The organism is Micromonospora sp. NPDC050187 (genome assembly GCF_044459745.1).
GTDB lineage: Bacteria > Actinomycetota > Actinomycetes > Mycobacteriales > Micromonosporaceae > Micromonospora.
Map to the genome: position 1 here is coordinate 32,794 of NZ_JBITJH010000018.1, position 56,762 is coordinate 89,555.

54 protein-coding genes and 2 pseudogenes (1 of these 56 running past the window's edge) are annotated in these 56,762 nt (G+C 72.8%); 39 read left to right on the forward strand and 17 right to left on the reverse strand.

Features of this window, described 5'->3' with window-relative positions; translation table 11 throughout:
• Positions 1-106 precede the first annotated feature (106 nt).
• Positions 107-235: a hypothetical protein gene (locus ACIBJE_RS24165; RefSeq protein ID WP_396751929.1), complete on the reverse strand. Its 129-nt coding sequence runs from the start codon at positions 233-235 to the stop codon at positions 107-109.
• Positions 236-299: 64 nt separating this feature from the next.
• On the opposite strand from ACIBJE_RS24165, the gene ACIBJE_RS24170 reads away from it, so the two are divergent.
• Positions 300-566, forward strand: a complete 267-nt coding sequence (locus tag ACIBJE_RS24170; RefSeq protein ID WP_396751932.1) for a Scr1 family TA system antitoxin-like transcriptional regulator — start codon at positions 300-302, stop codon at positions 564-566.
• Positions 559-744, forward strand: a complete 186-nt coding sequence (locus ACIBJE_RS24175) for a DUF397 domain-containing protein (protein WP_396751934.1) — start codon at positions 559-561, stop codon at positions 742-744. Before ACIBJE_RS24170 ends, ACIBJE_RS24175 begins: the two co-directional genes overlap by 8 nt.
• Positions 745-902: 158 nt before the next feature.
• Here the strand turns inward: ACIBJE_RS24175 and ACIBJE_RS24180 are convergent, their stop codons facing one another.
• The gene (locus ACIBJE_RS24180) at positions 903-1,745 is read right to left on the reverse strand and encodes a DUF72 domain-containing protein (RefSeq protein ID WP_396752119.1); all 843 of its coding nucleotides are present in this window, start codon (positions 1,743-1,745) and stop codon (positions 903-905) included.
• Positions 1,746-2,229: 484 nt separating this feature from the next.
• Here ACIBJE_RS24180 and ACIBJE_RS24185 point away from each other — a divergent pair, with 484 nt between their 5' ends.
• From ACIBJE_RS24185 to ACIBJE_RS24230, 10 genes are all read left to right on the forward strand, one after another.
• Positions 2,230-3,432, forward strand: coding sequence for a dipeptidase (locus ACIBJE_RS24185; RefSeq protein ID WP_396751936.1), 1,203 nt, complete (start codon positions 2,230-2,232; stop codon positions 3,430-3,432).
• Positions 3,429-5,054: an ABC transporter substrate-binding protein gene (locus tag ACIBJE_RS24190; protein ID WP_396751938.1), complete on the forward strand. Its 1,626-nt coding sequence runs from the start codon at positions 3,429-3,431 to the stop codon at positions 5,052-5,054. Before ACIBJE_RS24185 ends, ACIBJE_RS24190 begins: the two co-directional genes overlap by 4 nt.
• A 30-nt stretch (positions 5,055-5,084) precedes the next feature.
• Positions 5,085-6,038: an ABC transporter permease gene (locus ACIBJE_RS24195; protein ID WP_396751940.1), complete on the forward strand. Its 954-nt coding sequence runs from the start codon at positions 5,085-5,087 to the stop codon at positions 6,036-6,038.
• Between the two features lie 97 nt (positions 6,039-6,135).
• Positions 6,136-7,017, forward strand: a complete 882-nt coding sequence (locus ACIBJE_RS24200; protein ID WP_396751942.1) for an ABC transporter permease — start codon at positions 6,136-6,138, stop codon at positions 7,015-7,017.
• A gap of 2 nt (positions 7,018-7,019) precedes the next feature.
• Positions 7,020-8,201: a M24 family metallopeptidase gene (locus ACIBJE_RS24205; RefSeq protein ID WP_396751944.1), complete on the forward strand. Its 1,182-nt coding sequence runs from the start codon at positions 7,020-7,022 to the stop codon at positions 8,199-8,201.
• Positions 8,198-9,034, forward strand: a complete 837-nt coding sequence (locus ACIBJE_RS24210) for an alpha/beta fold hydrolase (protein WP_285790291.1) — start codon at positions 8,198-8,200, stop codon at positions 9,032-9,034. Before ACIBJE_RS24205 ends, ACIBJE_RS24210 begins: the two co-directional genes overlap by 4 nt.
• Positions 9,031-10,014, forward strand: coding sequence for an ABC transporter ATP-binding protein (locus tag ACIBJE_RS24215; RefSeq protein WP_396751947.1), 984 nt, complete (start codon positions 9,031-9,033; stop codon positions 10,012-10,014). The genes ACIBJE_RS24210 and ACIBJE_RS24215 overlap by 4 nt, the downstream gene beginning before the upstream one ends.
• On the forward strand, positions 10,001-10,990 hold the full coding sequence (locus ACIBJE_RS24220) for an ABC transporter ATP-binding protein (RefSeq protein ID WP_396751950.1): 990 nt from the start codon (positions 10,001-10,003) through the stop codon (positions 10,988-10,990). The genes ACIBJE_RS24215 and ACIBJE_RS24220 overlap by 14 nt, the downstream gene beginning before the upstream one ends.
• Positions 10,991-11,023: 33 nt before the next feature.
• Complete coding sequence (locus ACIBJE_RS24225) at positions 11,024-12,226, forward strand: dipeptidase (protein WP_396751953.1); 1,203 nt, start codon at positions 11,024-11,026, stop codon at positions 12,224-12,226.
• 89 nt (positions 12,227-12,315) lie between these two features.
• Positions 12,316-13,062 carry a GntR family transcriptional regulator gene (locus ACIBJE_RS24230; protein ID WP_396751955.1) on the forward strand — a complete coding sequence of 249 codons (747 nt, stop codon included), beginning with the start codon at positions 12,316-12,318 and terminating at the stop codon, positions 13,060-13,062.
• A gap of 135 nt (positions 13,063-13,197) precedes the next feature.
• Here the strand turns inward: ACIBJE_RS24230 and ACIBJE_RS24235 are convergent, their stop codons facing one another.
• From ACIBJE_RS24235 to ACIBJE_RS24255, 5 genes and pseudogenes are all read right to left on the reverse strand, one after another.
• Positions 13,198-13,809, reverse strand: coding sequence for an NADAR family protein (locus ACIBJE_RS24235; protein ID WP_396751958.1), 612 nt, complete (start codon positions 13,807-13,809; stop codon positions 13,198-13,200).
• A 64-nt stretch (positions 13,810-13,873) separates the two neighbouring features.
• Positions 13,874-14,854 (reverse strand): dipeptide epimerase, encoded by a 981-nt coding sequence (locus tag ACIBJE_RS24240; RefSeq protein WP_396751960.1) that lies wholly within the window; start codon positions 14,852-14,854, stop codon positions 13,874-13,876.
• Between the two features lie 157 nt (positions 14,855-15,011).
• Positions 15,012-15,521 carry an NUDIX domain-containing protein gene (locus tag ACIBJE_RS24245; protein ID WP_396751962.1) on the reverse strand — a complete coding sequence of 170 codons (510 nt, stop codon included), beginning with the start codon at positions 15,519-15,521 and terminating at the stop codon, positions 15,012-15,014.
• A 153-nt stretch (positions 15,522-15,674) separates the two neighbouring features.
• Positions 15,675-16,181: pseudogene (locus tag ACIBJE_RS24250) on the reverse strand (hypothetical protein); the annotation flags it as partial.
• 160 nt (positions 16,182-16,341) lie between these two features.
• The gene (locus ACIBJE_RS24255; RefSeq protein ID WP_396751964.1) at positions 16,342-16,536 is read right to left on the reverse strand and encodes a hypothetical protein; all 195 of its coding nucleotides are present in this window, start codon (positions 16,534-16,536) and stop codon (positions 16,342-16,344) included.
• A gap of 248 nt (positions 16,537-16,784) precedes the next feature.
• Here ACIBJE_RS24255 and ACIBJE_RS24260 point away from each other — a divergent pair, with 248 nt between their 5' ends.
• Both ACIBJE_RS24260 and ACIBJE_RS24265 read left to right on the forward strand, forming a co-directional pair.
• Positions 16,785-17,450 (forward strand): GNAT family N-acetyltransferase, encoded by a 666-nt coding sequence (locus ACIBJE_RS24260; protein WP_396751966.1) that lies wholly within the window; start codon positions 16,785-16,787, stop codon positions 17,448-17,450.
• Positions 17,451-17,806: 356 nt separating this feature from the next.
• On the forward strand, positions 17,807-18,157 hold the full coding sequence (locus ACIBJE_RS24265; RefSeq protein WP_396751968.1) for an STAS domain-containing protein: 351 nt from the start codon (positions 17,807-17,809) through the stop codon (positions 18,155-18,157).
• A 108-nt stretch (positions 18,158-18,265) separates the two neighbouring features.
• On the opposite strand, the gene ACIBJE_RS24270 is transcribed toward ACIBJE_RS24265, so the two are convergent.
• A complete protein-coding gene (locus ACIBJE_RS24270; RefSeq protein ID WP_396751970.1) occupies positions 18,266-19,717 on the reverse strand; it encodes a glycoside hydrolase family 3 protein in 1,452 nt (483 codons plus the stop codon).
• Between the two features lie 158 nt (positions 19,718-19,875).
• Here ACIBJE_RS24270 and ACIBJE_RS24275 point away from each other — a divergent pair, with 158 nt between their 5' ends.
• The 5 genes from ACIBJE_RS24275 to ACIBJE_RS24295 all read left to right on the forward strand — a co-directional run bounded on the left by ACIBJE_RS24275 (position 19,876) and on the right by ACIBJE_RS24295 (position 23,669).
• Entirely contained in the window at positions 19,876-21,054 is a 1,179-nt protein-coding gene (locus tag ACIBJE_RS24275) for an ROK family protein (protein ID WP_396751972.1), read from the forward strand.
• 130 nt (positions 21,055-21,184) lie between these two features.
• Positions 21,185-22,027: an ABC transporter ATP-binding protein gene (locus tag ACIBJE_RS24280; RefSeq protein ID WP_396751975.1), complete on the forward strand. Its 843-nt coding sequence runs from the start codon at positions 21,185-21,187 to the stop codon at positions 22,025-22,027.
• A 17-nt stretch (positions 22,028-22,044) separates the two neighbouring features.
• Positions 22,045-22,938 (forward strand): ribokinase, encoded by an 894-nt coding sequence (locus tag ACIBJE_RS24285; RefSeq protein WP_396751977.1) that lies wholly within the window; start codon positions 22,045-22,047, stop codon positions 22,936-22,938.
• A 96-nt stretch (positions 22,939-23,034) separates the two neighbouring features.
• Entirely contained in the window at positions 23,035-23,220 is a 186-nt protein-coding gene (locus tag ACIBJE_RS24290; protein WP_396751979.1) for a hypothetical protein, read from the forward strand.
• Between the two features lie 71 nt (positions 23,221-23,291).
• Entirely contained in the window at positions 23,292-23,669 is a 378-nt protein-coding gene (locus ACIBJE_RS24295) for an iron chaperone (protein ID WP_396751981.1), read from the forward strand.
• Positions 23,670-23,929: 260 nt separating this feature from the next.
• Here ACIBJE_RS24295 and ACIBJE_RS24300 read toward each other — a convergent pair whose 3' ends face one another.
• From ACIBJE_RS24300 to ACIBJE_RS24310, 3 genes are all read right to left on the reverse strand, one after another.
• Positions 23,930-24,649 carry a hypothetical protein gene (locus ACIBJE_RS24300; protein WP_396751983.1) on the reverse strand — a complete coding sequence of 240 codons (720 nt, stop codon included), beginning with the start codon at positions 24,647-24,649 and terminating at the stop codon, positions 23,930-23,932.
• Between the two features lie 161 nt (positions 24,650-24,810).
• A complete protein-coding gene (locus ACIBJE_RS24305) occupies positions 24,811-25,290 on the reverse strand; it encodes a DUF6232 family protein (protein ID WP_396751985.1) in 480 nt (159 codons plus the stop codon).
• A 74-nt stretch (positions 25,291-25,364) separates the two neighbouring features.
• Positions 25,365-25,835 (reverse strand): DUF6232 family protein, encoded by a 471-nt coding sequence (locus ACIBJE_RS24310; protein WP_396751987.1) that lies wholly within the window; start codon positions 25,833-25,835, stop codon positions 25,365-25,367.
• A gap of 96 nt (positions 25,836-25,931) precedes the next feature.
• Here ACIBJE_RS24310 and ACIBJE_RS24315 point away from each other — a divergent pair, with 96 nt between their 5' ends.
• From ACIBJE_RS24315 to ACIBJE_RS24330, 4 genes are all read left to right on the forward strand, one after another.
• Positions 25,932-26,705, forward strand: a complete 774-nt coding sequence (locus ACIBJE_RS24315; protein WP_396751989.1) for an enoyl-CoA hydratase/isomerase family protein — start codon at positions 25,932-25,934, stop codon at positions 26,703-26,705.
• Between the two features lie 78 nt (positions 26,706-26,783).
• Positions 26,784-28,406 carry an acetolactate synthase gene (locus ACIBJE_RS24320; RefSeq protein WP_396751991.1) on the forward strand — a complete coding sequence of 541 codons (1,623 nt, stop codon included), beginning with the start codon at positions 26,784-26,786 and terminating at the stop codon, positions 28,404-28,406.
• Positions 28,407-28,528: 122 nt separating this feature from the next.
• Positions 28,529-29,503: an ATP-binding cassette domain-containing protein gene (locus tag ACIBJE_RS24325; RefSeq protein ID WP_396751993.1), complete on the forward strand. Its 975-nt coding sequence runs from the start codon at positions 28,529-28,531 to the stop codon at positions 29,501-29,503.
• The gene (locus tag ACIBJE_RS24330; protein WP_396751995.1) at positions 29,500-30,309 is read left to right on the forward strand and encodes an ABC transporter permease; all 810 of its coding nucleotides are present in this window, start codon (positions 29,500-29,502) and stop codon (positions 30,307-30,309) included. Before ACIBJE_RS24325 ends, ACIBJE_RS24330 begins: the two co-directional genes overlap by 4 nt.
• 139 nt (positions 30,310-30,448) lie before the next feature.
• Here the strand turns inward: ACIBJE_RS24330 and ACIBJE_RS24335 are convergent.
• From ACIBJE_RS24335 to ACIBJE_RS24345, 3 genes and pseudogenes are all read right to left on the reverse strand, one after another.
• A pseudogene (locus ACIBJE_RS24335) lies at positions 30,449-30,793 on the reverse strand (PLD nuclease N-terminal domain-containing protein); the annotation flags it as partial.
• Between the two features lie 28 nt (positions 30,794-30,821).
• Positions 30,822-31,121, reverse strand: coding sequence for a DUF202 domain-containing protein (locus ACIBJE_RS24340; protein WP_396751998.1), 300 nt, complete (start codon positions 31,119-31,121; stop codon positions 30,822-30,824).
• Positions 31,118-31,495, reverse strand: coding sequence for a YidH family protein (locus ACIBJE_RS24345; RefSeq protein WP_396752121.1), 378 nt, complete (start codon positions 31,493-31,495; stop codon positions 31,118-31,120). The genes ACIBJE_RS24340 and ACIBJE_RS24345 overlap by 4 nt, the downstream gene beginning before the upstream one ends.
• A gap of 55 nt (positions 31,496-31,550) precedes the next feature.
• Between ACIBJE_RS24345 and ACIBJE_RS24350 the strand changes: the two genes are divergently transcribed.
• The 9 genes from ACIBJE_RS24350 (at position 31,551) to ACIBJE_RS24390 (ending at position 40,701) form a co-directional block, all read left to right on the forward strand.
• On the forward strand, positions 31,551-32,348 hold the full coding sequence (locus ACIBJE_RS24350) for a GNAT family N-acetyltransferase (protein ID WP_396752000.1): 798 nt from the start codon (positions 31,551-31,553) through the stop codon (positions 32,346-32,348).
• Complete coding sequence (locus ACIBJE_RS24355; RefSeq protein ID WP_396752002.1) at positions 32,345-32,758, forward strand: hypothetical protein; 414 nt, start codon at positions 32,345-32,347, stop codon at positions 32,756-32,758. The genes ACIBJE_RS24350 and ACIBJE_RS24355 overlap by 4 nt, the downstream gene beginning before the upstream one ends.
• Positions 32,759-33,300: 542 nt before the next feature.
• Complete coding sequence (locus ACIBJE_RS24360; protein ID WP_396752004.1) at positions 33,301-34,080, forward strand: electron transfer flavoprotein subunit beta/FixA family protein; 780 nt, start codon at positions 33,301-33,303, stop codon at positions 34,078-34,080.
• An 11-nt stretch (positions 34,081-34,091) separates the two neighbouring features.
• On the forward strand, positions 34,092-35,051 hold the full coding sequence (locus ACIBJE_RS24365; RefSeq protein WP_396752006.1) for an electron transfer flavoprotein subunit alpha/FixB family protein: 960 nt from the start codon (positions 34,092-34,094) through the stop codon (positions 35,049-35,051).
• A gap of 328 nt (positions 35,052-35,379) precedes the next feature.
• Complete coding sequence (locus tag ACIBJE_RS24370; RefSeq protein ID WP_396752008.1) at positions 35,380-36,552, forward strand: cysteine desulfurase family protein; 1,173 nt, start codon at positions 35,380-35,382, stop codon at positions 36,550-36,552.
• A gap of 86 nt (positions 36,553-36,638) precedes the next feature.
• Entirely contained in the window at positions 36,639-37,712 is a 1,074-nt protein-coding gene (mnmA, locus tag ACIBJE_RS24375) for a tRNA 2-thiouridine(34) synthase MnmA (RefSeq protein ID WP_396752011.1), read from the forward strand.
• Between the two features lie 236 nt (positions 37,713-37,948).
• Positions 37,949-38,953, forward strand: coding sequence for a methionine synthase (locus tag ACIBJE_RS24380; protein WP_396752013.1), 1,005 nt, complete (start codon positions 37,949-37,951; stop codon positions 38,951-38,953).
• A 182-nt stretch (positions 38,954-39,135) separates the two neighbouring features.
• A complete protein-coding gene (locus tag ACIBJE_RS24385) occupies positions 39,136-39,501 on the forward strand; it encodes a VOC family protein (protein ID WP_396752015.1) in 366 nt (121 codons plus the stop codon).
• A gap of 198 nt (positions 39,502-39,699) precedes the next feature.
• On the forward strand, positions 39,700-40,701 hold the full coding sequence (locus ACIBJE_RS24390; RefSeq protein WP_396752017.1) for an ADP-ribosylglycohydrolase family protein: 1,002 nt from the start codon (positions 39,700-39,702) through the stop codon (positions 40,699-40,701).
• Positions 40,702-40,765: 64 nt separating this feature from the next.
• Here ACIBJE_RS24390 and ACIBJE_RS24395 read toward each other — a convergent pair whose 3' ends face one another.
• Entirely contained in the window at positions 40,766-41,254 is a 489-nt protein-coding gene (locus ACIBJE_RS24395; RefSeq protein ID WP_396752018.1) for a type II toxin-antitoxin system PemK/MazF family toxin, read from the reverse strand.
• A 136-nt stretch (positions 41,255-41,390) separates the two neighbouring features.
• Here ACIBJE_RS24395 and ligA point away from each other — a divergent pair, with 136 nt between their 5' ends.
• From ligA to ACIBJE_RS24425, 6 genes are all read left to right on the forward strand, one after another.
• Positions 41,391-43,526 carry an NAD-dependent DNA ligase LigA gene (gene ligA, locus ACIBJE_RS24400; protein ID WP_396752020.1) on the forward strand — a complete coding sequence of 712 codons (2,136 nt, stop codon included), beginning with the start codon at positions 41,391-41,393 and terminating at the stop codon, positions 43,524-43,526.
• A 182-nt stretch (positions 43,527-43,708) separates the two neighbouring features.
• A complete protein-coding gene (locus ACIBJE_RS24405; RefSeq protein ID WP_396752022.1) occupies positions 43,709-46,162 on the forward strand; it encodes a putative bifunctional diguanylate cyclase/phosphodiesterase in 2,454 nt (817 codons plus the stop codon).
• A 158-nt stretch (positions 46,163-46,320) separates the two neighbouring features.
• Positions 46,321-46,626, forward strand: a complete 306-nt coding sequence (gene gatC / locus ACIBJE_RS24410) for an Asp-tRNA(Asn)/Glu-tRNA(Gln) amidotransferase subunit GatC (RefSeq protein ID WP_088980289.1) — start codon at positions 46,321-46,323, stop codon at positions 46,624-46,626.
• 70 nt (positions 46,627-46,696) lie between these two features.
• Positions 46,697-48,172 carry an Asp-tRNA(Asn)/Glu-tRNA(Gln) amidotransferase subunit GatA gene (gatA, locus tag ACIBJE_RS24415; RefSeq protein ID WP_396752024.1) on the forward strand — a complete coding sequence of 492 codons (1,476 nt, stop codon included), beginning with the start codon at positions 46,697-46,699 and terminating at the stop codon, positions 48,170-48,172.
• Between the two features lie 14 nt (positions 48,173-48,186).
• A complete protein-coding gene (gene gatB / locus ACIBJE_RS24420; RefSeq protein WP_396752026.1) occupies positions 48,187-49,683 on the forward strand; it encodes an Asp-tRNA(Asn)/Glu-tRNA(Gln) amidotransferase subunit GatB in 1,497 nt (498 codons plus the stop codon).
• Positions 49,684-49,803: 120 nt separating this feature from the next.
• The gene (locus ACIBJE_RS24425; protein ID WP_396752028.1) at positions 49,804-52,179 is read left to right on the forward strand and encodes a transketolase-like TK C-terminal-containing protein; all 2,376 of its coding nucleotides are present in this window, start codon (positions 49,804-49,806) and stop codon (positions 52,177-52,179) included.
• 345 nt (positions 52,180-52,524) lie between these two features.
• Here ACIBJE_RS24425 and ACIBJE_RS24430 read toward each other — a convergent pair whose 3' ends face one another.
• Together ACIBJE_RS24430 and ACIBJE_RS24435 are read right to left on the reverse strand one after the other, a co-directional pair.
• A complete protein-coding gene (locus ACIBJE_RS24430; protein WP_396752030.1) occupies positions 52,525-54,057 on the reverse strand; it encodes a metallophosphoesterase in 1,533 nt (510 codons plus the stop codon).
• Positions 54,058-54,140: 83 nt separating this feature from the next.
• Entirely contained in the window at positions 54,141-55,313 is a 1,173-nt protein-coding gene (locus tag ACIBJE_RS24435) for a PQQ-dependent sugar dehydrogenase (protein ID WP_396752032.1), read from the reverse strand.
• A 125-nt stretch (positions 55,314-55,438) separates the two neighbouring features.
• On the opposite strand from ACIBJE_RS24435, the gene ACIBJE_RS24440 reads away from it, so the two are divergent.
• Positions 55,439-56,762, forward strand: the 5' portion of a protein-coding gene (locus ACIBJE_RS24440; protein WP_396752034.1) for a hypothetical protein. 329 nt of this gene lie beyond the right edge of the window; 1,324 of the gene's 1,653 nt are visible here — the first part of the coding sequence; it begins with the start codon at positions 55,439-55,441; its stop codon lies off the right edge, out of view.

The window sequence follows — 56,762 nt, forward strand, 5'->3', positions numbered from 1 at the left end:
CGTCCCGCCGTCCCGCCGTCCCGCCGTCCCGCCGTCCCGCCGTCCCGCCGTCCCGCCGTCCCGCCGTCCCGCCGTCCCGCCGTCCCGCCGTCCCGCCGTCCCGCCGTTACCCGGTCCCGCCGCGGTAGCGGTACCCGGTCGCCATGGAGATGCCGAACCCCGCGCCGAGCAGGGTCACGTCTCGGCCCCACGGAACCGAGACCAGCACCAGCAGCGCCTGGTAGAAGCAGGTCAACGCGCGGGTGCCGCGCCGTGTCCCCTTGGCTCGGCGTCACGAGCAGCTTCACCACCTGGTCAAGGTGAGCCAACTGTCGAACGGCACGATCCAGGTGCTCCGCTTCGAGGCCGGCGCGCATCTCGCGGACAGCAGCGGCTTTGCCCTGCTGACCTTCGAGCAGGACGATCCGCCGCTGGGTTACATCGAGACGTTGGCCGGTGAGCTGTTCCTTGAGTCGAGCCACGACCTGGCGCGGCTGTCGGCGGCGTACGACAATCTGAAGATGTTGGCCAGGTCGCCGGCCGAGTCGATCAAGTTCATCAGGGAGCTGAGCGAGCACGGTGCGTAACGTCTGGCGCACGTCGAGCCGGTCCGGCAGCAACGGCCAGTGCGTCGAGGTCCGCGACCGGGGCGTCGAGGTCGACGTACGCGACTCCAAGGCCCCCGCTGCCGGCACGCTGAGCTTCATCCCCGCCGCCTGGACCGCCTTCACCGCCACCCTCAAGGCCGGCGGTCTCCGTCCGTAGTTCTCCGTCGGCGAGTCGTCCTGGCGAAAGCGTTCGCGTCAGGTGGGGCAGCCTGACTGCGGTGACCACGGCCGGCTGGCCTGGCCGCCGCCGGGCAGGCCGGCGCGGACTTCGTCGCCCGGTGGAACCCGCGTACCGCAGCGCTCCCTACGCGGGGGTCAGAACAGGGTCAGCGGCTCGACCGGGCTCGGCTCGACCGGGATCGGCTCGGGCAGGGGTGCCAGGCCGGGTACGCGTGCGCGTACCTCGTCGTGGAAGCGGCGGGCGAGCACGGGCGCGTCGGCGTTGTCCGGGGTGTGGACGAACACGGTGGGGGAGCGGCCCTCCCGCAGCCACCCGACGACGATGTCGATCCAGTGCTGCCAACCCTCGACCGTCCGGGCGGTGTCGTCGCGGCCGAGGTACCGGACGACCGGCCGGTCGGTCAGGGCCCGTGTCCGCAGCGGCATACGCGGCTTCTTCGTCCAGGCGTCCCGTTCCGCGTCGCTGGTTGGCGGGCTCTGGAAGAACGCCGTGGTGTCGAAGGGGATCCACTCGGCGTCGGCGTCGGTGAGCACCTCTTCGAGGAGGCGTACCGCGCGGGGGTCGTCGAAGAATGCCGGGTGACGGACCTCGACGGCGTACCGGTGGGTGGTGGGGAGCCCGCGCAGGAAGCGGGCGAGGGTGGGCAGGTCGGCCGGGGTGAACGAGCCGGGCAACTGGATCCAGAGGGCGTGCGCCCGGGGGCCGAGCGGTTCGATCGCGTGCAGGAAGGCGCGCAGCGGCTCGTCGGCGTCGGTGAGGCGGTGGTCGTGCGTGACGGTCCGGGGCAGTTTCAGGACGAACCGGAAGTCGGGGCCGGTCTGGTCGGCCCAGGTGGCGACGGTCTCCCGGGCCGGGGTGGCGTAGAAGGTGGTGTTCCCCTCGACTGCGTCGCACCAGCCGGCGTAGTGCCGCAGCCGCTCACTGGTCGGGAGGGGGTGCGGCAGGATCCGCCCCTGCCACGCCTTGAGCGTCCACATCGCGCACCCCACGTGCAGCCGCATGCTCCCGGATTCCTTCCCGTCGACGTGTCCCGACACGGTATACGGACGAACCCGGCGCACGGCCGACCGTCGGCGTCGGCGGGTGCGCCGGACCCCGCTGATCAACTCGCTGTGCGGCAGGTCGGGGCATCCGGCCGGTCGGACACCCGACATGCCGCATCACGAGTTGATCAGCAGCGCGAGCGCCGGTCAGGCGGCGACGAGTCGGTCAATGGTCTGACCTCTTGCGGTGGGGGTCGTCCGTTCGGCTGGGGCGGGGTCGGGCGGACGGGGCTGGTCCGCCTCGCCCGCAGGTCGCGATTCGCCCATGCATCGTCCTGACCTGCGGGAATGTTGCCGTTTGAGGTAACGGTCAGGTCACGGACTATTCCCGAGGAGTTTTCGCTGGACTAGCGTCCGGGGAGGCATGAGGTCAGACCTCATTCCTCAGACCTCTACCCCGGACGAGGTGAGTTGACGAGTGCAGGAACCCGCCCCCCGCTACGCCGGATACCGGTCCTTCGACTACTTGACGCCGCACGTCGACTACAAGGTCTTCGCGCTCGCGCCGCAGGTGGGTCGGGTGCCGGAACACGACCTCGGCCTCAGTGACGACCAGCGCGCCCGGGTCGCCCGGCTGCTCCGTGAGCACATGGCCATCTCGCTGCACGAGCACCCGAAGATCCTGCCGGCCGACGTGTCGCAGTTGCGGGACTACAACCGCACCGGACGCAACTCGTTCGGCTTCGAGGGCCTGGCCCGCTCCGGCATGACCGCGGTCTTCGACAACTTCATGAACGGCACCGGCTGCGTGACCAGCGAGCACGCCTGGAAGTGGGACGACGTCATCTACGACATCGGCCTGCGCTTCGCCGACGTCGCCAAGCAGGACCACGTGGTGGTGGCGACCACGCTGGACCAGATCTTCGAGGCCAAGCGGAACGGCCAGATCGCCCTGGTGGCCGGTCTGGAAGCGGCCACGATGATCGAGAACGAGCTGGACCGGATCGACATCCTCTACGGCTTCGGCGTCCGCCAGATGGGCATCGCCTACAGCCAGGCGAACATGCTCGGCTCCGGCCTCTCCGAGACCCGCGACGGGGGGCTGACCCACTTCGGGCGGCGCGCGGTCGACCGGATGAACAAGCTCGGCATCGCCATCGACATCTCGCACTCCGGCGACCAGACCTCGCTGGACGTGGTCGAGGCCAGTCGGGTCCCGGTGTTCATCACCCACGCCGGTGCCCGCGCGGTCTGGAACACCCCCCGGATGAAGCCGGACGAGGTGATCCGGGCCTGCGCCGAGCGGGGTGGCGTGATCGGCATCGAGGCCGCTCCGCACACCACCCTCTCGGCGGACCACCCGCACCACTCGATCGAGTCGGTGATGGACCACTTCACGTACTGCGTGGAGCTGGTCGGCATCGACCACGTGGCGTTCGGCCCGGACACCAACTTCGGTGACCACGTCGGGCTGCACGACAGCTTCACCCAGCACCTGGCGATCGGGCAGGCCCACGGCGTCGTGGACCACCCCCGGGTCGAGTACGTGAGCGGCATGGAGAACCCAGCCGAGTGCTTCAGCAACATCGTCGGGTGGTTGGTTACGCACGGTTACTCCGACGACGAGATCGCCAAGGTCATCGGCGGCAACATCATCCGGGTTCTTCAGGAGGTTTGGTGAAAAAGACAGTCAAGGGTCGTTGGCGGCTCGCTGTCGCCCTCGGCGTGGCGGCCACGCTGGGTGTCTCCGGGTGCGGCCTGAACGAGGACAACTCCTCCTCCGGCAACTCGACGGATTCCTCGGTGCTGCGCATCGGCACCACCACGGACGTCAGCAACTTCAACCCGCTCCAGTCGCTGAGCAAGACCGACTCGTGGATCCTCAACGCGATGTACCCGCACCTGCTGCGGATCGACGAGAGCGCGAAGAAGGCCCCGGAGCTGGCGAAGGAGTACCGCTACGAGGACGACGGCAAGACCGCCGTCTTCGTCCTCCGGGACGACTTCAAGTGGACCGACGGCAAGCCGGTGGTCGCCGAGGACGTCAAGTTCAGCGCCGAGCAGATCATGAAGTACAAGCTCGGCAACGTGGCGGCGAAGCTGACCTGGGTCGAGTCGATCGAGGCGCCGGACGCGACCACGGTCAAGTTCCGGCTCTCCCAGCCGTACGCGCCGTTCGCCGAGGGCGTCGGCTTCTGGATGTCGATCGTGCCGAAGCACGTCTTCGAGTCCGCCGGTGACCTGTCCAAGTTCCCCAACGACTCGAACTGGGTCGGGGCCGGGCCGTTCGTGCTGGAGAGCATGACCAAGGGCCAGCGCTACGTGATGAAGCGCAACGAGAACTACCCGCTCGCCCCCGGTGGCAAGGCCGCCGTCAGCCAGGTCGAGTACCGGGTCTACCCGGACGTGAACACGATGATGCTGGCGCTGCGCAACGGCGACATCGACATGATGGGCACCCCGGTGCCGGTGTCGGCGGCGAAGACCTTCGAGGGCGACTCGAAGATCAAGTTGGAGAAGGTCGGCGCGCTCGGCTTCGCGCACCTGACCTACAACATGAAGAACAAGCAGCTGGCCGACCAGCAGGTCCGGCAGGCGCTGTCGATGTCCGTGGACACCAAGTCGATCATCTCGGCGGTGCTCCAGGGTGACGCCCAGCAGATGGCCGGCCCGATCTCGCCGATCTTCTCGGACTACGACAACACCGAGATCCAGCCGTACCCGTTCGACCCGGCGGGCGCGAAGGCCAAGCTGACCGCGGCCGGCTACAAGGACGGCAACGGCGACGGCTTCTTCGACGAGCTGAACTTCGGCGTGGCCTGCGACCAGTCGAACGCGAACATCACCCGGGTGGTGCAGCTCTTCCGGGAGAGCGCCGCCAAGGCCGGCATCAAGCTGGAGAACGAGTGCGTCGAGCGGAACACGTTCCTCTCCCGCACCAAGAACGGTGAGTACGACATCGACGCCTCGCAGTGGGGCGTGTTCGACAACCCGATGGACCAGCTGCGCAGCACCTACCTGTCCAGCAACCCGGGTGGCATCAACTACAACCTGCTCGAGTCGCCCGAGATGGACCGGCTGATCAACGACGCCGCCGGCACCACCGACCCCGAGGCGTTCAAGACCAAGATCAAGAACATCGACAAGGTCGTGCACGAGCAGGCGTACCTGACCCCGCTGTACGTGGAGAACTTCCAGTTCGCCTACAACGCCAGCAAGTTCACCGGCTTCGCCCCGTCGCCGTCGGACCTGCTCGGCATGGTCACCGCGTACTCGCTGGCCCAGGTCAAGCCGGCCAGCTAGCCCCAACCAGAGGGAGAGGAGGGGTCCCCCGTGGCGCGTTTCGTGCTCAGTCGGGCACTGAAGGCCGTCCTGACCGTGTGGATTGCGATCACTTCGACGTTCTTCCTGCTCCGGCTGCTGCCGGGGGACCCCACGACCCTGATGGTCGAGGGGGACATGACGCCGGAGATGCAGGCGGCGCTGCTCAAGACGTACGGCCTGGACCGTCCGCTGTGGGAGCAGTACGTGTCGTACCTGCGCGAGATGCTCCAGGGCAACCTGGGTATCTCGTTCCGGCAGATCCAGCCGGTCACCGACATCATCGTCGACCGGCTGCCGTGGACGCTGCTCCTCGCCGGCAGCGCGTTCGTCATCACCATCGCCGTCGGTATCCCGATCGGCGTCTGGGCCGCCGTGCACCGGGGCCGGTGGCTGGACCGTATGCTCCAGGCGCTCGGCATCGGCGGGCACGCGCTCTTCGTGCCCAGCGTCGCCATGCTGCTGCTGGTCTTCCTCGGCGCCCAGCTCGGCTGGTTCCCGATCGGCGGGGCGATCGACCCGGACACCCGGGGCACGGCGGCCTACCTGAGCCTGCTCCACCACCTGGTGCTGCCGGTGCTGTCGCTGGTGCTGGTGCAGCTCGGCCCGTACGCGCTGACCCTGCGCACCAACATGATCGAGGTGCTCGGCGAGGACTACATCCGGGCCGCCCAGGCCCGGGGCCTCTCCGCCACCCGGCGGGTCTGGAAGCACGGCCTGCGCAACGCGATCCTGCCGGCGCTGACCCTGATGGGCCTGCAACTGGGCACCCTGGTCGGCGGCGCGGTGCTCACCGAGACGGTGTTCGCCTACCCCGGCGTCGGCCGGCTCATCTACGAGGCGGTCGGGCAGCAGGACTACCCGGTGCTCCAGGGCGCGTTCATCATGCTCGCCGTCACCGTGGTCTTCGCCAACGCGCTGACCGACATGCTCTACGCCGTCCTCAACCCCCGGATTCGCCTGTGAAGCGCGAGGAGTGCAGCGGAGCGGAGCCCCGCAGTCGCGAACGGAAGACCGGCCCTGTGAACGGCCTTTCCACCCCCATTCCCGAAGGGAGGACGCCGTGAGCGCCCCCGTGCTGACCGAGCAGACGGTGCCGCCGGTCGCCCCGGCTCCCGTCAAGCGGTCCTGGCGCCGCTACCTGCGCCAGCCCTCGGCGGCGCTGTCCGTCCTGGTGCTGGTGGTCATGGTGGTGCTGGCGGTCTTCGCGCCACTGATCGCCGACGAGCCCGCCGGTGCCGGGTCGGACGTGCTGCAACCTCCGTCCGGGGCGCACTGGTTCGGCACCGACGACCTCGGACAGGACATCTTCGCGCAGGTCGTCTGGGGCACCCGGACCAGCCTGGTGATCGGTCTGGCCGCCTCGGTGATCGCGATCGTCCTGGGTACCGCGATCGGCCTGGCCTCGGCGTACTTCCGTCCGCTCGACGCGGTCGCCACGGTGATCACCGACGTGATGCTGGCGCTGCCCACCCTGCCGTTGATGATCATGCTGGCCGCGGTGGTCAACCCCAGCGTCTGGACGCTGACCCTGATCATCGGATTCTTCGCCTGGCCGGAGGTGGCCCGGCTGATCCGGTCGCAGGGCCTGGTGATCAGCGCGATGCCGTACATCGACGGGGCCCGGGTGCTCGGCGCCACCGGGTGGCGGATCGTCACCCGGGAGATCCTGCCCGCCGTCGTCTCGCTGGTGATCGTCAGCGTGCTGCTCACCGCCTCCCGCGCGGTGATCTCCGAGGCCGGCCTGAGCTTCCTCGGTCTCGGCGACCCGGACGCCTGGTCCTGGGGCCGCATCCTGCTCAACGCCCAGCGCAGCGGCGTCATCGCCATCGCCTGGTGGCAGACGCTCTTCCCGTCCCTGGCGATCCTGCTGCTGGTGCTCTCGGCGACGGTCGCCGGCATGCGGTTCAACGACACCCGTGACCCCCGCGGCAACGGAGGCTGACCATGCGACTGCCCGACAGCTTCTACACCAGCGTGCGCGCCCGGCTCACCGAGGCCCTCGGCGAGCGTGGCCTGGACGGCTTCCTGGCCACGTCCCCGGCGGACGTCGCCTTCCTCAGCGGTTTCTTCTACATCGCCACCGAGCGCCCGGTCTACCTGTGGATGCCCCGGGAGGGAGACCCGCTGCTGGTCATCCCGCGCCTCGACGAGGAGTACGCCGCCCAGCAGGGCGTGACCGTGGAGACAGTCAGCTACTTCGAGTACCCGGGCGTGGTGACCGCCGAGCAGACCCTCGCCACGGCGCTGTCCCGTACCGGCGGTCCGGCCCGCCGGATCGGGGTGGGCGCCGGGGTGTCGGTCGGAGCGTTCCGGGCCCTGTCCACGGCGATCACCGGAGCCACCCTGGAGACCACCGACGTGGTGGCCCGGCTGCGGCTGCGCAAGTTCCCCGAGGAGGTCCCGTTCCACGAGGCCGCCGCGCGGATCTGCGACGAGATGCTCGCCGCCGGCCGGGCGCTGATCGAGGAGGCGCTGGCCACCGGGGGACCGCTGCCCCGGGAGGACGAGATCGCCCGGCACGTGATCGGGTACGGCACCGACCGGATGTACGCCGACTACGACCTGGTCGTCTACACCACCAAGCTGGCCGGTGGGCTGGTCTACGCCGGCCCGAACTCGGCCCTGCCGCACGGCCTGCCGACCCGTCGGCGGATCCAGCCCGGGGACACGCTGATTCTCTCCCTCGGCGCGGCGGTGGCCAGCCGGTTCGTGGAGAGCGAACGCACCTTCGTCGTCGGTGAGCCCACCGCCGAGCAGGTGCGCTACTACGAGGCCGACCGCGAGGCGCAGGAGGTCGGCACCCAGGCGATGGTCGCCGGCCGGACCTGCGCCGAGGTCAACAAGATCTGCCTGGACGTGCTGCGCGGGCACGGGCTGGGGGACTTCATCCGGCACCGGCAGGGACACGGCATCGGCTTGCAGAACCACGAGGCGCCCTGGGTCGAGGACGGCGACGACACCGTGCTCGCCCCGGGGATGCTGCTCTCCAGCGAGCCCGGTGTCTACGTTCCCGGCCACGCCGGCTACCGCATCTCCGACACCGTCCTGGTCGAGGCGGACGGTCCGCGCCGGCTCACCGGCTACCCGCGCGACCTGGCATCGAACGTCATCGAGGGGGTCCGATGAAGATCAACGGAGCGGAACTGGTCGTCGAGGCGTTCGGCCCGACCGACGCGCCGGCGATGATCGTGCACCACGGCGCACCCGGCCTGGGCTCGCGCAACGAACCGAAGCGCTCGTTCGGGCCGTTCGCCGACCGGATGCGGGTCATCGTCTTCGACGCGCGGGGCTCCGGCGAGTCCAGCGACGACGAGCCGTTCACCCACGAGCAGTGGGTGGCCGACGTGGACGCCATCCGGGAGCACTTCGGCTACGAGAAGATCGTGATGGCCGGCGGCTCGTACGGCGGGTTCATCGCGATGGAGTACGCCATCGCCCACCCGGACCGGGTGTCCGCGATGATCCTGCGGGACACCGCCGCCGACACCGCCCACGACCACCTCGCCGTCGAGCGGGCCCGCAGCACCGACCGGTCGGTGATCCCGGAGTGGATCATCGAGCGGATCGGCACCGGCCGGTTCGAGAGCAACGAGCAGCTGCGCGAGTACTGGAAGGGCATCCTGCCGCTCTACGACCACCAGCACGACCCGGCCAAGGACGAGGCGAAGCTCGCCGCCACCCGGTTCCACTACCGGACGCACAACGCGGCCTTCGGGCAGAACATGCCCCGCTACGACCTGAAGCCGAAGCTGCCGTCGATCACCTGCCCGACCCTGGTCACCGTGGGCCGGCACGACTGGCGTACCCCGGTGGCGGCCTCGCAGGTCATCGCCGACCTGGTCCCGGACGCCCGACTGGTGGTCTTCGAGAAGTCCGGGCACTCGCCGCAGCTGGAGGAGCCGGAGCTGTTCCAGCAGGTGGTGCGCGACTTCCTCGCCGAGGCCGGAGTGTTGCGATGACCAGCCTGCTGGAGGTCGCCGGGCTGCGGGTCGAGTTCCCCGGCCCGAGCGGGCCGGTGCACGCGGTCAACGGGGTCTCCCTGGAGGTCGAGTCCGGACGGACCCTGGCCGTCCTCGGCGAGTCCGGCTCCGGCAAGAGCGTCACCGCGCAGGCGGTGATGGGCATCCTCGACACGCCGCCGGCCCGGGTCGAGGGCGCGGTGCGGCTGCGCGGTCGGGAGCTGCTCACCCTGCCGCGCAAGCAGCGCGACCGGGTCAGCGGCGAGGAGATCGGCATGGTCTTCCAGGACGCCATGGCCGCGCTCAACCCGGTCTTCACCGTCGGCGACCAGATCATGGAGGTGCTGCGGGTCCGCCGGGGCATGTCCAGGGCCGACGCCCGCCGTCGCGCCGTCGAACTGGTCGACCGGGTCCACATCCCGGCCGCGAAGGACCGGATCCGCGACTACCCGCACCAGTTCTCCGGCGGGATGCGGCAGCGCATCATGATCGCGCTGGCCATCTCCCTGGAACCGGACCTGCTGATCGCCGACGAGCCCACCACCGCCCTGGACGTCACCGTGCAGGCCCAGGTGATGGAGCTGCTCGCGGAGATCCAACGGGACAGCGGCATGGGCCTCCTGCTGATCACCCACGACCTCGGGGTGGTCGCCGAGGTCGCCGACGACGTGGCGGTGATGTACGCCGGCCGGATCGTCGAGCGGGGCAGCGTCGGGCAGATCTTCGCCGGCCCGGCGCACCCGTACACCGAGGGGCTGCTCGCCTCGATGCCCCGGGTGGACCGGCGCGACGAGGTGCTCTACGCCATCCCCGGCGCCCCGCCCAACCCGGCCCGGCTGCCCACCGGCTGCCCGTTCCACCTGCGCTGCCCCCGGGTCACCGACGAGTGCCGGGTGACCCTGCCGCCACTGGAGACGCTGCCCGCCGGTCGGGCCAGCGCCTGCCACCACCACGAGGAGGTGCTCGGTGCCACCCGTTGACGACGTGGTGCTGCGGGTCGAGAACCTGGTCAAGCACTTCCCGCTCAAGGGACGGGTCCCGTTCACCTCCGGCGGCGTGGTCCGCGCCGTCGACGGGGTCTCCTTCGACCTGCGTCGGGGCGAGACGCTCGGCGTGGTGGGCGAGTCCGGGTGCGGCAAGAGCACCCTGGCCCGGATGCTGGTCGGGCTGGAACAGCCCACCTCCGGCGCGGTCACCTTCGGCACCTCCGTGGTGCACAAGGTCCGGGGCCGGGACCTGCGTGCGCTGCGGCGGCGGATCCAGATCGTGCTCCAGGATCCGTACACCTCGCTGAACCCCCGCCGCACCATCCGGGAGATCCTGCTCCAGCCCTTCGAGATCCACCCGGACGTGCTGGACAAGCGGCTCCGGCTGGACCGGGTGAAGGAACTGCTCGACCTGGTCGGCCTCGACCCGCAGCTGCACCTGGACCGCTACCCGCACCAGTTCTCCGGCGGGCAGCGTCAGCGCATCGGCATCGCGCGGGCGCTCGCCCTGCAACCCGACGTGATCGTCTGCGACGAGCCGGTCTCCGCGCTGGACGTCTCGGTCCAGGCCCAGGTGGTCAACCTGCTCGAACGGCTCCAGGACGAACTGGGCGTGGCGTACGTCTTCATCGCCCACGACCTGTCCGTGGTCCGGCACATCTCCGACCGGGTGGCGGTGATGTACCTCGGCAAGCTGGTGGAGACCGGGCCGGAGCACAGCCTGTACGACACGCCCCGGCACCCGTACACCACCGCCCTGCTCTCGGCCGTGCCGGTGCCCGAGCCGGCCGCCCGGGGGCAACGCCAGCGGATCCTGCTGGCCGGTGACCCGCCCAGCCCGGTGAACCCGCCCTCGGGCTGCCGGTTCCGGACCCGCTGCTGGCAGGCGACCGAGACCTGTGCCACCACCGAACCGCCGCTGGCCGCCGGCGAACATCCGGTTGCCTGCCACTACCCGCTGGCCGCGTAGCGTCCGGCGACCGTTCCCCAAGGAGAAGGTGTCTTGCTGCAAGAACCCGCCCCCCGGTACCAGGGGCACAGGTCCTACTCGTACCTGGAGCCGCACACGGACTACCGGGTGTTCGACCTGGCGCAGGAGGTCGGCCGGGTGCCCGAGCACGACCTCGGCCTGACCGACGCCCAGCGTTCGCGCGTGACCCGGCTGCTCGCCGAGCACGTCGCGATCTCCCTGCACGAGCACCCGGTGGTCCTGCCCGAGGACGTCCGCGAGCTGCGCGCCTACAACCGCACCGCGCGCCAGCGCACCGGCTACGAGGGACTGGCCCGCTCCGGCCTCACCGCCGTGTTCGACAACTTCATGGCCGGCGCGTCCTGCGTCACCAGTGAGAACGGCTGGAAGTGGAACGACCTCGTCTACGCCCTCGGGATGCGGATGAGCGACCTCTACAAGCAGGACCACGTCTTCCTGGCCACCTCGCTGGCCGACATCCACGCCGCCAAGCGGGACGGCCGGCTGGCGCTCGTCGCGGGCCTGGAGTGCGCCAGCCCGATCGAGAACGAGCTGGACCGGATCGACATCCTCTACGGCTTCGGCGTCCGCCAGCTCGGCATCGCCTACAGCCAGGCCAACATGCTCGGCGGCGGGCTCTCCGAGCGGCACGACGGTGGACTGACCCACTTCGGGCGGCGCGCGGTGGACCGGATGAACAAGCTCGGCATCGCCATCGACATCTCGCACTCCGGCGACCAGACCTGCCTGGACGTGGTCGAGGCCAGCAGCGTGCCGGTCTTCATCACGCACGCCGGTGCCCGCGCGGTCTGGAAGACCCCCCGGATGAAGCCGGACGAGGTGATCCGGGCCTGCGCCGAGCGGGGTGGCGTGATCGGCATCGAGGCGGCCCCGCACACCACCCTCTCGGCGGACCACCCGCACCACTCGATCGAGTCGATCATGGACCACTTCACGTACTGCGTGGACCTGGTCGGCATCGACCACGTCACGTTCGGTCCGGACACGATGTTCGGCGACCACGTCGGGGTGCACAACACGTACGCCGGCAACTACGCGCACGACGCCGGCGACCGGCCGGAGCACCCCCGGGTGGAGTACGTCTCCGGGATGGAGAACCCGGGCGAGGCATTCGGCAACATCGTCGGCTGGCTGGTCAAGCACGACTACTCCGACGACGAGATCGCCAAGGTCATCGGCGGCAACACCCTCCGGGTCCTGGAACAGGTCTGGTAGTGCCGGGTCGGCCTATCGGCCGGGTCGGCACCGACGAACTACACTCCGTACGCCGCGGCCGGCGGCGGACAGCGATGAGGTGAGGGCGGATGGGACGGCGCGAGACCGCGCTACAGGCCGCGCACAGTCGGCTACGGGAACTCATCGGCAGCGAGTTCCGGGTGGGCGACAAGCTGCCCAACGAGCGGGACCTGGCCGACCGGCTGGAGGTCAGCCGGGCCACCGTCCGGGAGGCGCTGGGTCAGCTCGCCGGTGAGGGCGTGGTGACCCGGACCTGGGGTATCGGCACGTTCGTGCACGACGGTGTGGAACGCGTGCCGGTGTCGATCGGCGACGTCACCGCGCTGCGGGACCGGATCACCGCCTCGGGTCACCGCCCGACGCTCCAGGACGCGGCGGTCAGCCGGGCCAAGTGCCCGCCCGGCTGCGCCGAGGTGCTCGGGGTGGCGCCGGACTCGCCGGTGTGGCGGGTCGACCGGCTCTTCGCCGTGGACGGGGTCCCGGCGGCCTGGATCCGCGATCACCTGCCGTTGCGCTTCGACGGCCGGGACCTCGACCCGTCCGGGCTGCTCAGCATCGACCTGGACATGTTCGAGTTCCTGGCCAGCGCGACCGGCATGCCGGTCCGGCGGGCCGAGATCGAACTGGTCGCCGTGCTCGCCGACGAGGAGTCCACCGCGCGCCTCGGCGTAGCGCTCGGGCACCCGCTGGTCACCGCCACCCAGATCGGTTACGGAGCGGGTGGGGTCGCCCTCTTCCACGGGCACATCACGGTCCGCACCGACGTGTTGACCCTGCGGATCAGCCGGGGCGGGCAACCCGAACCGGCCCGGTGAGCGGTTCCGGCCGCTCGGCCAGGGCGCGGTGAGGTCCCCCCGGTCGGTCGGTCCGGTTCCGCGCACGGATGCCCGCCGGTGGGCCGGACCCCGGTCCACCGGCGGGCATCGGCGGTGTCCCTCCCCGGGCGGGGGTCAGCGCCCGTCGGCCTGTCCCGTCGGGTCGCCGTACGCAGCCGCGTCCGGTGTTCCGTCGCGAAGTGCCGCCCGGACCCGCATCAGCGCGAAGCCGAGCAGGTTCAGCCCGCGCCACCGGGCGGGGTCGGCGGCGGCCGGGTCGTCGGCGGCCAGGCCGATGCCCCAGATCCGGTCCAGCGGACTCGCCTCGACCAGCACCCGCTCCCCGGTGGCGAGCAGGAACGCCCGTAGGTCCGGATGCTGGCCGAACTTGGCGAGGTTGGCGGCCACCACGATCTCGTACCGGCGTTCCTCCCAGGTCCGTTCGTCGAAGCCGACGACCTGACGGCCCAGGGTCTTGGCTTCGTTCGGGTGTACCACCGTGAGCACCTTCCCGGCGGTCGTCCGATCGCCGAAGAGCATCGCCTTGGCCCACATCATGTAGTGCTCGGCGGTGGCGAACCCGATTCCGTCGACGGTGAACGGCGCCGGCCACCACTGGCTGAGGCAGCCGGGCCCGGCGGTGCCGTCCGGCCGGGCCCGGTGCCCCCAGAAGAACAGGAACTTCGGGGTACGGCCGGCACGCACCGCGTCGGTCAGTTCGGCGACGTTCCACACCTGCACGGACATGCCGGCAAGTGTGGCGTACGACGCACGGCGCCGCCTCCGGTTTAGCGGTCGGTCCGGTGACCGTTCAGCCCCACAGCTCCGGCGTGGGCGGGCTCAGCCAGCCGTCGACACACGGCATCGACGGCTGCACGTCCTCGGTGAGGATCAGGTGCCCGGCGATGTCCCGGAACTCGGCGTGGTGCGCGACCTGGAAGGCGGCGGCGGAGGCGAGCGAGGTGGCCGCGAAACAACCGACCATGATGCGCAGGTCACGTTGCCGGGCCTGGGCGACGATCCGCAGCGCGGCGGTGAGCCCGCCGCACTTGTCGAGTTTGATGTTGACCCCGTCGTAGAGTTCGGCGATCCGGGGCAGGTCCTCCTCGGCGTAGAACGACTCGTCCGCTATCAGGGGCACCTGCCGGGGCAGCCCCCGCAGTGCCTCCTCGTGCTCGGGCCGGACCGGCTGCTCCACCATCCGGACGTCGTGCCGGGCGAGCACCGGCAGCATCGCCACCAGGCGGTCCGGCGTCCAGCCGCAGTTGACGTCCACCACCAGTTCGGCGTCGGGCCGGTGGGCGCGGGTGAGTTCCAGCCGTTCGACGTCCTCCTCCGACCCGAGCTTCAGCTTCAGGGCCCGGCGTCCCTGGCTGTCCTTCAGCTCCTGGACGAACTGGGTCTCGTCGGCGAGCGAGACGGTGAGCATGTCCTCGACCGGGGTGGGCTCGGGCAGGCCGATCGTCTGCCACACCCGGCGTCCGCTGCGCTTGGCCGCCAGGTCCCACAGGGCGGCGTCGACGGCGTTGCGCGCCGCGCCGGCCGGCAGCAGGGTGAGCAGGTCCTCCCGGCCGGCGCCCTGTCCGATCGCGATCCGCGCCTGCTCCACCTGCTCGGCGGTGGCGGCCTTCGGGTCGGGGAACGGGCTCTCGAACAGGGTGGCCTCCCCGCGGCCCCGGACGTCGCCGTCCCGCAGCTCCACCCGGACCAGTCGGGTGGCCAGCAGACTCGCTCTCGCGAAGTGGTACGGCAACGAGAAGGGGATGTCGAGAAAGGCGTAGCTCAGCTCCATCGAGTCCTCATTCCGTCCGGCGGCACGAGAAATCGATGGTATGCAATCTATGTGACGGAGGTTCGTCCTCGACCGACCAAGTTGTTTCCTCGCAGCCGGTTGCCGGCGTCAGCCGGTCCGGAGCGGTCGGCGACCGATCGGGACGCGAGGCGCGGGATCAGCGGTGGGCGGCCAGGTAGTCGGCCAGGACCTCGGTGTGGGTGGAGAAGGCCAGTTCGGTCGGCTCGGTGACGACGAGCCACTCGGTCGACTCCGCCGTGGGTGCGGACGGGGGCAGGTCCGCCAGCCGCCGGGTCGGCAGCGCTCCGAAGATCATGATCGTCCCGCCGCTGGGGGCGCTGTGCACGGCGACGAGGCGTACGGACGCCGCCTCGCCGGTCAGGCCGGTCTCCTCCCAGAGCTCGCGGACGAGCGCGTCCCGCCACTCCTCGCCGTGCTCGATGAAGCCGCCCGGCAGCGCGAGCAGCCCCCGGGCGGGCTCGATGTCACGGCGCTGGACCACCACGCCGAGCCCGGCGGGGGTGGACACCGGCTGGAGGGCCACCGCCACCGGGAGTGGGTTACGCCAGGTGGTGTGGCCGCAGGCCGTGCAGATCCGGGGCCAGTCCGCCTCGCCGGGGTAGGCGGTGCCGCAGCCGGAGCAGTGGGAGTGGGGTATGCCGCTCACACCGCAGGACGATACGCGGTCGCCGTCCGGCCGTCGCGTCGCGGCGGCTCAGGCCGGCGTGGCCTGCGTCGCCGGAGCGGAAACCCCGGCCGGGTCGGGAGTGGACACAGCCGCCGAGCTGGTCGGGGTGGACGCGCTCGGGCCGGTCGGAACGGGGAAGCCGTACCGGGCGGCGTGCTCCGGGTCGGCAGGGTCGATCTGTCGGATCCCGGCGTCCGCGAGCCGCTTGTTGACCTCGTCGAGCCGCTCGCGGACCAGGGTGGCCTCCTCGTCGGTGACCCGGCCCCGGTGCGGCTTGCCGGCGTGCTCGACGGTGCCGTAGTCGATCTTCTCGGCGGTCTTGCGGGCCTTCGGCGGGCGGACCCGCTCGGCGGTGCGCAGCAGCTGCGCCATCGGCGTCTCGGTCGACATCGCGTCGAACTCGCTGGCGGTCAGCACCACGCGACGGGGCTCCCCGTCACCCTGCGGGTCGTAGATCTCCACCACGGCGACGTCGAGCGCGGCGTCGTCGATGCCCTCCAGTTCGGTCGGGCTGATCTCCAGCTGTACCGGTCCGGTCACCAGATCGGGGTGCTCCAGGACGACGACGCGGACCACCTCGTCGTCGGTCGGGAGGACCGTGCCGCTGAAGTCGGAGACGTGGATGGTCTTCTTGCCCATGGGCGGAGCTTCTCCTGTCGGTGGCGGTGCCGGAACGCAGAAGAACCTACCCGACAGGTGTGCTAAGACCTGCGTCGCGCGCGGCTTTCGGGTGTGTCGCGCCCCCGGTGTCCGCAGCGGCTGCCCCGGTGCCCCGTGCCGGGCTTCCGGGTGCGGCCGTTCAGCGGGCGCCGAGGTGGCGGCGGGTGGAGAGGTTCGCCGGGAGCCGGTTCAGCTCCGCCCACGACCGGTCGCCGGCGCGCGGGGTCCGGCCGCCGTCGTACCGCGCCTGTGTCGGCGGGGGCACGTCGGCCCGGAGCGTCGGCCAGAGCCGTTCCGTGTCGCGTTTGTCCTGTTCGATCAGCTGTTTCGGCATGGCCGTACCATCCCAGAGAAAGTTGTCCATCTATGGAAATAGGTGTGACGCGCGGCCGGTGCGTCCGGTTCCCCCGTTCGGTGGCCGGGAAGGTGGGTCGGCGGTCATCGGTGATGTTCTCTGTCTCTACCCGGGGCGGCGTGTTTCAACCACCCTCCGTGGCCCACGTCGGAAGGCCTGGACACCGGGGAGACGTACGGGTGCGGGATCGCCCGGCCCGCGGTGGCCGTGACGCGTACCGTGATCCGGTGCTCGACAGGCGACTCCACCTGCATCTGGTGACCTGGCTCGGCCAGTGGCCGGCCGGGCCGGGACTGCACGTGGTCGGCTCCCGGCGTCGCTCCCGCCCGGCCTGGGACGGCCGGCTCCGGCCGGCGGTCATGGTGGCCGCGCCCGGCGTCGCGGTGCTCTCCGTGCCGCCGGAGCGCGTCCCGGCGGTCCGGGCGTTGGCGCCGGGCGGCCCGACCCCGCGGCTCTGGTCGGCGCTGCCCGGCGCGGTCGGCCACCCCGCCCTGCCCCTGCGGGAGGGGATCTTCCGCTGGTGCACCGCCCCCGACCCGCTGCCCGACGTGGGGGAGTGGACCGAGCCGTCCGATCCCGGGTTCCCCTCCTGGCTGCACCTGTTCGACCGGGAGGTGCTGGTGGTGCGGGACGCCGACGGGCGCTACCTGGCGGGGGTCGGCGTCAAGCGGCACGACCGGTACGGCCACGAGTTGGCCGTGGGAACCGTGCCGGCCGCCCGGGGCCGGGGACTGGCCCGTCGCCTGGTCGCGCAGGCGGCCCGGCGGGTGCTCGACGAGGGAGCGGTGCCGACGTACCTGCACGACCCCGGCAACACCGCCTCGGCCCGGGTCGCCACGGCGGCCGGCTTTCCCGACCGGGGATGGCGTTCCCGCATCGTCCACCCCGACTGACTCCGGTGGCCGGTGCGCCCGGCCGGCACCGCCTGACCCGTCTCGCCGGCGCGGACCGTGGATCCCGGGCCGGATCCACGGTCCGCAGCCTGTCCCCCCAGGTCCGAGGAGGTGTCGGGCGACCGGACATCCCGGTGAGGTAACGCTATGTGTCGAACCGGTCTCCGACAAGCCCCCAACATCCGCAGAGAGCTGTCCAAAAGTGGACTTGACCTGCGATTATTTGTCGTCCGTCGCTTGTTGGCCGCAGGTGACGCACGGTATGCGCCGCCGTGCACGACGGCCCGGGGGCGGGCCGGTGGATAGGGTCGGCGGCGACGAGGGTGCCGGACGCGGTACGGAGGCGGTGAGCGGTCATGGAGGTGCGGGTACGGGACACCGGCCGGGGTGGTGTCGTGCTGACCCCGGTGGGCGAACTCGACATGTCCACCGTCGGCACGCTGGAGACCGCGCTGGTCACCGCGTTGAGCCGGCCCGACCTCCAGGAGTGCCTGGTCGACCTGGCCGAGGTCAGCTTCCTCGACTCGACCGGCCTGCGAGTGCTGATCGAGGGGTTCAGCCTGGCCCGGGAGCGGGGCCGGTCGCTGCGGGTGGCCAATCCGCAGCCGACGGTCGAGCGGGTCCTGCGGATCACCTCGGTCGGGCCGCTGCTGGGGTTGCCGGACGTCACCACCCCACTGCCGCCCGACGCCCGCTGGCTGGGCTGAGCCCGGCCGGCGCGGCGTTGTTCCGGTCCGCTGGCCGGACCGGACGTCGCCGCCGGCCAGCCGGAGGAACCGTCACCGTGGGTCAGTCGGAGGAACCGTCACCGCCGGTCAGCCGGCCAGCCCGAGCACCTCCGCCGCGGCCCGGCCGTTGGCGTGGCTGGCACCGTACGTGGCGACGAAGGCGCGCACCCCGGCCGGCCGCCAGCGCCCCGGCCAGCCCATCTCCACGACGGTGACCGGGTGGACGGCGGCCAGCCCCTCGACCAGTTCCGCCCCGCCGGGCAGCCGGTGCAGGTGCCGTCCGACCAGCACGACCGGCCGGTCCCCGGCGAGCGCCCGCAGGGTGGCCGGATCGATCTCGCCCGCCACCACCCGGACCTCCTCGGTGTCCGACAGGTGGGGACCGAGCCCCCACGGCACCCGCCCCTCGGCCATCGTGGCGGTGGCGTGCACCTGGACCACCAGCGGCCGGTCCAGCCCGGCGACGATCCCCTCGACGCGTACCGCCCGGCGCGCGGCGGCGTACCCGAGGTCGCCGTGGTCCGGCGCGGGCCCGCCGACGGGCCGGGTCCAGGCGGCGAGCTCGGCGGTGCGGCCGGCCGCCTCCTCGACGCGGTCGCGGGCCACCCGCCCGTCGCCGAGCGCGGTGACGATCTCGGTGACCACGTGTTCGACCAGCGCGGCGTCGACCTTCGCGCCCACGCAGAGCAGGTCCGCGCCGGCCGCGAGCGCGGCCACGGCGGCCGGACCGATTCCACCGGCGGCCACCGAGGCGCCCTTCATCTCCAGCGCGTCGGTGATGACCGTGCCGGTGAAGCCCAGCTCCCGGCGGAGCAGGTCGACCAGGACGGCCCGGCTGAAGGTCGCCGGCCGGTCGCCGGTCAGCACCGGGACCCGGATGTGCGCGGTCATGACCGCCCGGGTGCCGGCGGCCACGGTCGCCGCGAAGGGTGGCAGGTCCCGTTCGCGCAGCACGGCCAGGGGGACGTCCACGGTCGGCAGTTCCAGGTGCGAGTCGGCGACGGTCGCGCCGTGCCCGGGAAAGTGCTTGGCGCAGGCCGCCACCCCGGCACCCTGCAACCCGTCGACCGCGGCAGCCGAGTGCGCGGCGACCCGGAGCGGGTCGGCGCCGAACGACCGGGTGCCGATCACCGGGTTCTCGTCGGCGCTGTTGACGTCCACCGTCGGAGCGAGGTCGACGGTGACGCCCAGCGCGGCCAGCTCCGCCCCGATCGCCGCGTAGACGCGGCGGGTGAGCGCCACGTCCCCGACCGCGCCGAGCGCCGCGTTGCCCGGGTACGGGCTGCCGGTGGCGTGCGCCAGCCGGGTGACGTCACCGCCCTCCTCGTCGATGGCGACCAGCACGTCGGTGCGGGCGTCGCGCAGCGCGGCGGTCGCCGCGGCGACCTGGGCCGGGGTCTCGACGTTGGTCCCGAACAGGGTGTAACCGGCCAGCCCCGCACCGACCAGGTCGAGCGCCCAGGGTGGCGGGGTCGGCCCCGGGTACGCCGCGAGCAGCGTGCCGAGGGCAAGGCGGCGAAGTCCTGGATCCAGCCCCACGTGATCTCCTTCTCGACGTCGTCCGGGTCCTCCGGCGTGCTGATCGACGGCTCCGGGCCGGTCGTCCGGCCGCTGACCCGGGTCGGGGCCGGCCGTTACGCTACGGTCACCCCGGATCGGTTCGATCAACAAGGTTTACCAAAACCGGAGGACGTGGCATGAGTTCGACGCGGCTGCCCGGCACACCGCGCCTGTTGCGGGCGCTCAACGACCGCGCGGCCCTGGAGCTGCTCCTCGAACGGGGGCCGCTCACCCGTGCCCGGCTCGGTGAGCTGACCGGGCTGTCCAAGGTCACCGCCTCGCAGCTCGTCGAGCGGCTCGAGGAGCGGGGCCTGGTCACCCGGGTCGGCGAGCAGGCCGGCGGGCGCGGGCCGAACGCGCAGCTCTACGCCGTCCGGCCGGGCAGCGCGCACGTCATCGGGGTGGACGTCGGCGCGGACCGGGTGGAGGCGGCCTGCGCCGACATCACCGGGGCGGTGATCGGTCGGGCGGAGCAGTCCACCCGGGACACCGACGACCCGGTGGGGGTGGTGCACAACGCGGTGGTGCGGGCGGCCCAGAACGCGGGCACGCCGATGGCGAGCGTGCGCCGGGTCGTGCTCGGCACCCCCGGCCTGGTCGATCCGACCACCGGGGACATCACCTTCGCGTTCAACCTGCCCCGTTGGCACCGCGGCCTGCTCGCCGCGCTCCGCGACGACCTGGCCACCCCGGTGGTCTTCGAGAACGACGTCAACCTGGCCGCGGTCGCCGAGGCGCAGTCCGGTGCGGCCCAGGGGATGACGGACTTCGTCCTGGTCTGGGTGGACGCCGGGGTCGGCCTGGCGATCATGCTGAACGGGCGGTTGCACCACGGCAGCACCGGCGCGGCCGGTGAGATCGGCTACCTGCCGGTGCCCGGGGCACCGATCCCCCGGGACGTCTCCCGTCGGGCCAAGCCGGCGTTCCAGCAGCTGGCCGGGGCGGAGGCGGTCCGCGCGGTGGCCCGCGAGTACGGCTTCCCGGACGACGTCGCCGCCGCCGAGGCCGTCCGGGCGGCGATCGCGGCCGGTACGGCCGGTGGCCCGATGCTCGACGAGCTGGCCCGACGGCTCGCGCTCGGGGTGGCGAGCACCTGCGTCGTGCTGGACCCGCCGCTGGTGGTGCTGGCCGGTGAGATCGGCCGGGCCGGCGGTGCGGCGCTGGCCGAGCGGGTGCAGCACGAGGTGGCTGCGATCACGCTGGTCCGGCCGAGGGTGGTGCCCACCGGGCTGAGCGGGGAGCCGATCCTGCGGGGCGCGCTGCGGACCGCTTTGGACGCCGTCCGCGACGAGGTCTTCGGTTCCACGGTCGGTTGACCCGTCGGGCCGGGCCTCATTCCCCATGTGAAGGAATTCTTCACCACATACTTCTGACCTGCAAGGTCTTGCCAGTGACGCGCGTCGCCCGTCGGAGTGCACCGGCACGGGCACGTGGTTGGATGGATGGGTGACTGCTGAGCTGATCCCTGGCGCGGACGGCGCCGCACCCGCATCTTCAGCCATGGACGAGGATCTGGTGGTCAGCCTCGACGGGGTGGGCGTGCGCCGGTCCGGCACGGCACTGCTGCACGACGTCGACTGGCGAGTCGAGCTGGACGAGCGCTGGGTGGTGCTCGGGCCCAACGGCGCCGGCAAGACCACCCTGCTCAACCTGGCGGCGGGGCGGCTGCACCCGACGACCGGCACCGCCCACGTGCTCGGCGAGCGGATCGGACGGACCGACCTCACCGAGCTGCGTACCCGGATCGGGCTCTCCACCGCGGCCCTGGCCGAACGGATCCCGACCGAGGAGAAGGTCACCGACGTGGTGGTCACCGCCGCCTGGTCGGTGGTCGGCCGGTGGCGGGAGAGCTACGACCGCACCGACGAGGTCCGCGCCCGCGCCCTGCTCGGCCAGCTCGGCGTCGCGCACCTCGCCGACCGGGGCTACGGCACCCTCTCCGAGGGAGAGCGCAAGCGGGTGCAGATCGCCCGGGCCCTGATGACCGACCCGGAGCTGCTGCTCCTCGACGAGCCGGCCGCCGGGCTCGACCTGGGCGGCCGGGAGGACCTGGTCGCCCGACTGGCCGAGCTGGCGTACGACCCGGACGCGCCGGCGCTGGTGCTGGTCACCCACCACGTCGAGGAGATTCCGCCGGGCTTCACCCACGCGCTGCTGCTGCGCGAGGGGGGCGTGGTCGCCCAGGGTCTGCTCGGTGCCACCCTGACCAGCGACAACCTCTCCAAGACCTTCGGCCTGCCGCTGGTGGTCGAGCGTTCGGGCGAACGCTTCACCGCCCGCGCGGCCTGACCCGCCGGAGGCCTTCGGTGCCGCAGACCCGGGTCGTGGTGGTGGGCAGCGCGAACATGGACCTGGTCGGGACGGCTCCCGTCCTGCCCAGGGTCGGGGAGACCGTGCTCGGCACCGACTTCGTGATGGTGCCCGGCGGCAAGGGGGCCAACCAGGCCGTCGCCGCCGCCCGCGCCGGCGCGTCCTGTGCCTTCCTCGGCGCGATCGGCTCGGACTCCTTCGGGGTCACGCTGCGGGCCCGGATCACCGCCGCCGGGGTGGACACCAGCCAGCTCCGGGTGACGTACGGCTCGTCCGGCGTGGCGCTGGTCATGGTCAACGTCGTGGGCGAGAACCTGATCCTGGTCACGCCCGGCGCGAACGCCTCCCTGACCGGGCTCACCGACGCCGAGCTGGCCGCCGTACGGGACGCCGACGTCCTGGTGGCGCAGCTGGAGATCCCGGTGGAGACGGTGACCGAGGCAGCCGTGGCCGCGCGGTCGGCCGGCACCCGGGTCGTCCTCAACGCGGCACCCGCCCGGCAGGTCCCGGCGGAGCTGCTGGACCTGGTCGACATGCTGGTGGTCAACGAGGTGGAGGCCGCCGCGCTCACCGGGCGGGGTCGTGAGGCGCCGGAGGCCCTGTTGGACCTGGTGCCCCGGGCGGTGCTCACCCTCGGCGCCCACGGCGCGTGGTACGTCGACCGCGACGGCACCGTCGCGCACGTCCCGGCGGTCGAGGTCGACGTGGTCGACTCCACTGCGGCCGGCGACGCGTTCACCGCAGCCCTCGCGGTGGCCTGGGGAGAGGGGCGCGACCTGCTCGACGCGGTCCGCTGGGCGGCGGCGGCCGGCGCGGCCTGCACCCGCCGGCTCGGCGCGTCGGTGGCGCTGCCGCACCGCGCCGAGATCGACGAACTCTACGAGCGCTGAGCCCCGGTTGCCGGCGGCCACCTGATCGCCCGGCCTCGGGACGGCCCCCCGCTCCACGCCCGGGAACCCGTCCGGTCGGGCCGGTACGGTGGCGCGGTGCCCGAACTCCAGCAGCTCGAACTGCGCCACGCTCCCGCCCTGCTCCGCTTCGAGCGGGAGAACCGGGCGTACTTCGCGCGGTTCGTGCCGGACCGGGGCGACTCCTACTGCGCACCGGGTTCACCCCGGTCGGCGAGATCACGCTCGACGGTCTACCCGGACGACGACACGTCCGGGACCTGACCGCCCGACGTGTGACACCCGGGACCTGACCGGCGGGACGAATGGTCGGCGTCGGTCGGTAAGGTCGGCTCGTGAGCGGGCCCGGATCGGTGAACGAGTACCTGTCCACGTTCGCCGGGCCCGCGCGTGAGCTGCTGGACCAGTTGCGTGCCCTGTGTGACGACGCCGACCCACGAGTGACCGAGGCGATCAGGTGGGGCGCGCCGGCGTGGCTGCATCCCAGCGGCACGATCCTGTTCATGATCAGCGGACACGCCCGGTGGTGCAGGATTGTGTTCACCCCCAGCACCAGGGCGGCGTTCACCGGAGAGCTGAGCGCGGCCGGGCTGGAGACGGGCAAGGGCTCGGTCAAGCTTCCCTACGGGCACAGCCTCCCCGCCGACCTGCTGCGGCGCATGATCGCCCACCGGGTGCGCGAGCACGAGGACGACGGGGTCGGCTGGATGTGACCGCCGTGCGGCGGGCGGATGTTCGGAGCACGGCGCAGCCGGGTGCGCGGGCGGCCGGCACCGGGCGGCCCGGCCGGTAGGTAGCGCCTCCCCGTGCTCACGCTGAGTGTCCGTGGTCGGGGTGAGGGTGGATTCTCACGCGGAGTGATTCTCTGCTGACCGGCGCCTCCCCCCCGGGATGCCCTTTGCTCTGCACCCGGATAGGCGACACCGCCGCCGAACATCCCGCCGGTGTCGGAGACGAGATCCGTGAGCGGAACCTAGTCGGCCTGGTCGTCGGTGCGGCGTTCGCCCCGGCGGCGGAGCATGCCCAGGCCGGGGATGCCGGCCACGGCCAGCTTAAGGTCCCGGGTCACGTCGAGCAGGTCGTGCAGGTCCGGGCCGACCCGGTCGAGGGTGGCCAGGATCGGCAGGATGTCGGTGGTGAGGTGCTCCTTGAGCTTGGGCAGCTCGTCGACGAGACGAATGGCGGCGGTGACCTCCTCGTGGCTGAGTTGCTCCACGAACCGGGCGGCCATCGGGGCGCCCCGGCGCAGCGCCGGCTCGTACGCGGCGAGCAGTTCCCCGGCGGTGGCGGAGGCCGCCTCCGCCGTCTCCACCGTGCCGACCGCCCGCCGGGCGACCACCTCCGCCTCGGCGACCACCACGGCCGCCTTCGCGGCGACCTCGGTGGCGTTGTCGGTCGCGGTGGTCGCGGCGGCGCTGATCACCGCCACCTCGCGGACGGCCGACTCGGCGTCGGTGAGCACCTGATCCGTCCGGTCCAGGGTCTGCTCGATCCGGTCGACGACCCCGTCGATCCTGGTCACCAGAGCCTCGACGGCGTCGAGGACCGCGAAGGCGCGCGTCGGGACGGCCGCGAGCGAGACCGCCGAGCCGAAAGCCTGGTCGACCGCGGACCGGGTCAGCCCGGCGGCCCGGGAGGCGGCGCCGGTGGTCATCCCGAGGACGGTGGACGGGCGGGGGAGGGGAATCACCATGTGCCCAAGTGTGCGGCGCGACCGCCAGAACCGCCGCCTACCGGGGGTGCGGTGTTTGCAGGGGCACCCTGCACGCGCTTCTTGATGAGCAGGGGTCCCCTGCTACCACCCCAGCCAGCCAGCCCCGTCCGCCGGAACGTCGGGTGGGCGGGCGCGGTCGGTCAGCCACCTTCCTGCTGCTCGACGGCGCGTTGCACGGCTCGGTAGATCTGCCCGAACCGGAGCGCGTCCGGGCTGCTCAGCAGCAGGATGTCGTGCCCCCGGTGCTGCACCCACAGTTCGTGCATCCGGTCGCCGCGTTCGTAGGAGCGGTCCAGCCAGCCCAGCGGCAGTTCCAGGAACGGGGCGAGCAGCAGCGCGCCGACGGCGAAGGCGGCCAGGACGATCAGCGCCAGTGTCCAGTTCCCCCGGTCCTGCGCCGACCAGGCCACCGAGATGACACAGAGCAGCGCCACCAGCGGCGGCAGGGAGAGGAGCAGGACCAGGACGCCCCGGCCCAGCTTCCGGGAGTGCTGCCCGAGAGTGCTCCGTCCCCGGGCGTGCCAGACGTACGTGATCTCGGGTAACCGCAGGATGTGCCCGTCCACCCGGATCGACTCGGAGGTCACCTGCACCGCGTCGTCCTGGTAATAGAGCGTCATCTCTCCAGTGAACCCGGTGTGGGCACGTTCGGCAGCCCCGTCCCGCCGTGGAAACCTCCGCTGTGGACGACGGATCAGCGGGGGCGGGCCGGCTGGCCGCGTTCCATCGCCCGTTGCAGGGCCCGGTAGATCTGACCGAAGCGCAGCGCGTCGGCGGTGCGGACCAGCCGGACCGGGCGGCCCTGCCAGCGGATCCAGATCTCCAACTGTCGGCTGCCCCGGGCGTACGAGCGGTCGAGGTGTTCGAAGAGGACGTCGGCGACCGGACCGACGGCGAGCCCGACCAGCACCGACGCGCCGACGATCGCGATGGTGACGGTCCAGGAGCGGTGCAGCCAGATCGCCAGGGCGATGCCGAGGACGGCGGCCACCAGCGGGCCGGCCATCGCCGCGCCGATCGCGCCCCGCCCGGCGAGCACCCGCCAGGACCGGCTGCCCCGCTGGTGCCAGACCTCGCTGATCTCGGCGAGCGGGAAGCGTTGCCCGTCGACCCGGACGGTGGTGGAGGTGACCTGCACCGACCTGTCGTCGTAGAACATGACCATCGCGACTCCCGGTGACGGAGCTGACACCAGACTATCTACCCCAACGACCCGCGCCGTAAGGTTGGCACGCGACTTCGACGAGGAAGTGAGGGCAGTATGGGCGAGTTCGTTCGGCTGGAGACCAAGGACGGCATCGGCACCATCCGGCTGGACCGGCCGCCGATGAACGCGCTCAACGTCCAGGTCCAGGAGGAGCTGCGCGAGGCCGCCACGGCCGCCGCCGACGACCCCGAGGTCCGCGCCGTCATCGTGTACGGCGGGGAGAAGGTCTTCGCCGCCGGTGCGGACATCAAGGAGATGGCCGACATGTCCTACGTGGACATGCTCGAACGCTCCGCCCGCCTCTCCAGCGCGCTCACCGCGTTCACCCGGATCCCGAAGCCGGTGGTCGCCGCGATCACCGGGTACGCCCTCGGCGGCGGCTGCGAGCTGGCCCTCGCCTGCGACTGGCGGGTGGTGGCCGAGGACGCCAAGCTCGGCCAGCCGGAGATCAAGCTGGGCATCATCCCCGGTGCCGGCGGCACCCAGCGGCTGGCCCGGCTGGTCGGTCCGGCCCGTGCCAAGGATCTGATCATGTCCGGCCGGATGGTCGACGCCCAGGAGGCGCTGCGGATCGGGCTGGCCGACCGGGTCGTCCCGGCCGCCGACGTCTACCTCGCCGCCGTCGCGCTGGTCCAGCCGTACCTCACCGGCCCGGTGCAGGCGCTGCGGGCGGCGAAGCTCGCCGTCGACGCCGGCCTCGACATGGACCTCAACTCCGGTCTGGCCTGGGAGAGCCAGCTCTTCGCCGGGCTGTTCGCCACCGACGACCGGCGTGAGGGCATGGCGGCGTTCGTGGAGAAGCGCAAGCCGGGGTTCACCGGTCGCTGACACGCCGCGCCGAAGCTTCTTCACGTTCAGGTGACCGACCGGTAACCTCGGACCGGCCACGCGACGAGAGGGGCGGCGATGACGGAGCGGATCGAAGGTCACGGCGGGGAGTTGGCGCTCGCGGCGCTGCGCGCGTACGGCGTACGCGAGATGTTCACCCTCTCCGGCGGGCACGTGTTCCCGCTCTACGACGCCGCGCACAAGTCCGAGTTCCCGGTCTACGACGTGCGGCACGAGCAGTCCGCGGTCTTCGCGGCCGAGGCGGTGGCCAAGCTCCAGCGCCGCCCCGGCCTCGCCGTGCTCACCGCCGGCCCGGGTGTCACCAACGGCATCTCCGGCCTGACCAGCGCCTTTTTCAACGCCTCGCCGGTGCTGGTGCTCGGCGGCCGGGCCCCGGCCTTCCGCTGGGGCTCGGGCAGCCTCCAGGAGATGGACCACCTCCCGCTGGTCCGCCCGGTCACCAAGCACGCCGAGACGATCTTCAGCACCGACGACATCCCCCGGGTGGTCGCCGCCGCGCTGGACACCGCGCTCACCCCGCACCGTGGGCCGGTCTTCCTCGATCTTCCGCTGGAGGTGGTCTTCTCGGTCGGGGAGGCCGACCAGCCGGCCGGCGCGGCACCCGCCCCGCTCGAGGCCGACCCGGACGAGGTGGCCCGCGCCGCCGCGTTGATCGCCGGGGCCCAGCGCCCGGTGATCGTCGCCGGGTCGGACGTCTGGACCGGCGACGCGGTCGACGCGCTGCGGGCGGCGGCCGAGGCGCTCGGCGTGCCGGTCTTCACCAACGGCATGGGGCGCGGCGCGCTCCCACCGGAGCACCCCCTCGCGTTCGCCAAGGCCCGGCGGGCCGCGCTCTCCGGCGCCGACGTGGTCGTGGTGATCGGCACCCCGTTGGACTTCCGGCTCAGCTTCGGCGATTTCGGTGACGCGCAGGTGGTGCACGTCGTCGACGCGCCGAGCCAGCGCGCGAGCCACGTCGAGACGGCCGTCTCGCCCGCCGGTGACCTGCGGCTGATCCTCACCGCGCTGGCCGACCACCCCGGCGACCGGGTGGATCACACCGACTGGATCGCGCAACTGCGCGTCAAGGAGGACGCGGCGAGGGCGCGCGACGCCGAGGAGATGGCCGCCGAGACCGACCCGATCCGCCCGGCCCGGATCTACGGCGAGCTGCGCCGGGTGCTCGCCCGAGACGCGATCACCATCGGCGACGGCGGCGACTTCGTCTCGTACGCCGGCCGCTACCTGGAGCCGGCCCAGCCCGGCACGTGGCTCGACCCCGGCCCGTACGGCTGCCTCGGCACCGGCATGGGGTACGCGATGGGGGCCAGGATCACCCACCCGGACCGGCAGGTCTGCGTGCTGATGGGCGACGGCGCGGCCGGCTTCTCGCTGATGGACGTCGAGTCCCTGGTCCGGCAGAAGCTCCCGGTCGTGATGGTGGTCGGCAACAACGGCATCTGGGGCCTGGAGAAGCACCCGATGCGCGCCATGTACGGCTACGACATCGCCGCCGACCTCCAGCCCGAACTCCGCTACGACCAGGTGGTCGCCGCGATGGGCGGGGCCGGCGAGACGGTCACCAAGGCCACCGACCTGGGCCCGGCCCTGGAGCGGGCCTTCGACGCCGGCGTGCCCTACCTGGTCAACGTGATCACCGACCCGACCGACTCGTACCCCCGCTCGTCCACCCTCGCCTGAGGGGTAATAACCAGGACATTCCCCCGCTGTCGCCGTAGCGTCGGCCCGGGACGACCGGAACTTGTCACACCCGTCGTCCAGAGTGGCCCGATCACGACGCGCGACACGGGGGAGTTTCCGTCATGAACCATGCGATCCGGGCCGAGGGGCTGGTCCGACGCTTCGGCGCCACCACCGCCCTGGCCGGAGTCGATCTCGAGGTGCCGAGCGGGACGGTGTTCGGCCTGCTCGGCCCGAACGGGGCCGGCAAGACCACCACCGTCCGGGTGCTCGCCACCCTGCTCGAGCCCGACGAGGGGCACGCCACCGTCGGCGGGTACGACGTCGTCCGCGACGCCCACCGGGTCCGGCAGCTCATCGGCCTCACCGGCCAGTACGCCTCGGTCGACGAGACCCTGACCGGGGTGGAGAACCTGGTGCTGATCGGCCGGCTGCTCGGGCTGCGCCGCGCGGACGCGCGGGCCCGCGCCCGGGAACTGCTCGGCGACTTCCACCTGACCGACGCGGCCGACCGGCCCGCCAAAACCTACTCCGGGGGCATGCGGCGCCGCCTCGACCTGGCCGCCAGCCTGGTCGGCCGGCCGCAGGTGCTCTTCCTCGACGAGCCGACCACCGGGCTCGACCCGCGCAGCCGCAACGAGCTGTGGGACATCGTCCGCGGCCTGGTCTCCGACGGGGTGACCGTGCTGCTCACCACGCAGTACCTCGAAGAGGCCGACCAGCTGGCCAGCGAGATCGCCGTGGTCGACCACGGTCGGGTGATCGCCCAGGGCACCCCGGAGGAACTGAAGGCGAAGACCGGCGGGCAGACGCTGGCGGTCCGTCCGGCGCGTGCCGCCGACCTGCCGGCCGTGCTGGCGCTGGCCGGTCAGGTCACCGGGCTCGTCCCCGAGGTGGCCCAGAGCACGGTGACCGTGCCGGTGAACGACTCGTCGGTGCTGCCGGCCGTGGTGCGTCGCCTCGACGAGGCCGGGATCGCCGTCGCCGAGCTGGCGGTGCGCGGTTCCACCCTCGACGAGGTCTTCCTTCACCTGACCGGCCACCGGCCCGAGCCGGAGCAGACCGACCGCGCCGAACTGGAAGGCACGCTGGCATGACCGCCGTCACCGCCCCCGCCCCGCTCGCCCCGGCCCGCCGGCTGAGCCCGCTCGCCGGGCTGTCGCACACGTTCACCCTGGCCTGGCGGAGCCTGGTGCAGATCAAGCACAACCCGCTGGAGCTGGCCGACCTGAGCGTCCAGCCGGTGATGTTCGTGCTGCTCTTCACCTACGTCTTCGGCGGGGCGATCTCCGGTTCCCCGGGGGAGTACCTCACCTTCGCGCTGCCCGGCATCATCGTGCAGAACGCCTTCTTCGCCACCATGACCACCGGCTTCGGGCTCAACCACGACCTCACCAAGGGCGTCTTCGACCGGCTCCGGTCGCTGCCGATCGCCCGCTGGGCACCGCTGGCCGGGCGGATCCTGGCCGACACGGTCAAGCAGGCCTGGTCGGTCTCGCTGCTGATCGGCGTCGGCGCGATCCTCGGCTTCCGGCTCCAGAACGGGCTGCTCGGCCTGCTCGGGGCGCTCGCCCTGCTGCTGGCCTTCTCGCTGGCCGCCGCATGGGTGTCGGTGCTGGTCGGGGTGCTGGTCAGCGAACCGGACAAGGTGCAGGTCTTCGGCTTCATGGTGATCTTCCCGTTGACCTTCACCAGCAACGCGTTCGTACCGACCGAGACCATGCCCGGCTGGTTACAGGCATGGGTGGAGGTCAACCCGGTCACCGTGCTCGCCGACGCGTTGCGCGGACTGCTGGTGTCCGGCCCGGTGTTCGCGCCGGTGGTGCAGTCGGTGATCTGGGGCGTCGCCATCGCGGCGGTCTTCGCCCCACTCGCCGTTCGGGCGCTGCGCCGTCGGGTCTGACACCACCCCCCGCACCCGACCGGGGCGGTCAGGCGGTCTGGTCCGGATCGGTGTGCCGGTCCGGGGCGTCCGCGTCCGCCCGGTCGGGGTCGCGGGGGTTCGGCTGGCCACCGGCAGCCGGTCCGGGGTCGCGTTCCCCGCGCAGGTCCCGCTCGCGCCGCCGCAGGTCGTCCTCCCAGCGGCGGAACAACTCCTCGTCCTGCCGTCGCGTCGAGTCCGCGATCGACTTGAGGAAGTCGGGGTCGTCGTCCGGGGCCGCCGGGCCCCGCTGGGGCGCGGGGCGCGGCCCGCCACGGGCGGGCGCGGGGCGGCCGGCGAGGAACCAGGCGATCGGGCCGATCAGTGGCACCAGCAGGAGCACCGGCACCCAGACGGCGCGTGGCATCGCGCGTACCTGGTGCTTCTCGGCGGACAGGCAGTCGATCAGCGCCAGCGCGGCGAGGACCACCTGGGCCGCGACGAGGAGGAGGAAGACCCGGACCATCCACCAATCATGACGCACTCCCCGCAGGTCACCACAGCGTCCGCAGCACGAGCAGGGTGCCGAGCAGGGCGTACCCGGCGGCGACCAGGGCGACCAGGGGTACGGGGAGCCCCCCGGTGGACGGACGGCCGGCCCCGGTGCCCCGCCGCCAGCACAGCGTCAGCGCCGCCCCCCAGATGAGCACGGCGAGCCCGGCCACCAGCGTGCCGACCACGCCACCGTCGGCGGCGAGCCGGACGGCCAGCACGGTGACCACGGTGAGCGCCAGCGCGGTCCGCCGCCAGGCGAGCCGGGTCCGCTCGGATTGCAGCCCCGGGTCGACGGTCATCCGCGACCGACCGCCCGGACCAGCACCGCCACCACCAGCAGGATCGCGCCGAGCCCGACGGCCAGCGCCAGGACGGCCGGGAACCGGGAGGCGGGCAGGTCCTCGCCGAGCCGGATGGCCCGCTCGGTGCGCGCCCAGTGGTCCACCGCCCGGACGGCCACCGTGCCCCCGAGCAGCAGCAGCGCGACCGCGATCACCTCGCGCAGGTGGTCCAGGGGCAACGGGGGCAGGAACTGGGCGGCGGCGAGCCCACCGGCGATCAGGGCCAGCCCGGTCCGCAACCAGGCCAGGAAGGTGCGTTCGTTGGCCAGCGAGAAGCGGTAGTCCGGACGGGTGCCGACCGCCCGCATCTCCTGCGGGTCGAACCACCGCATGATCGCCTGCCACACATCGCCATTATCGGGTCGACCCCGGACGTAGCCTGGACCGATGAGCGATCTTGACGCGACGATCCTGCGGACGGCGTACGACCGGCAGTTGCGACCGGACATCCCGGAGCCGGTGCCGGAGGGGGTGACCGTGGAGCGGGACGGTCCGCTGGTCCGGATCCTCGGCCTGGACCACCGGGGCTTCCTGACGTACCGGGACCTGGGCGGGCTGACCGGCGCGGACCTGGACGCGCTGATCGTCCGGCAGCGGGAGCTGTTCCGCCAGCGGGGTGAGGCGGTCGAGTGGAAGCTGTACGGCCACGACGAGCCGGCGGACCTGGCCGACCGGCTCCGCGCGGCCGGATTCGTCCCGGAGGAGCCGGAGACCGTCGTGGTCGGCCCGGTCGCGCCGCTCGCGGCGGCGGTCCCGGTCCTGCCCGAGGAGGTACGCCTCCGTGAGGTCACCGACCGGGCCGACCTGGAGCGGATCGCGGCGATGGAGGCGGAGGTCTGGGCCGACGACCGGGGGCACCTGGTCGACGGGCTGGCCCGGGAGATCGCCGCCGACCCCCAGTCGATCACCGTGGTGGTGGCCGAGGCGGACGGGACGGTGGTCAGCGCCGGCTGGGTCCGCTACGTGGCGGGCACCGGCTTCGCCACCCTCTGGGGCGGCTCGACGTTGCCGGCGTGGCGGCGGCGCGGCGTCTACCGGGCGCTGGTCGCCCACCGGGCCCGGCTGGCGGCGCAGCGCGACCGCACGCTGCTCCAGGTGGACGCCTCGTCCGAGAGCCGACCGGTCCTCGAGCGGCTCGGCTTCGTGCCGGTCACCACGACGACCCCGTACGTCTACACTCCGTGATCATGGACCAGTCGCTGACGGCCGAGGAGAAACTGACCCTCAAGACGGGTGCGTTCGGTGCCGTCTTCCTGGTGTCGAACGCCGATCCGGGGTTGTTCGCCCTGGTCCGGGAGAGCTTTGCCGCGTCCGGGGTGATCGCCGGCAGCAGCGGGATGGTGCGGGACGCGCTCACCTCCGGCCCGCTGCCGAGGCTGCCGGAGGGGTCGTCCCCGCAGGTGGAGCAGGCCGCGCTGGCGGCCCTGGGGCGGGCGATGACGATCCTGCGGGAGAAGGCTCCGGGCGAGGTGACCGCGTACCGCTCGGTGGTGCTGACCGCCGCGGACCGGGTGGCCCGGGCGCACCGGGGGGTCGACCCGGCCGAGCAGGTGGCGATCGGTCGGATCAGGGCGGTGCTGGACGCGACGGACTGACGCCCGGCCCCGGGCCCGGCGCGAGCGGTGACGCCCGACGCCCTGGCGAAATCCGGGCCCGGCGCGACGGTGGCGGCCGACGGGCCGGTCGGCCCGGTGGCGCGATCAGCCGGCGGGCGGTTCAGGCGCGAGCGGGACGGGCCGGAGCGAGCCGGACGGGTGCCCAGAGTGCCCGGACGGCGAGCCGCACACAACGTTCCCGCAGCCGTCCGCAGGCGCACCGGTGCGCGGCCGGAGGAATCCGGCGACACGCCGACGAGGTCGGCGTGCCCGGAGCAGCCGACGGGACCTGCGATGACACCGCATCACCCTGCCCTGACATATCGTGATACCTCCCGATTCACGACTGTAGTGGGTTGGTCAGGATTCGGTGAGCTGTGTCACGCTGAGTCCCGCCGAAGCGTGATGCTACTGACAGGTAACATTGCCGGCGTGGGTAACTGCACACCAGCCCGCGGTTGACCGGGGTCAACGCCACGCGCGAGGCTGCGCCCGGGACAGGGCGAGCAAAGCCATCACCACAGGAGGGTCGTCGAAACGCGATGAACATCGTCGTACTCGTCAAGCAGGTGCCCGATTCGGGCGCGGACCGCAACCTGCGCAGTGACGACAACACCGTCGACCGCGGTTCGGCGAACAACGTGATCAACGAGATGGACGAGTACGCCATCGAGGAGGCGCTGAAGATCAAGGAGGCGCACGGTGGCGAGGTCACCATCCTGACCATGGGTCCGGACCGGGCGACCGAGTCGATCCGCAAGGCGCTCTCCATGGGGCCGGACAAGGCCGTCCACGTGGTGGACGACGCGCTGCACGGCTCCTGCGCGGTGGCCACCTCGAAGGTCCTCGCCGCCGCGCTGGGCACGCTCGGGGCCGACCTGGTCCTCTGCGGGGCCGAGTCCACCGACGGCCGGGTCCAGGTCATGCCGCACATGCTCGCCGAGCGGCTCGGCGTCGCCGCGCTCACCGGCGCGCGGAAGCTGACCGTCGACGGCGGCACGCTGACCATCGAGCGGCAGACCGAGGAGGGCTACGAGGTGGTCACCGCCCCGACCCCGGCCGTGGTCTCCGTGTGGGACACCATCAACGAGCCGCGCTACCCGTCCTTCAAGGGCATCATGGCGGCCAAGAAGAAGCCCGTGCAGACCCTCTCCCTGGCCGACCTGGGCGTCGCGCCGAGCGAGGTCGGCTTCGACGGCGCGACCAGCACCGTGCTGGAGCACAGCAAGCGCCCGCCGCGTTCCGGCGGCGAGAAGGTCACCGACGAGGGCTCCGGCGGCGCGCAGCTGGTCGAGTTCCTCGCCACCGAGAAGTTCGTGTGAGGGGTCAGGAGATGTCTGAGGTTCTCGTCGTCGTCGAAGCCACCCGGGAATTCGGCGTCAAGAAGGTCACCCTCGAGATGCTCACCCTCGCCCGCGAGCTGGGCACCCCCGCCGCGGTGGTGCTCGGTGGCCCCGGCGCGGCCGAGGCGCTCGCCGGCAAGCTGGGCGAGTACGGCGCGGAGAAGATCTACGCCGCCGAGAGCGAGGAGATCGACGGCTACCTGGTGGCGCCGAAGGCCACCGTCCTGGCCGAGCTGGTCACGCGGGTCCAGCCCGCGGCCGTGCTGCTCGCCTCGGCCCAGGAGGGCAAGGAGATCGCCGCCCGCCTCGCGGTCAAGCTGGACAACGGCATCCTGACCGACGTGGTCGGCCTCGCCGCCGACGGCACTGCCACCCAGGTCGCCTTCGCCGGCTCCACCATCGTGAAGTCCAAGGTCACCAAGGGCCTGCCGCTGGTCACCGTCCGGCCCAACTCGGTCAACCCGGCCCCGGCCCCGGCCACCCCGGCGGTCGAGCAGCTCACCGTCACGGTGGGCGACACCGACAAGCTGGCGAAGGTGGTCGACCGGGTCGCCGAGCAGAAGGGCTCCCGCCCCGAGCTGACCGAGGCGTCGGTCGTCGTCTCCGGCGGTCGCGGGGTCGGCAACGCCGACAACTTCAAGCTGGTCGAGGAACTGGCCGACCTGCTCGGCGGCGCGGTCGGCGCGTCCCGGGCGGCCGTCGACTCGGGTTACTACCCGCACCAGTTCCAGGTCGGACAGACCGGCAAGACCGTCTCCCCGCAGCTCTACGTGGCACTCGGCATCTCCGGTGCGATCCAGCACCGGGCCGGCATGCAGACCTCGAAGACCATCGTCGCGGTCAACAAGGACGCCGAGGCGCCGATCTTCGAACTGGCCGACTTCGGCGTGGTGGGCGACCTGTTCAAGATCGTCCCGCAGGCCGCCGAGGAGATCCGCAAGCGCAGGTGAGCTGATCCGGTACGCCACGAGGGCCGCGGAACCGACCCGGTTCCACGGCCCTCGTCGTCGTACGGGAGCTGATCGGCGGGCCGGGGAGCTGAGCCGGCCCGCCGATCAGCTCGTCAGGGTGCCCCGCGACGGGTTGTCGCCGACGTGGGCGGTGTGTCGTTCGTGAAGCTCGGCGGAGGCGTCGCCCACGCGGTGGCGGCCGGGGCGACGTCCGGAGGCAACGGTAGCAGTGCGTCGGGGTCGTCGCCGAGGACGCCGACCGCACCGGCCCACCCCGTCCTCCCTCCGCGCCAGGGCGGGGGTGGGACGGCGGATAGGCTGAACCGCGATGACATACCTGGATCACGCCGCGACGACCCCGATGCTCGACGAGGCACTGGAGGCGTACGTCGCGACCGCTCGCGAGGTCGGCAACGCGTCGTCACTGCACGCGGCGGGGCGGCGTGCCCGTCGCCGGGTGGAGGAGTCCCGGGAGCGGGTGGCCGCCGCCCTGGGCGCCCGTCCGTCCGAAGTGATCTTCACCGGTGGGGGCACCGAGAGCGACAACCTCGCGGTCAAGGGGATCTTCTGGTCCCGGCGGGGGGCCGGCCGGGACCGGGTCGTCTCCAGCGCGGTCGAGCACCACGCCGTGCTCGACGCGGTGGACTGGCTCCGCGCGCACGAGGGTGCCGGCGTGGGCTGGCTGACGGTGGACGAGTCCGGCCGGCTCAGCCCGGACGGTCTCCGCGCCGAACTGACCGCGCACGGCGACCGGGTGGCCCTGGTGACGGCGATGTGGGCCAACAACGAGGTCGGCACCGTCCAGCCCGTCGCCGAGCTGGCCGCCGTCGCCGCCGAGCACGGGGTGCCGTTCCACACCGACGCGGTCCAGGCGGTCGGGCAGGTGCCCGTCGACTTCGCCGCCAGCGGCGTCGCCGCGTTGACCGTCACCGGTCACAAGCTCGGCGGACCGACCGGAGTGGGCGCCCTGCTGCTCGCCCGGGACGTCGCCGCCATCCCGCTGCTGCACGGCGGCGGCCAGGAGCGCGACGTCCGTTCCGGCACCCTCGACACCGCCGGGATCGCCGCCTTCGCCGTCGCGGTCGAGAGCGCGGTCAAGAACCAGCAGGCGTACGCCGCGCGGGTCGCCGCGCTCCGCGACGACCTGGTGGAGCGGGTCCGGCGGGCGGTGCCCGAGGTGGTCCACAACGGCGACCCGGCCGACCGGCTCCCGGGCAACGCGCACTTCTCGTTCCCCGGCTGCGAGGGGGACGCGCTGCTGCTGCTCCTGGACGCCCAGGGGATCGCCTGCTCGACCGGTTCGGCCTGCTCGGCCGGGGTGGCCCAGCCCTCGCACGTGCTGCTGGCGATGGGCGCCGACAACGACCGGGCCCGCTCCTCCCTGCGCTTCTCGCTCGGGCACACCTCCACCGAAGCCGACGTGGACGCCCTGATCGCCGCGCTCCCCGCCGCCGTGGAACGGGCCCGCCGCGCCGGCGCGATCCGCTCCGCCCGCTCCTGACCCGCGTCGCCGCCGCCTCCGGCCCGCCGGGAGCGGGGGCCGCCGTCGACAGGGGCTACCCTCGACGGGGTGAAGGGGGTACGTCGGTGAGGGTCTTGGCAGCGATGTCCGGCGGGGTCGACTCGGCGGTCGCCGCCGCGCGGGCGGTGGAGGCGGGACACGACGTCACCGGTGTGCACCTGGCGCTGGCCCGTAACCCGCAGACCTACCGGACCGGGGCACGCGGCTGCTGCACCCTGGAGGACTCCCGGGACGCCCGTCGTGCCGCCGACGTGCTCGGCATCCCGTTCTACGTCTGGGACATGGCCGACCGGTTCCACGAGGATGTGGTCGACGACTTCGTCGCCGAGTACGCGGCGGGGCGTACCCCGAACCCGTGCCTGCGCTGCAACGAGAAGATCAAGTTCGCCGCGGTGCTGGACCGGGCCGTGGCCCTCGGGTTCGACGCCGTGGTCACCGGCCACCACGCCCGGCTCGGCCCGGACGGCCTGCTGCGCCGCAGCGTCGACGCGGCCAAGGACCAGTCGTACGTGCTGGCCGTGCTCACCCGCGAGCAGCTCGACCGGTCCATGTTCCCGCTCGGCGACTCGACCAAGGCACAGGTGCGGGCGGAGGCGGCCCGGCGCGGACTGGCCGTGGCCGACAAGCCCGACTCGCACGACATCTGCTTCATCGCCGATGGCGACACCCGGGGGTTCCTGGCCGAGCGGCTGGGTGAAACCCCCGGCGACGTGGTCGACGCGCTGACCGGCGCGGTGGTCGGCAGCCACACCGGCGCGTACGCGTACACGGTGGGGCAGCGGCGGGGTCTGCACCTGGACCGCCCCGCCCCGGACGGCCGCCCCCGGTACGTGCTCTCCATCACCCCGACGACCAACACGGTCACCGTCGGCCCGGCCGAGGCCCTGGAGGTCACCGAGGTCAGCGCCGAGCGTCCGGTCTGGACCGGCGGGCCCCGTCCCGACCACCCGGTCGAGTGCGAGGTGCAGCTGCGCGCCCACGGCGATGTGGCACCGGCCACGGTCACCGTCGACGCCCACGGGCTGCGTGCCGCGCTGCGCCGCCCGGTCCGCGGCGTCGCCGCCGGCCAGGCCATCGTCGCGTACCGACCCGACCCGGCCGGCGACGTGGTGCTCGGCTCCGCGACCATCACCGTCTGAGGTGCGGCCCGGATTTACCGGCTGAGGTGGTAGCAGGGGTCCCCTGTTACCGCTTCTTGTCGAGGAAGGGCCCCCTGCAACCACCCAGCGTCGGGTCGGCATCGCCGTCGGGTCGGCATCGAGGCCGTCGGGCCGGCACCGCTGTCCGGAGGACATCGTCATCGGCGGCGGGGTCATCGGGGCGAGGCCGCCCGCTGGCGGGGCGGTCGGGGTGACGGCCGGTTACCCTGTCGACCGTGACTGATCAGGTCTGGCCCTGGCCGCGTGGCGCGGCGACCGGCATCGGCTCCCTCCCCGGCACCGACGTCGCCGAGGCGCAGCGCGTCGTCCTCGGCGAGCTGCCGGATCTGCCCCACCTGCCCGAACTGCCGGCCCGTGGCCCCGGTGCGGACCTGGTCGGGCGCGGTGCCGGACTGCTGGTCGAACTGCCGGTCGAGCTGTACGCGGCGCGTTGGCGGATCGCTCCGCGTCCGGGACGGGACCTGCGCCGCGCCCGCGACCTGCTGGAACGCGACCTCGACCAGCTCGCCGAGCAGGCCGAGGAGTACACCGGCCCCATCAAGGTGCAGGCGACCGGCCCGCTCACCCTGGCCGCCGCGCTGGAACTGCCGATCGGCGGTCGGATGCTGCGCGACCCGGGCGCGGTGCGGGACCTCACCGGCTCGCTCGCCGAGGGGCTGCGCGGCCACGTCGAGGCGGTGGCCCGCCGGGTGCCCCGGGCCTCGGTGCTGCTCCAACTCGACGAGCCTTCGCTTCCGGCCGTACTGGCGGGGCGGATTCCCACCGAGAGCGGGCTCGGCGCGTACCGGGCGATGGAGTCGGAGGTCGCGCGGACCGCTCTGCGTACGGTCGTCGAGGCGGCCGGGGTGCCCACCATCGTGCACTGCTGCGCCCCGGACGTACCGCTGGATCTGGTCCGCAGCGCCGGCGCGGTCGCCGTCGCGCTGGACCTCACCCAGGTCACCGACCTCGATCCGGTCGGCGAGGCGATCGACGCCGGGATGGGTCTGCTGGCCGGGGCCGCCCCGGCGCTGCCGCCGCCGGCCGGTCGCGCACCGACCTCCGCCCAGGTCGCCGACCGGGTACGCCAGCTCTGGGACCGGCTCGGCTTCCCCCGTGCCCGGCTGCCCGAGCAGGTGGTGGTCACCCCCGCCTGCGGCCTGGCCGGGGCCACCCCCCGGTACGTGCGCGAGGTGCTCGCCGCCTGCCGCGACGCCGGCCGGCGGCTCGCCGAGGAGTAGGTGCCCGACCGGCGGTCCGCCGAGGGACAGGCATCCGGTGGGTGGTCGATCGAGGAGCAGGTATCAACTCGGCGGTCCGTGGGCGGAACATCCGGTCGCGGGTCCGAGAGTGTCGGCGGCGGTGTCGAAGAGGATCGCCGGGAGTCGGTTTTCCCGTCGTACCGCATGGGCACGATGACGCCATGATTGGACAGCTACGTACCGTGGTCGTGGACTGCCCCGACCCCCGTGCCCTGGCCGGTTTCTACGCCGAACTGCTCGGCCTGTCGATCGCCGAGGAGGACTCCGACGACGACTGGGTGGTGCTCGGCGGCCCGCGCGGGCAGCATCCCCGGATCGCCTTCCAGTCGGCTCCCGACCTGCGCCCGCCGGCCTGGCCCGACCCGGAACGCCCGCAGCAGTTCCACCTGGACGTGCAGGTGGACGACGTGGACGCGGCCGAGCAGCGGGTGCTCGCACTCGGAGCGCGCCGGCTGCCCGGCGAGGGGGACGACTTCCGCGTCTACGCCGATCCGGCCGGCCACCCGTTCTGCCTGGTGTTCGAGTGATCCGTGGTAGCAGGGGTCCCCTGTTACCGCTTTCTGCGTAGCAAGGGTCCCCTGCAACCACCGCAACCGCCCAACCACCAACCGCCCAACCATCAACCGCCCAACCGCCCGCCCGACCGGGCGGGCGGCGGTGCCTGGGCGGGCGGGGCCCCGGGCCGGGGGTGTGTGCGGTTGCGGTGGGCGGGCAGGATGAGGGCCATGATCCAGTCTTCGGTGCGGCGCGCCTCCGGTTCGTTCTTCGGTCTCGCGTACGGCGACGCCCTGGGCGCACCGACCGAGTTCCTGACCGTCGACGAGATCGTCCGCCGGTACGGTCCGGGCGGTCCCCGCACGCTGACCGGTGACCCGGCGCTGGTCACCGACGACACCCAGATGGCCCTGGCGGTCGCCTGGGCGCTGCGGGAGGCCCCGGCGTTGACCCCGGAGGCGGTCGAGCCACTGCTGCGGCAGCGCTTCGTCGCCTGGTCGGTCAGCCCGGAGAACAACCGTGCCCCCGGCATGACCTGCCTGCGTGCCTGTGCCGAACTGGCTCGGGGGGTGCGCTGGCAGGAGGCGACCCAGGCCGGCTCGAAGGGGTGCGGGGCGAACATGCGGGTCACTCCGGTCGGCCTGCTCGACGTCGACCTGGACACTCTCGCCGGGCTGGCCCAGCTCCAGGCCGGCCTGACCCACGGGCATCCGACCGGGCTGGCCGCCAGCGAGTTGACCGCGTACGCGGTCCGGGCGCTGCGGGACGGGGCGACCCTGCCCGAACTGCCCGGCGTACTCGTCGGGCACGCCCGGCGGCAACGCCGGGTCTACCGCCACGAGTGGTTGGGTGACCTCTGGCAACGGCCCGGCGTCGCCGACCCGGTCGACTTCATCGCCCGGGGCTGGGACGAGTGCCTGGACGTGCTCGCGCGGCTGACCGCGGCGCTGGCCCGCCCCGACGACGGTGGCGACCCGTGTCGGGACACCGGGGAGGGCTGGGTGGCCGAGGAGGCGCTGGCGACCGCCCTGCTCTGCGCCGTCCGGCACGCCGACGACCCGATCGGCGCGCTGGCCCGGGGCGCGACCACCGCCGGCGACTCGGACTCGATCGCCGCGCTGGCCGGCGCGTTCGTCGGTGCCGCGCACGGCATGGCCGCCTGGCCCGCCGACTGGGCCAACCGCATCGAGTACGCCGACGACCTCCACACCCTCTCCACCCCCCTCGACTGACCGGACTCCGTCCAGGGCTGCGCCGGATCGGCGTGGGGCACCGTCAGGGGAGGGACGAGAAGGGTCAGGAGCGGGGGTGGAGACGACGCCAGAGGGCGGGGTCGCAGGCGCCGGCGCGGTTGCGGAAGGCGTCCGCGTCCACCCGGATCGTCGTACCGAGGTCGACGAAGCTGTCGTGGTCGGCGTCGGCGTCCCAGTCGCGGGTCGGGATGCGGACGTGGTCGTCGCGGTCGCTCTTGTCCTGGCTGGTGATCTTGAACACGTCCGCGCCGCGTCGGTCGGCCCGCAACACCAGGCAGGGGCGAACCTTCGATCCGGTGCCGTCGGCGTACGGCACGTCCGCCCACCAGATCTCGCCGGGTCGGGGGGTGCCCGCGGTGGAGCGCCGGTCGCGGGGACGCGGCGGCCGGGTCGGCCGGTCGGTGCGGCGCGGCGGTCGGGTCCGTCCCGCCGGGCGCGACGGCGGCGCGGGTCGGTGCCGCCAACTGCTCCACGCCCAGCCGGCGACGACCGCCAGCAGGATGGCCAGCGCCCAGGGCAGCCACTCCGGCATGCGCGTCCCGCCTCTCCCCGCCCGGCCCCGCACCGGGCGACCAGCCGATTGTCCCACCCGCCCGATACGGTGCCTCAGGTAGCGTGATCAGCGAGGTCGCGGGGTGTCCGTGACCTCAGGGCGTGGAGGGTCGCACGTGTCCGAGGAAGCCATCCCCCAGCAGGTCAGCCCGGCGCAGGAAGCGGCCGCCGGTGCGGAGCCGCCGGCCGGGGTCAGGGACCGGCACGCCACCCTCAGCCAGGAGCTGACCGACCACCAGTACCGCTACTACGTGCTGGACGCCCCGACCATCAGCGACGCCGAGTTCGACACCCTGCTGCGCGAGCTGGAGGCGCTGGAGGAGGAGTACCCGGCGCTGCGCACCCCGGACTCGCCCACCCAGCGGGTCGGTGGCACCTTCTCCACCGACTTCGCCCCGGTGACCCACGCCGAGCGGATGCTCTCGCTGGACAACGCCTTCGCCGACGAGGAGCTCGCCGCCTGGGCCGAACGGGTGGTCCGCGACGCCGGGGGCGAGGTGCCGTACCTCTGCGAGCTGAAGGTCGACGGGCTGGCGATCAACCTCACCTACGAGCGGGGCCGGCTGGTCCGGGCTGCCACCCGGGGCGACGGCCGCACCGGTGAGGACGTCACCGCCAACGTCCGCAGTATCCGGGGCGTGCCGGCCGAGCTGACCAGCTCCGCCGAGTTCGGCCCGGCCCCGGAACTGCTGGAGGTGCGCGGCGAGGTCTACTTCCCGGTCGCCGCCTTCGCCGACCTCAACGCCGGTCTGGTCGAGCAGGGCAAGCCGCCCTTCGCCAATCCCCGCAACGCCGCCGCTGGCAGCCTGCGGCAGAAGGACCCGCGGATCACCGCGTCCCGGCCGCTGCGGCTGGTGGTGCACGGCATCGGCGCCCGGCGCGGGTTCCAGCCCACCGCCCAGTCCGAGGCGTACGCGGCGCTGAGGGCGTGGGGGCTGCCGACCAGCGACCGCTGGCGGGTGGTGCCCGACCTGGCCGGTGTCGCCGACTACATCGCCCACTACGCCGCCCACCGGCACGACGTCGAGCACGAGATCGACGGTGTGGTGGTGAAGGTCGACCCGGTCTCAATCCAGGGCCGGCTCGGCTCGACCAGCCGGGCCCCGCGCTGGGCGATCGCCTTCAAGTACCCGCCCGAGGAGGTCAACACCAGGCTCCTCGACATCCGGGTCGACGTCGGACGCACCGGCCGGGTCACCCCGTTCGCGGTGCTCGAACCGATCCGGGTGGCCGGCTCCACGGTGGCGCTGGCGACCCTGCACAACGCCCGCGAGGTGGAACGCAAGGGGGTGCTGATCGGCGACACGGTGGTGCTGCGCAAGGCCGGGGACGTGATCCCCGAGGTGCTCGGCCCGGTGGTCGAGCTGCGCCCGCCGGACGCCCGCCCCTTCGTCATGCCTACCCACTGCCCGGCCTGCGACTCCCCGCTCGCTCCCGCGAAGGAGGGCGACGTCGACATCCGCTGCCCGAACTCGCGGACCTGTCCCGGGCAGCTGCGGGAACGGCTGAGCTATCTCGCCGGACGGCGGGCGCTGGACATCGAGGTGCTGGGCGAGAAGGCCGCGGCGGCGTTGCTCGAATCGGACGTCCTCGTCGACGAGGGTGACCTGTTCGCCCTGGACCCGGAGAAACTGGCCCGGGTGCCGTTCTTCGTCAACAAGGACGGCAGCCTGGGCAGCAACGCGGCCCGTTTCCTGACCAGCCTGGACGAGGCTCGGCGGCGACCGCTCTGGCGGCTGCTGGTGGCGCTGTCGATCCGGCACGTCGGCCCGACCGCCGCGCAGGCCCTGGCCCGCCACTTCGGCTCGGTCGAGAAGATCCGGGCGGCCACAGAGGAAGAGCTCTCCTCGGTGGAGGGGGTCGGGCCGACCATCGCGGCGAGCCTGACCGAGTGGTTCACCGTCGACTGGCACCGCGCGGTGGTCGACAAGTGGGCCGCGGACGGGGTCCAGATGGCGGAGGAGACCGTGGACGAGGGGCCGCGCCCGCTGGAGGGGGTCAGCGTGGTGGTCACCGGCACCCTCGCCGGGTTCTCCCGGGACCAGGCCGCCGAGGCGATCCAGTCCCGGGGCGGCAAGGTCAGTGGATCGGTCTCCAAGAAGACCGGCTTCGTGGTGGTGGGGGAGAACCCCGGCTCCAAGGCGGAGAAGGCCACCGCCCTCAAGGTGCCGGTCCTCGACGAGGAGGGCTTCCGGGTGCTGCTCGAATCCGGTCCGGACGCCGCGCGGGAGGTCGCCCGCCGCGAGGAGTGAGTCGGGCCGGGAACAGGGCGGCGCGGCTTGCGGCAACTGGCCGCGTATACCAACTTAATTACGACTACGACCGATTCGTGGCTGTCCTACCGTGAAACCTCCCGGCGGGAGCGTTTGATGGGGAGCACGGCGTGGCACCAGGTCACGCCGTGCGATCCGGACCGGACACCTCGGGAGGTGCGATGGAGGCCGCCGACCTGCGGAACGCCGTGCCGCCTGCCCGGGTGGGGCCGTTCTTCGGATTCGTCGGCGCGACCGTCGTCCTGGCCGTCGGGCTCACCGCCGGTCCGCTGGTCTCGCTCCCCGGTGACCTCGCCACCCTGCCCGGCGCCTTCTGGATCATGGCGGCGCTCGCCGTCGTCTGTGACGCCCGGCCCTTCGTGCCGCCCGGCCAGCGGCACACCTCGGCGGTCTTCCCGTCGATCTGCTTCACCTTCGCGATCCTGGTCGCCTGGGGGCCCGGTGCGGCGGTGGCGGTGCAGACCGCCGCAGTGGTCGTCTCCGGCTGGCGACTCCGGCACGTCGCCTGGCGGACCGCCTTCAACGCCGCCCAGTACGCCTGCGCGCTGGCCGCCGCGCACGAGGTGAACCAGCTCGGCCCCGGCGCGGCGTTCGCCGACGACCGCCTGCACTGGACCGACGCGGTGGCCCTGGCCGGGGCAGCGGTGGCCTGGTTCGTGGTCAGCTACGGCCTGGTCAGCACGGCGGTACGGCTGCGCTTCGGCGACCCGTGGTGGCCCACCGTCCGACGTGGGCTCGGCTTCGAGCTGCTCGCCACCGGTTCGTTGCTGCTGCTCGCCCCGGTGCTGGTGGCCGCGGCGCGGGCCAGCGCGGCGCTGATCCCGCTGGTGCTGGTGCCGCTCTTCGCCGTCTACCGGATGGCCCGCCTCTCCGCCGACCAGGAGCACCTCGCCGCGCTCGATCCGCTGACCGGGCTGCCCAACCGCAAGGCGCTGCTCACCGAGGTGGCCGAGCAGATCCGCCGGCACGCCGAACGGGGCGCCCAGGGGATGCCCGACGGGCACCTCGCGCTGCTCCTGATCGACCTGGACCGGTTCAAGAACGTCAACGACGCCCTCGGCCACGCCGTCGGCGACCGGCTGCTGGTGGCGGTGAGCGACCGGCTCACCTCGGCCCTCGGCTCCCGGGACATGGTGGCCCGGCTCGGCGGGGACGAGTTCGCCGTCGTGTCGGCCGGGCTGACCGGGGTGGACGACGCCCGCCGGGTCGCCGACCGCGTGGTCCGCGCCCTCGCCGAGCCGGTCCCGCTGGACGGGCTGCCGCTGGACGTCGGGGGGTCGATCGGCATCGCGCTCTACCCCGAGCACGGTGAGGACTTCGCCACCCTGATGCGCCACGCCGACGTGGCGATGTACGACGCCAAGCACCGCAACGACACCGTCGCCGTCTACGCCGCCGAGTCGGACCACAACTCGGCGGAGCGTCTCGGTCTCCTGGCTGACCTACGCCGGGTGCTGGAGTCCGGGACGACCGATCGGGCGGCGTCCCGCCCAATCGGAGCCGCAACCGGGACCGAAGCCGGGACCACGGCCGGAGCCGCAGCCGGGGCCGCCCGGGGCGGCGACGGGGCCGCCCTGCCCGCCGGGGACGACGACACCCCCGTACACCAGGGTTCGCGCCGGTGGGGTGGGCGGCGCGACCGGCCCACCGCGCATCCCGACGAGCTGATCAACCAGATCATCACCGGGGCCGATCCGGTTCGCCGCCGTGCCGGGCGGACGGACGACACCCCGGCCATCCGCCCACCCGAGCCGACCCCGGCGCGCCAGTGGACGCTGCCGGCCGGGCCGGTCGGGTCCGGGCCGGCCGACGACACCGCCCAGCGGGTCGAGGTGGGCGAGCCCTGCGGGATCACGATGTATTACCAGCCCCAGGTGCAGATCGCCACCGGCGAGGTGGTCGGGGTGGAGGCGCTGCTGCGCTGGCGGCACCCGCGTCGGGGCATGGTCGACCCGGAGGAACTGATCCGGGTCGCCGAGCAGAGCGCGGTGATGCGGCTGCTGACCCGCCGGGTGGTCGACGACGTGGTGGGGCAGCTGGCCCGCTGGTCGGCGGCGGGCAGCACCCTGCGGGCCGCGCTCAACGTCAGCGTCCGGGACCTGCACACCGGGGAGATCGCCGACCAGATCGGCGACCTGCTCACCCGCCACGCGATCCGCCCGGACCGGCTGCAACTGGAGATCACCGAAGGCGCGTTGATGGCCGACCCCCGACGGGTGCTCGACACGATCTCCCGGTTGCACCGGATCGGGGTGGCCATCGCGCTGGACGACTTCGGCACCGGGTACTCCTCCCTCCAGCACCTGCGGCGGTTGCCGCTGTCCGAGGTGAAGGTGGACCGCTCGTTCGTCCTCGGCATGGCCGACGACCCCGACGACGCCGCGATCGTCCGTTCGATGATCGAACTGGCCGGGGCGCTCGGCCTGCGGGTGGTCGCCGAGGGGGTGGAGGACGAGCGGACCTGGCGGTTGCTCCACGCGGCCGGCTGTGACCTGGCGCAGGGCTGGTTCTTCGCCCGCCCGATGCCGGCCGACGAGCTGACCGCGTGGCTGGCCCGGTACCGCCCGGTCCGGCCGGCCGGTGTCACCGGCAGCCGCTCCCGGCCGAGCGGCTGACCGCCCGCCGCCGTCGGTGCCGTCGACCGGCACGTGGGGGGAGTCGGGGGCACGGCTGACGTGCCAGCCAATAGACTCGCTCGGGTCACCACGCGGGCAGTCGACCCCGCGGTCGGCGTACCGCCCGAATCAACAGCACCAGCACGAAGGGGGCACCGATGGCCGCCATCTCCCGCGAGGAGGTCGCGCATTTGGCGCGCCTGTCGCGGCTCGCCGTCACGGAGGAGGAGCTGGACACCTTCGCCGGCCAGCTCGACGTGATCCTCCAGGCCGTCGCCCAGGTCGGCGAGGTCGCTGCCGCGGACATCCCGCCGACCTCCCACTCGGTGCCGCTGACGAACGTCCTGCGGGAGGACGTCGTCCGGCCCGGCCTGACCCCGGACGAGGCGCTGTCGGGCGCACCCGACGCCGAGGAGCAGCGGTTCCGCGTCCCGCGGATCCTGGACGAGGATGTGGCCTCATGAGCGAGCGTAGCGAGCGAATCAGCAGCGTCGGTGTGCGTCAGGGCGCCGGCGAGCGGAGCGAGGTGGCGGCATGACCGACCTGACCCGGATGACCGCCGCCGAACTCGCCGGCCTGGTGGCCAGCGGTGAGACCTCCGCCGTCGAGGTGACCCGGGCGCACCTGGACCGGATCACCGCCGTCGACGAGCGGGTGCACGCCTTCCTGCACGTCGACACCGAGGGCGCGCTGGCCGCCGCCCGTACGGTGGACGAGCGCCGGGCCGCCGGCGAGGAGCTCGGCCCGCTGGCCGGCGTGCCGGTGGCGGTGAAGGACGTGCTCACCACGAAGGGCGTGCCGACCACCGTCGGCTCGAAGATCCTCGAAGGCTGGCGCCCGCCGTACGACTCGACCATCGTCGAGCGGCTCCGCGCCGCCGGCACGGTGATGCTCGGCAAGACCAACATGGACGAGTTCGCGATGGGCTCCTCCACGGAGTACTCCGCGTACGGCCCGACCCGCAACCCCTGGGACCTGGAGCGGATCCCGGGCGGCTCCGGTGGCGGCAGCGCCGCCGCGCTCGCCGCGTACGAGGCCCCGCTGTCGATCGGCTCGGACACCGGCGGCTCGATCCGCCAGCCGGGCGCGGTCACCGGCACCGTCGGCGCGAAGCCCACCTACGGCGGCACCTCCCGGTACGGCCTGGTCGCCTTCTCCTCCTCGCTGGACACCCCCGGCCCGTGTGCCCGTACCGTGCTCGACGCGGCGCTGCTGCACGCGGTGATCGGCGGGCACGACCCGCGCGACTCCACCTCCATCCCGCAGCCGGTGCCGGACGTGGTGGCCGCCGCGCGCCTCGGCGCGAGCGGCGACCTGACCGGCGTGAAGCTCGGTGTGGTCACCGAGTTCTCCGGCGAGGGGGCCGAGCCGGGTGTGCTCGCCGCCTTCCGGGACGCGGTCGAGGCGCTGACCAAGCTCGGCGCGGAGATCGTCGAGGTCTCCTGCCCGCACTTCAAGTACGCGCTGCCGGCGTACTACCTGATCGCGCCGAGCGAGTGCTCGTCCAACCTGGCCCGCTTCGACGGGGTCCGGTTCGGCCTGCGGGTCGGCGACGACGGCAACCACTCGCTGGAGGAGGTCATGTCGCTGACCCGGGACGCCGGCTTCGGCCCCGAGGTCAAGCGTCGGGTCATGCTCGGCACGTACGCCCTGTCGTCCGGCTACTACGACGCCTACTACGGCCAGGCGCAGAAGGTCCGGACGCTGATCACCCGGGATTTCACCGCCGCCTTCGACCAGGTCGACGCGCTGATCTCGCCGACCACCCCGTTCGTGGCGTTCCCGATGGGCGCGCGGATGTCCGACCCGTACCAGATGTACCTGGCGGACCTGTTCACCATTCCGTCGAACCTCTACGGCGGGCCGGGCATCTCGGTGCCCTGCGGGCTCTCCGAGGGGCTGCCGGTGGGGCTCCAGGTGATGGCCCCGACCATGGCCGACGACCGGATGTACCGGGTCGCCGCCGCACTGGAATCGGCCGTCGGCACGTTCACCCCGCCGGCACTGTGAGTCAGGAGCGTCAGATGACCACGACCCTGCCCGCGTACGACGACGTCGTCGCGCGCTACGAGCCGGTGATCGGCCTGGAGACCCACGTCGAGCTGGGCACGAACACCAAGATGTTCTGCGCCTGCCCGACCGACTTCGGCGGCGAGCCGAACACCCGGGTCTGCCCGGTCTGCCTGGGCCTGCCCGGCTCGCTGCCGGTGGCCAACAAGGCGGCGATCGAGGCGACCATCCGGATCGGCCTCGCGCTGAACTGCTCCATCGCCACCTGGTGCCGGTTCGCCCGGAAGAACTACTTCTACCCGGACATGCCGAAGAACTTCCAGATCAGCCAGTACGACGAGCCGCTCTGCGTCGACGGCTACCTGGACGTCGAGGTGAACGGCGAGCTGGTCCGGATCGGCATCGAGCGGGTGCACCTGGAGGAGGACACCGGCAAGACCCTGCACGTGGGCGGCTCCGGCCGGATCCACGGGGCCACCGAGTCGCTGGTCGACTACAACCGGGCCGGCATCCCGCTGGTCGAGATCGTCACCAAGCCGGTGCCCGGCATCGGGGCCCTGGCCCCGGAGGTGGCCCGGGCGTACGTGACCGAACTGCGTGACGTGATCCGCTCCCTCGGCGTCTCGGACGTGCGGATGGAGGAGGGCTCGCTGCGCTGCGACGTCAACACCTCGCTGAACCCGGTCGGCTCGACCGAGTGGGGTACCCGCACCGAGACCAAGAACGTCAACTCGCTGCGCTCGGTGGAGCGGGCGGTCCGTTCCGAGATGCTGCGCCAGGCGATGGTGCTCGACTCGGGCGGCCGGATCGTCCAGGAGACCCGGCACTTCCACGAGGACACCGGGGACACCACGTCGGGCCGGTCGAAGGAGACGGCTACCGACTACCGGTACTTCCCGGAGCCGGACCTCGTTCCGCTCGCCCCGGACCCGGCCTGGGTGGCCGAGCTGAAGGCCGCCCTGCCGGAGCTGCCCCGGCTGCACCGCCGCCGGCTCCAGCAGGACTGGGGGCTCTCCGACCACGACATGCAGTCGGTGCTGAACGCCGGCGCGGTCGAGCTGATCGAGGCCACCGTCGCCGCCGGGGCCACCCCGGCCGCCGCCCGCAAGTGGTGGCTGGGCGAGCTGTCCCGGCGGGCCAACGAGGCCGGCGTGGAACTGGCCGACGTCGGGGCCACCCCGGCCCAGGTCGCGGAGCTCCAGGGGCTGGTCGACGGGGGCAAGCTCAACGACAAGCTGGCCCGGGTGGTCCTGGAGGGCGTGGTGGCCGGCGAGGGCACCCCGACCGAGATCATGACCAACCGCAACCTGGAGGTCGTGTCGGACACCGGCGCGCTCACCGTCGCCGTCGACGAGGCCATCGCCGCCAACCCGGACGTCGCGGAGAAGGTCCGCAGCGGCAAGGTCGCCGCCGCGGGCGCGCTGGTCGGCGCGGTCATGAAGACCACCCGTGGCCAGGCCGACGCCAAGACCGTCCGCGAGCTGGTCCTGGCCCGCCTCGGCGTTTCCTAGCCGAGGCAGGGCGCCTTCGTTTCGTGCCTGCAGGGGTCCCCTGTTCGACAAAAAGCGGTAACAGGGGACCCCTGCAGGCACCCCTGCTCGCACCCCACCCCCCTCGGCAGGAGTTCAACGGTGAACGTCCACCCCTCCCCATCCGACGTCGACCTCGACGTGCTCGACGAGATCCAGCGGCGGGTGCTCTGGCTCGCCACCCGGATCGTGGACGCCGCCAACCACGACCGGCGCACCGGCGACGGGGTGAAGGTGGGCGGTCACCAGGCGTCCAGTGCCTCCCTGGTCACCGCGATGACCGCGCTCTGGTTCGCCCACCTGGACGCCGCCGACCGGGTCGCGGTCAAGCCGCACGCCTCGCCGGTGTTCCACGCCATCCAGTACCTGCTGGGCAACCTGGACCGGTCGTACCTGCCGAAGCTGCGGGCCCGGGGTGGGCTCCAGTCGTACCCGTCGCGCACCAAGGACCCGGACGAGGTGGACTTCTCCACCGGCTCGGTCGGTCTCGGCGCGGCGGCGCCACTCTTCGCGGCGGTCACCCGGCGGTACGTGGACGCACACTTCGGCTCCCGTCCGCACTCCCGGTTCGTCGCGCTGATCGGTGACGCCGAGCTGGACGAGGGGAACATCTGGGAGGCGGTCGCCGACCCGGCCACCACCGGGCTGGGAAACGTGACCTGGCTGGTGGACTTCAACCGCCAGTCGCTGGACCGGGTGGTGCCCGGCGTGCGGATCAACCAGTGGCGGGGCCAGTTCGAGGCAGCCGGCTGGCACGTCGTCGAGGTCAAGTACGGCAGGCGGCTCGCCGAGGCGTACGCCCGGCCCGGCGGCGCGGCACTGCGCGACTGGATCGACGCGATGCCCAACGAGCAGTACCAGTCGCTGTTCGGGCTGGCCGGGGACGCCCTGCGCACCCGCTTCCTCGACGGCGCGCCCGAGGGCATCGAGGCGTTGATCGCCGGCATCCCCGACGACGACCTCGGACCGCTCGTCACCGACCTCGGCGGGCACGACCTCGCCGCGATGCTCGACGCGTACGCCCAGTGCGACGCGGTGACCGACCGGCCGAGCGTGATCTTCGCCTACACGGTGAAGGGCTGGGGCCTGCCGATCGCCGGCAACCCGCGCAACCACTCGGCGCTGCTCAGCACCGAGCAGGTCGACGCCCTGCGCACCGCGCACGGGCTGACCCCGGACACCGAGTGGGACCGCCTCGACCCGGCCTCGCCGGCCGGGATCTGGGCCAACGCCCGCCGGGAGGCGCTGTCCCGTCCGCCGCGCGAGCGGGCGCTGCCGGTCACCGTCCCGGAGACCACCCGGGTACGCGCGAACAAGCCGATCTCCACCCAGGAGGTCTTCGGCCGGGTGCTGGTCGACCTGGCCCGGCACGAGGAGGTGGGCCGCTACCTGGTCACCACCGCGCCGGACGTGGCCACCTCGACCAACCTCGCCGGCTTCATCAACAAGACCGGCGTGTTCGCCCCGACGAAGCAGCGCTCCTGGTCGGAGGACCGGATGCTGCGCTGGGAGCAGCACCCCGCCGGGCAGCACATCGAACTGGGCATCTCCGAGATGAACCTGTTCCTGCTGCTCGGCCAGCTCGGACTGTCCTGGGACCTCTCCGGTCAGCCGCTGCTGCCGGTGGGCACGGTCTACGACCCGTTCGTGCTGCGCGGCCTGGACGCCTTCCTCTACGGCACCTACTCCGGTTCCCGGTTCGTGGTGGCCGGCACCCCGTCGGGGATCACCCTCGCCCCGGAGGGCGGGGCACACCAGTCGACCATCACCGCCTCGGTCGGCCTGGAACTGCCCGGGGTCACCTTCGTCGAGCCGGCCTACGCGACCACCCTGGACTGGCTGCTCTGCGACGCGTTCGGCCAGATCGCCCGGGGCGGCGCGCCGACCACCACCGCCGCGCCGACCGAGGACGGGGCGTACTACTTCCGGCTGAGCACCCGCCCGATCGACCAGGCCCCGTTCGAGGCGGCCCGCGCCCGGCTGGGGGACGCGGTGCTGCGCCGGCAGGCGGTCGCCGGGGCGTACCGGCTGGTCGACGCGCACCAGGCGCACCCGGAGCTGGCCGACGCCCCGGTGGTGCACCTGGCCGCCTCCGGCGCGGTGCTGCCGGAGGTGCTCGCCGCCGCGGCCGAACTGGCCGAGGAGGGCGTCGCCGCGCACGTGGTCGACGTGACCTCGTTGGACCGGCTCTACCGGGCCTGGCAGCGTACGCTGCGCCAGGGGGTCCGGACGGCGACCGTGCCGAGCGTGCCGGGCGTGCTGCGGGCGGCGTTCGGCGACCGGGCCCCGGTGGTGACCGTGCACGACGCGGCCTCGCACGCGATGGCCTGGCTCGGCTCGGCGCTCGGGGTGCCGGCGGTGCCGCTCGGGGTGGACGAGTTCGGCCAGTCCGGCAGCGTCGGTGAGCTGTACGAGCTGCACGACCTGCTGCCCGGCAGCATCGTCAACGCCGCCCTGGCCGCCCTCTCCCTGCGCTGACCGCCCGGGGTCACACCCGCCGGCGGCCCGGGCGACCATCCTCCGGCAGACCGGAGCCGGTCGTTCGGTGGCGGAGGGTGACTGGGCTCGGCTGAGTGGCATGTTCCACCCAGCGTGACGGCCGCCACCGACGACGGGAAGCTCGCGCCGCCCTTTGCTCTGCAGTCGCATCAGCGCCACCGGGTGCCACCTGCTGTTACGGCTGTTGCGGCGTAGCGGGGTGGTGGTTCCGGCAGACACGAATCGTGCCTGGTGCGCCAGCGGGTGCAGAGCAAAGGGCAACAAGGGGATGGCCCCGCCGGGCAGAATGGTCACTCACGGTGAGGGTCGGCGTGGAGGTTCGAGTCAGCGGGTCGGGGTGGGGGTGACCGGGACGTCCGCGCCGGCCTGCGGGTCCCGGACCACCCGTCGTTCCAGGTTGACCTGTGCCTGGCCGGTGCCGCCGACGGTGATGTCGTCGTACGCCTGGAGCAGCTTGTTCTCGTCGAAGTAGAGCACGCTCATCGACAGCGGCGTCGGCTCCTCGCCCTCCAGTCCGCGCAGCCCGGCCCCGCCGGTGGAGCCCTGCACCATCAGCTGGGTCGGCGTCTTGCCGTCCTGCTGCGGCAGCTTGGAGACCTGCCGGCTGTGGGTGTGCCCGGAGAGCACCAGCGGGCAGGTGCCGGAGAGCGGGCCGGCCGAGGCCGGGTCGTGCACCAGGGCGATGTTCACCGGCGTCGGCGAGTCACGCACGGTGGTGGCCAGCTTCTCGCCCACGCTGATCACCTGGTCGGCGGTGGGCCGGTCGAGGCCGCCGGCGGCGGGGGCGGTGCTCTTGTCCGGGGTGAAGCGGGGGTCGGCGATGCCGGCGATGGTCAGCCCGGCCACCGTGGTGGTCGCGTTGTCCAGCACGATCGCGTTCGGCTGGCGGGCCACGGCGGCGGCGGTCCGCCCCGAGTCGTGGTTGCCCCGGATGTAGACGTACGGCTTCTTGAGCAGCCCGATCGAGCCGACGTAGTTCGCCTCCGGCTCGCTGCCCCAGTCGGTGATGTCGCCGGTGTCGATCACCACGTCGATGTCGAACTGCTCCACCACGGTGCGGATGAGCTGCCAACCGGTCGGGTTCAGGTGCATGTCGGAGACGTGCAGCACCCGGGTGGTGTTCGGGGCCGGCTCGTACACCGGCAGGGCCGAGACGGTGGTGTAGAGCTGGCTGACGTTGCCCACCAGCCGCTGGAGCTGTTCGGCGTACTTGGTGTAGTCGTTGGCGATCCGCCGCGCGTCACCGACGATGGCGGGGGCGTTGACCAGCAGCCCCTCGTACCGGGGCTCCTCGATCGACTGCGGCCGGAGGGTGGACGCGGCGACGCCGAGGCTGCCTGCGGTGACCACCAGCGCCAGCCCGCCGGCCCAGGCCGTGCGGCGGGTGTCCCGGAAGGCCAGCCCGGCCAGGACCAGGGTGACCAGGACGGCGGTGCCGACGGTCCGCAGGCCGAGGCGGAACACGCCGTTGCGGACGTCCTCGACGGCGGACTGGCTGGCCCGGTTGATGCTCGCCGGATCGTCGATCAGCGCCTCGACCCGGCCCTGGTCGAGCGCCCCCAGCTCGACCTCGAGGTGGGTCGGCCCGTCGTGGCTGTCCAGCAGGAGGGCACCCAGCGGTGGGATGTCGACGGTGGTGCCGCCGTCGAGCGTCGGGGTCAGCACCATCCGGGCCCGGAACGGCCCGATGTCGGTGTCGACCTGACCGCCGCCGAGGACGCCGAGCAGGGCACCGGTCAGACTGATCGCCAGGACCGCCAGCCCCACCCCGAGCCGACGCAGCCGGCCGGCCCATCTCCGCCTGTCGGGACGACCGTCCCCGGGGCGCTGCCGCGTGTTCTCGTCGTGCCCGTCCATGATGAGATTCTGACCTGCCCCACAGGGGATCTTGGTAAACCCGGGGTTCCCGCCCTGCCGTGGCCGGTGGACGTTTCCCCAGGTCAGCTGCGACCGGCTCCGCCGCCGGCGAAGACCAGCCGGAGCAGGCGGTCGTCCTCCGGTTCCGGATCGCCCCGGCCGTCGTGGTTGGAGGTGCTCACCCAGACCGAGCCGTCGGGAGCGGCGGCCACCGCCCGCAGCCGACCGTACCGGCCGGTGAGCAGTTCCCGGGGCTGGCCGAGCACGGTGCCGGTGTCGGTCAGCTCGACCAGCCAGAGCCGCTCCCCGCGCAGGCAGGCGGTGGCCAGCAGCCGCTCCACGACCGCCGCGCCGGAGCAGGACGCGTCCCCGGTGCGCCACTGCACGATCGGGTCCCGGTAGCGGCGGTCGCCGGCCTTCCCCTCCACCTGCGGCCAGCCGTAGTTGCCGCCCTTGGTGACCAGGTTGACCTCGTCCCAGGTGTTCTGCCCGAACTCCACGGCGTACATCCGCTTGCCGGCGTCCCAGGTGATGCCCTGCACGTTGCGGTGGCCGAGCGACCAGACCGGCGAGTTCGGGTACGGGTTGCCGGGGGCCGGCTTGCCGTCGGGAGTGATGCGGAGGATCTTGCCGCCGAGGCTCTTGACGTCCTGCGAGAGCGGGCGGTCGCCGCCGTCGCCGGTGCTGGCGTAGAGGAAGCCGTCCGGACCGAAGGCGAGGCCGCCGCCGTTGTGGATGCCGGCGACCGGGATGCCGGTGAGGATCGGCGTGGGCGTCCCGCCGAGGGTGAACTTGACGATCCGGTTGTCCCGCTCGGTGGAGTGGTAGGCGAAGATCGTCCGGTCGGTGGCGTAGCTGGGGGAGACGGCGATGCCGAGCAGGCCACCCTCGCTGGACGCCTCGACCTCGGCGATGGTCTGCACCGGGGTGACCTTCAGCCCGTCCGGTCCGGACTCCGGCCCGACCTGGAGGATCCGGCCGTTGTCGCGTTCGGTGACCAGGGCTCCGCCGTCCGGCAGGAAGGCGATCGCCCACGGCACCCGCAGCCCCTTGGCCAGTACCGTCGCCACCACCTCCTGCCCGCCCTCGCTGCCGGCGGTCGCCGACGGCGTCGGAAAGGTCGGCGGCTCACCGGCCGGGTCGGGTTCCGGCTCGCCGAGGCTGCATCCGGCGGTGACCAGCAGCAGCACCGCGCAGGACGCCGCCGCCGTCGCGCGCAGGCGGCCGATGCGGGGGTACGGGAGACGAGCGCTCACCCGGACCAGACTAGCCGCTCACCGGACCGGGTTCCGGTACGCGATCGGTGCTCTCCACCCGGAAACACGCCGACAAAATTGGATATGTCAGCCGGTAGCCCCCCGGGATTGCGACACTGCCAGCCGTGGTGCTCATCGACCGGCCGGCTCGGGACCCCGTACCAGCCGGTGTGCCGGCCCGGCGTCGGGTGGTGTCTCCCGGTCGGACGGCCCTCGCGCTCGGGGCGGTCGGGGTCGCCTACCGACTGGCGGCGCTCCTGGCCGGCCTGCCCCCGACCAACAGCGACGAGGCAGTCACCGGCCTGGTCGCCACGCACGTCGCGCAGGGACGCGAGTTCCCGCTCTTCTTCTACGGCCAGTACTACATGGGGGCGTTGGAGGCGTACCTCGCCGCCCCGCTGTTCGCGCTCGGCGGTTCGGGCGTGGTAGCGCTGCGGCTGCCGAACCTGGCGCTCTACGCCCTGTTCCTCGTCCTGATGTGGCAGCTCACCCGCCGGCTCTACCATCCGTGGTTCGCCACCGCCGTGGTCGGCCTGCTCGCCCTCGGCTCGGACCGGATCCTCAAGAACCAGTTGATCGCCGGGGGCGGCTACCCGGAGATGAACCCGGCCGGGGCGCTGCTCGTCCTGCTCGCCGTGCTGCTCGGCCTCGGCGCGGTCCGCCGCCGCGCGTCGGCCTGCGCCGCCTTCGGCCTGGTCGCCGGCCTCACCCTCTGGGACGACTGGCTGGTCCTGCCGTACGTGGCCGCCGCCGGGGCGCTGCTGCTCGCCGGCGCCGGCCGGGACCTGGCCGGACGCTGCGGGGCGGCCCTGGCCGCCGGGCTCGTCGTCGGGCTGCTGCCGATCGTGGCGCACAACCTCACCGCCGCGCCGGAGCACCGCTCGCTTGCCGCCTACCGCCAGCTCGGCGGGGGTACGCCCGGCGACTGGGTCGACCGGCTGCACGGGGGCGTGCTGTTCGGGCTGCCGATGGGCACCGGGTTCTGCCCACCCGGTCGGTGCGCCGACTGGCAGCTCTGGTGGGGGGTGGCCGCTCCGCTGCTGCTGGCGGTGGCCGGACTGCTCGCCCTCCGGGCGCTGTGGATCCTGCGGCCGGGGATCCTGCGGCCGGCGTCGCCCCGACGCGACGACGCGGTCCGGACGGCGCGGATCCGGCAGGGCGGCCGGCTGGCGCTGGTCGGGGCGGCGACCGTGAGCCTGGCCGCGTACGCCGGCAGCGCCGCCGCCGGCGACACCCCGGTGGAGAGTTCCCGCTACCTGTCCTGCCTGCTCATCTCCCTGCCGGCGCTGCTCTGGCCGCTGTGGGCGGCCGCCGGCAACCACCTGCTCCCCGCCGCCGCCCGGCTCACGGCACGGGCCGGGCTGGCGGCGGTGGCCGGCGGTGCGGTGCTGGCCACCGGGGCGCTGGTCGCCGACGCGGACACCCTGACCCGCGCCGACGCGCAGCGGC

Bases quoted from the DNA above. Each gene is read 5' to 3' on its own strand.
- ACIBJE_RS24180 (WP_396752119.1), bottom strand. From the start codon at position 1,745: ATGTGGACGCTCAAGGCGTGGCAGGGGCGGATCCTGCCGCACCCCCTC.
- ACIBJE_RS24205 (WP_396751944.1), top strand. From the start codon at position 7,020: ATGCGACTGCCCGACAGCTTCTACACCAGCGTGCGCGCCCGGCTCACC.
- ACIBJE_RS24210 (WP_285790291.1), top strand. From the start codon at position 8,198: ATGAAGATCAACGGAGCGGAACTGGTCGTCGAGGCGTTCGGCCCGACC.
- ACIBJE_RS24215 (WP_396751947.1), top strand. From the start codon at position 9,031: ATGACCAGCCTGCTGGAGGTCGCCGGGCTGCGGGTCGAGTTCCCCGGC.
- ACIBJE_RS24230 (WP_396751955.1), top strand. From the start codon at position 12,316: ATGGGACGGCGCGAGACCGCGCTACAGGCCGCGCACAGTCGGCTACGG.
- ACIBJE_RS24235 (WP_396751958.1), bottom strand. From the start codon at position 13,809: ATGTCCGTGCAGGTGTGGAACGTCGCCGAACTGACCGACGCGGTGCGT.
- ACIBJE_RS24240 (WP_396751960.1), bottom strand. From the start codon at position 14,854: ATGGAGCTGAGCTACGCCTTTCTCGACATCCCCTTCTCGTTGCCGTAC.
- ACIBJE_RS24255 (WP_396751964.1), bottom strand. From the start codon at position 16,536: ATGCCGAAACAGCTGATCGAACAGGACAAACGCGACACGGAACGGCTC.
- ACIBJE_RS24265 (WP_396751968.1), top strand. From the start codon at position 17,807: ATGGAGGTGCGGGTACGGGACACCGGCCGGGGTGGTGTCGTGCTGACC.
- ACIBJE_RS24275 (WP_396751972.1), top strand. From the start codon at position 19,876: ATGAGTTCGACGCGGCTGCCCGGCACACCGCGCCTGTTGCGGGCGCTC.
- ACIBJE_RS24300 (WP_396751983.1), bottom strand. From the start codon at position 24,649: ATGGTGATTCCCCTCCCCCGCCCGTCCACCGTCCTCGGGATGACCACC.
- ACIBJE_RS24305 (WP_396751985.1), bottom strand. From the start codon at position 25,290: ATGACGCTCTATTACCAGGACGACGCGGTGCAGGTGACCTCCGAGTCG.
- ACIBJE_RS24310 (WP_396751987.1), bottom strand. From the start codon at position 25,835: ATGGTCATGTTCTACGACGACAGGTCGGTGCAGGTCACCTCCACCACC.
- ACIBJE_RS24315 (WP_396751989.1), top strand. From the start codon at position 25,932: ATGGGCGAGTTCGTTCGGCTGGAGACCAAGGACGGCATCGGCACCATC.
- ACIBJE_RS24320 (WP_396751991.1), top strand. From the start codon at position 26,784: ATGACGGAGCGGATCGAAGGTCACGGCGGGGAGTTGGCGCTCGCGGCG.
- ACIBJE_RS24325 (WP_396751993.1), top strand. From the start codon at position 28,529: ATGAACCATGCGATCCGGGCCGAGGGGCTGGTCCGACGCTTCGGCGCC.
- ACIBJE_RS24330 (WP_396751995.1), top strand. From the start codon at position 29,500: ATGACCGCCGTCACCGCCCCCGCCCCGCTCGCCCCGGCCCGCCGGCTG.
- ACIBJE_RS24340 (WP_396751998.1), bottom strand. From the start codon at position 31,121: ATGACCGTCGACCCGGGGCTGCAATCCGAGCGGACCCGGCTCGCCTGG.
- ACIBJE_RS24345 (WP_396752121.1), bottom strand. From the start codon at position 31,495: ATGCGGTGGTTCGACCCGCAGGAGATGCGGGCGGTCGGCACCCGTCCG.
- ACIBJE_RS24350 (WP_396752000.1), top strand. From the start codon at position 31,551: ATGAGCGATCTTGACGCGACGATCCTGCGGACGGCGTACGACCGGCAG.
- ACIBJE_RS24360 (WP_396752004.1), top strand. From the start codon at position 33,301: ATGAACATCGTCGTACTCGTCAAGCAGGTGCCCGATTCGGGCGCGGAC.
- ACIBJE_RS24365 (WP_396752006.1), top strand. From the start codon at position 34,092: ATGTCTGAGGTTCTCGTCGTCGTCGAAGCCACCCGGGAATTCGGCGTC.
- ACIBJE_RS24370 (WP_396752008.1), top strand. From the start codon at position 35,380: ATGACATACCTGGATCACGCCGCGACGACCCCGATGCTCGACGAGGCA.
- ACIBJE_RS24385 (WP_396752015.1), top strand. From the start codon at position 39,136: ATGATTGGACAGCTACGTACCGTGGTCGTGGACTGCCCCGACCCCCGT.
- ACIBJE_RS24390 (WP_396752017.1), top strand. From the start codon at position 39,700: ATGATCCAGTCTTCGGTGCGGCGCGCCTCCGGTTCGTTCTTCGGTCTC.
- ACIBJE_RS24395 (WP_396752018.1), bottom strand. From the start codon at position 41,254: ATGCCGGAGTGGCTGCCCTGGGCGCTGGCCATCCTGCTGGCGGTCGTC.
- ACIBJE_RS24405 (WP_396752022.1), top strand. From the start codon at position 43,709: ATGGAGGCCGCCGACCTGCGGAACGCCGTGCCGCCTGCCCGGGTGGGG.
- gatC (WP_088980289.1), top strand. From the start codon at position 46,321: ATGGCCGCCATCTCCCGCGAGGAGGTCGCGCATTTGGCGCGCCTGTCG.
- gatA (WP_396752024.1), top strand. From the start codon at position 46,697: ATGACCGACCTGACCCGGATGACCGCCGCCGAACTCGCCGGCCTGGTG.
- gatB (WP_396752026.1), top strand. From the start codon at position 48,187: ATGACCACGACCCTGCCCGCGTACGACGACGTCGTCGCGCGCTACGAG.
- ACIBJE_RS24430 (WP_396752030.1), bottom strand. From the start codon at position 54,057: ATGGACGGGCACGACGAGAACACGCGGCAGCGCCCCGGGGACGGTCGT.